This window comes from Cellulophaga sp. F20128 (assembly GCF_023015805.1).
GTDB lineage: Bacteria > Bacteroidota > Bacteroidia > Flavobacteriales > Flavobacteriaceae > Cellulophaga.
Genome location: NZ_JALKBA010000012.1, coordinates 57,672 through 99,245 on the forward strand (window position 1 = coordinate 57,672; position 41,574 = coordinate 99,245).

The 41,574-nt window shown below is 35.2% G+C and carries 39 protein-coding genes and 2 pseudogenes (1 of these 41 cut by a window edge); 18 read left to right on the top strand and 23 right to left on the bottom strand.

What is annotated here, in order from left to right; translation table 11 throughout:
- From MWU65_RS12285 to MWU65_RS12310, 6 genes are all read left to right on the top strand, one after another.
- Window positions 1-1,582, top strand: the 3' portion of a protein-coding gene (locus MWU65_RS12285; protein WP_247078327.1) for a heavy metal translocating P-type ATPase. 947 nt of this gene lie to the left of the window's left edge; the window shows 1,582 of its 2,529 coding nt (coding positions 948-2,529); the start codon falls outside the window, past its left edge; the stop codon is at window positions 1,580-1,582.
- Window positions 1,583-1,619: 37 nt separating this feature from the next.
- Window positions 1,620-2,054 (top strand): transcriptional repressor, encoded by a 435-nt coding sequence (locus MWU65_RS12290; protein ID WP_092132089.1) that lies wholly within the window; start codon window positions 1,620-1,622, stop codon window positions 2,052-2,054.
- Between the two features lie 84 nt (window positions 2,055-2,138).
- Window positions 2,139-3,455 (top strand): amino acid permease, encoded by a 1,317-nt coding sequence (locus MWU65_RS12295; protein ID WP_247078328.1) that lies wholly within the window; start codon window positions 2,139-2,141, stop codon window positions 3,453-3,455.
- Between the two features lie 9 nt (window positions 3,456-3,464).
- Entirely contained in the window at window positions 3,465-3,641 is a 177-nt protein-coding gene (locus MWU65_RS12300) for a hypothetical protein (RefSeq protein WP_166643315.1), read from the top strand.
- Window positions 3,642-4,049: 408 nt separating this feature from the next.
- The gene (locus MWU65_RS12305) at window positions 4,050-4,406 is read left to right on the top strand and encodes an STAS/SEC14 domain-containing protein (protein ID WP_026451360.1); all 357 of its coding nucleotides are present in this window, start codon (window positions 4,050-4,052) and stop codon (window positions 4,404-4,406) included.
- Window positions 4,407-4,415: 9 nt separating this feature from the next.
- Window positions 4,416-6,380, top strand: coding sequence for a heavy metal translocating P-type ATPase (locus MWU65_RS12310; RefSeq protein ID WP_026451359.1), 1,965 nt, complete (start codon window positions 4,416-4,418; stop codon window positions 6,378-6,380).
- A gap of 451 nt (window positions 6,381-6,831) precedes the next feature.
- On the opposite strand, the gene MWU65_RS12315 is transcribed toward MWU65_RS12310, so the two are convergent.
- A complete protein-coding gene (locus MWU65_RS12315) occupies window positions 6,832-7,884 on the bottom strand; it encodes a DUF4238 domain-containing protein (protein WP_247078329.1) in 1,053 nt (350 codons plus the stop codon).
- A 1,117-nt stretch (window positions 7,885-9,001) separates the two neighbouring features.
- Here MWU65_RS12315 and ssb point away from each other — a divergent pair.
- The 9 genes and pseudogenes from ssb to MWU65_RS12360 all read left to right on the top strand — a co-directional run bounded on the left by ssb (window position 9,002) and on the right by MWU65_RS12360 (window position 18,921).
- Window positions 9,002-9,346 carry a single-stranded DNA-binding protein gene (gene ssb / locus MWU65_RS12320; protein WP_247078331.1) on the top strand — a complete coding sequence of 115 codons (345 nt, stop codon included), beginning with the start codon at window positions 9,002-9,004 and terminating at the stop codon, window positions 9,344-9,346.
- 77 nt (window positions 9,347-9,423) lie between these two features.
- The gene (locus MWU65_RS12325) at window positions 9,424-9,804 is read left to right on the top strand and encodes a DUF6876 family protein (protein ID WP_247078333.1); all 381 of its coding nucleotides are present in this window, start codon (window positions 9,424-9,426) and stop codon (window positions 9,802-9,804) included.
- 11 nt (window positions 9,805-9,815) lie between these two features.
- The gene (locus MWU65_RS12330) at window positions 9,816-10,013 is read left to right on the top strand and encodes a hypothetical protein (protein ID WP_247078335.1); all 198 of its coding nucleotides are present in this window, start codon (window positions 9,816-9,818) and stop codon (window positions 10,011-10,013) included.
- Window positions 10,014-10,453: 440 nt separating this feature from the next.
- A pseudogene (locus tag MWU65_RS17705) lies at window positions 10,454-10,651 on the top strand (BfmA/BtgA family mobilization protein); the annotation flags it as partial.
- A 191-nt stretch (window positions 10,652-10,842) separates the two neighbouring features.
- Window positions 10,843-11,874 (top strand): MobB family relaxase, encoded by a 1,032-nt coding sequence (mobB, locus tag MWU65_RS12340; protein WP_281501043.1) that lies wholly within the window; start codon window positions 10,843-10,845, stop codon window positions 11,872-11,874.
- A 9-nt stretch (window positions 11,875-11,883) separates the two neighbouring features.
- Window positions 11,884-13,464 (top strand): type IV secretory system conjugative DNA transfer family protein, encoded by a 1,581-nt coding sequence (locus tag MWU65_RS12345; protein ID WP_247078339.1) that lies wholly within the window; start codon window positions 11,884-11,886, stop codon window positions 13,462-13,464.
- A 121-nt stretch (window positions 13,465-13,585) separates the two neighbouring features.
- Window positions 13,586-15,493: a site-specific DNA-methyltransferase gene (locus MWU65_RS12350; protein WP_247078341.1), complete on the top strand. Its 1,908-nt coding sequence runs from the start codon at window positions 13,586-13,588 to the stop codon at window positions 15,491-15,493.
- Complete coding sequence (locus MWU65_RS12355) at window positions 15,490-18,069, top strand: DEAD/DEAH box helicase family protein (protein WP_247078343.1); 2,580 nt, start codon at window positions 15,490-15,492, stop codon at window positions 18,067-18,069. The genes MWU65_RS12350 and MWU65_RS12355 overlap by 4 nt, the downstream gene beginning before the upstream one ends.
- A gap of 6 nt (window positions 18,070-18,075) precedes the next feature.
- Window positions 18,076-18,921, top strand: coding sequence for an RES domain-containing protein (locus MWU65_RS12360; protein ID WP_247078345.1), 846 nt, complete (start codon window positions 18,076-18,078; stop codon window positions 18,919-18,921).
- 54 nt (window positions 18,922-18,975) lie between these two features.
- Here the strand turns inward: MWU65_RS12360 and MWU65_RS12365 are convergent, their stop codons facing one another.
- The 9 genes from MWU65_RS12365 to MWU65_RS12405 all read right to left on the bottom strand — a co-directional run bounded on the left by MWU65_RS12365 (window position 18,976) and on the right by MWU65_RS12405 (window position 26,355).
- Window positions 18,976-19,341 carry a hypothetical protein gene (locus MWU65_RS12365; protein ID WP_247078347.1) on the bottom strand — a complete coding sequence of 122 codons (366 nt, stop codon included), beginning with the start codon at window positions 19,339-19,341 and terminating at the stop codon, window positions 18,976-18,978.
- A gap of 7 nt (window positions 19,342-19,348) precedes the next feature.
- Window positions 19,349-20,206, bottom strand: a complete 858-nt coding sequence (locus MWU65_RS12370; RefSeq protein ID WP_247078349.1) for a DUF4138 domain-containing protein — start codon at window positions 20,204-20,206, stop codon at window positions 19,349-19,351.
- Window positions 20,207-20,235: 29 nt separating this feature from the next.
- Window positions 20,236-21,165, bottom strand: coding sequence for a conjugative transposon protein TraM (gene traM, locus MWU65_RS12375; RefSeq protein WP_247078350.1), 930 nt, complete (start codon window positions 21,163-21,165; stop codon window positions 20,236-20,238).
- Window positions 21,166-21,303: 138 nt separating this feature from the next.
- Window positions 21,304-21,918 carry a conjugal transfer protein TraK gene (locus tag MWU65_RS12380; protein WP_247078351.1) on the bottom strand — a complete coding sequence of 205 codons (615 nt, stop codon included), beginning with the start codon at window positions 21,916-21,918 and terminating at the stop codon, window positions 21,304-21,306.
- 12 nt (window positions 21,919-21,930) lie between these two features.
- Entirely contained in the window at window positions 21,931-22,773 is an 843-nt protein-coding gene (locus MWU65_RS12385; RefSeq protein ID WP_111877874.1) for a hypothetical protein, read from the bottom strand.
- 2 nt (window positions 22,774-22,775) lie between these two features.
- Entirely contained in the window at window positions 22,776-23,390 is a 615-nt protein-coding gene (locus MWU65_RS12390) for a conjugal transfer protein (RefSeq protein WP_206735934.1), read from the bottom strand.
- A 4-nt stretch (window positions 23,391-23,394) separates the two neighbouring features.
- Window positions 23,395-25,797, bottom strand: coding sequence for a TraG family conjugative transposon ATPase (locus tag MWU65_RS12395; RefSeq protein ID WP_247078352.1), 2,403 nt, complete (start codon window positions 25,795-25,797; stop codon window positions 23,395-23,397).
- The gene (locus tag MWU65_RS12400; protein ID WP_247078353.1) at window positions 25,784-26,068 is read right to left on the bottom strand and encodes a hypothetical protein; all 285 of its coding nucleotides are present in this window, start codon (window positions 26,066-26,068) and stop codon (window positions 25,784-25,786) included. Before MWU65_RS12400 ends, MWU65_RS12395 begins: the two co-directional genes overlap by 14 nt.
- Complete coding sequence (locus MWU65_RS12405) at window positions 26,068-26,355, bottom strand: hypothetical protein (protein WP_070237397.1); 288 nt, start codon at window positions 26,353-26,355, stop codon at window positions 26,068-26,070. The genes MWU65_RS12400 and MWU65_RS12405 overlap by 1 nt, the downstream gene beginning before the upstream one ends.
- 189 nt (window positions 26,356-26,544) lie before the next feature.
- On the opposite strand from MWU65_RS12405, the gene MWU65_RS12410 reads away from it, so the two are divergent.
- Complete coding sequence (locus MWU65_RS12410; RefSeq protein ID WP_247078354.1) at window positions 26,545-27,204, top strand: N-acetylmuramoyl-L-alanine amidase; 660 nt, start codon at window positions 26,545-26,547, stop codon at window positions 27,202-27,204.
- 217 nt (window positions 27,205-27,421) lie between these two features.
- Here the strand turns inward: MWU65_RS12410 and MWU65_RS12415 are convergent, their stop codons facing one another.
- The 13 genes from MWU65_RS12415 to MWU65_RS12475 form a co-directional block, all read right to left on the bottom strand.
- Entirely contained in the window at window positions 27,422-27,913 is a 492-nt protein-coding gene (locus MWU65_RS12415) for a TIR domain-containing protein (RefSeq protein ID WP_247078355.1), read from the bottom strand.
- A 1-nt stretch (window position 27,914) separates the two neighbouring features.
- A complete protein-coding gene (locus tag MWU65_RS12420) occupies window positions 27,915-29,357 on the bottom strand; it encodes an SIR2 family protein (RefSeq protein WP_247078357.1) in 1,443 nt (480 codons plus the stop codon).
- A 9-nt stretch (window positions 29,358-29,366) separates the two neighbouring features.
- Complete coding sequence (locus tag MWU65_RS12425) at window positions 29,367-29,939, bottom strand: toll/interleukin-1 receptor domain-containing protein (protein ID WP_247078359.1); 573 nt, start codon at window positions 29,937-29,939, stop codon at window positions 29,367-29,369.
- 1 nt (window position 29,940) lies between these two features.
- Window positions 29,941-30,504, bottom strand: a complete 564-nt coding sequence (locus MWU65_RS12430; RefSeq protein WP_247078361.1) for a toll/interleukin-1 receptor domain-containing protein — start codon at window positions 30,502-30,504, stop codon at window positions 29,941-29,943.
- Between the two features lie 16 nt (window positions 30,505-30,520).
- Window positions 30,521-32,875: a S8 family peptidase gene (locus MWU65_RS12435; protein ID WP_247078363.1), complete on the bottom strand. Its 2,355-nt coding sequence runs from the start codon at window positions 32,873-32,875 to the stop codon at window positions 30,521-30,523.
- Window position 32,876: 1 nt separating this feature from the next.
- Complete coding sequence (locus MWU65_RS12440; RefSeq protein ID WP_247078365.1) at window positions 32,877-33,965, bottom strand: AAA family ATPase; 1,089 nt, start codon at window positions 33,963-33,965, stop codon at window positions 32,877-32,879.
- A gap of 144 nt (window positions 33,966-34,109) precedes the next feature.
- Entirely contained in the window at window positions 34,110-34,772 is a 663-nt protein-coding gene (locus tag MWU65_RS12445) for an ATPase (protein ID WP_247078367.1), read from the bottom strand.
- Window positions 34,756-35,475, bottom strand: a complete 720-nt coding sequence (locus MWU65_RS12450; RefSeq protein ID WP_247078382.1) for a hypothetical protein — start codon at window positions 35,473-35,475, stop codon at window positions 34,756-34,758. Before MWU65_RS12450 ends, MWU65_RS12445 begins: the two co-directional genes overlap by 17 nt.
- A gap of 3 nt (window positions 35,476-35,478) precedes the next feature.
- A complete protein-coding gene (locus MWU65_RS12455; protein WP_247078369.1) occupies window positions 35,479-35,763 on the bottom strand; it encodes a helix-turn-helix domain-containing protein in 285 nt (94 codons plus the stop codon).
- Between the two features lie 321 nt (window positions 35,764-36,084).
- Window positions 36,085-36,921 (bottom strand): RteC domain-containing protein, encoded by an 837-nt coding sequence (locus tag MWU65_RS12460; RefSeq protein ID WP_247078371.1) that lies wholly within the window; start codon window positions 36,919-36,921, stop codon window positions 36,085-36,087.
- A 272-nt stretch (window positions 36,922-37,193) separates the two neighbouring features.
- A complete protein-coding gene (locus MWU65_RS12465; protein ID WP_247078373.1) occupies window positions 37,194-38,111 on the bottom strand; it encodes a helix-turn-helix transcriptional regulator in 918 nt (305 codons plus the stop codon).
- Between the two features lie 8 nt (window positions 38,112-38,119).
- Window positions 38,120-38,605, bottom strand: a complete 486-nt coding sequence (locus MWU65_RS12470) for an asparaginase domain-containing protein (RefSeq protein ID WP_247078375.1) — start codon at window positions 38,603-38,605, stop codon at window positions 38,120-38,122.
- A gap of 163 nt (window positions 38,606-38,768) precedes the next feature.
- Entirely contained in the window at window positions 38,769-40,100 is a 1,332-nt protein-coding gene (locus tag MWU65_RS12475; RefSeq protein ID WP_247078377.1) for a tyrosine-type recombinase/integrase, read from the bottom strand.
- A 765-nt stretch (window positions 40,101-40,865) separates the two neighbouring features.
- Between MWU65_RS12475 and MWU65_RS12480 the strand changes: the two genes are divergently transcribed.
- Entirely contained in the window at window positions 40,866-41,150 is a 285-nt protein-coding gene (locus MWU65_RS12480) for a helix-turn-helix domain-containing protein (RefSeq protein WP_247078379.1), read from the top strand.
- Between the two features lie 65 nt (window positions 41,151-41,215).
- Window positions 41,216-41,574 (top strand): annotated as a pseudogene (locus tag MWU65_RS12485) (hypothetical protein); the annotation flags it as partial.

Sequence of the window (41,574 nt, forward strand, 5' to 3'; positions counted from 1 at the left end):
ACCAAAAACAGCCTTGCTTAAAAAAGATGGTAAGACTGTAGAAGTTGGGATTGAGAAATTGAGTATTGGCGATATTATAGTGGTCAAGCCCAATAGTAAAATATCCGCAGATGGCGTCGTGGTCAACGGAAAAAGTAGTGTAAACCAAGCACCAATTACTGGGGAAAGTGTACCTGTGGACAAAATCCCTGTGGAAGATAAGGACAGAAACTATTCGGCAGACGATGATATCAAGGATGAAAACCGTGTGTTTGCTGGAACTATCAACGGTAATAGTATGTTGGAAATTAAGGTAATCAAAGAAGCCAAAGACTCTACCCTGTCCCGATTGGTTAAACTGGTCAACGAGGCGCAGACCCAAAAGTCCCCCACACAGCTGTTGACCGATAAGTTTGAAAAATACTTTGTGCCATCCGTACTGATATTGGTTGGTGTCTTGCTCTTTGCCTTTCTGGTCATTGATGAACCGTTTAGTGCCAGCTTTTACCGTGCAATGGCGGTATTGGTAGCTGCAAGTCCCTGTGCTCTGGCCATTTCAACACCAAGTGCCGTATTGAGCGGTGTGGCGCGAGCAGCGCGTGGTGGTGTACTCATTAAAGGTGGGAGACCGCTGGAAGATTTGGGCGAATTGACCGCTTTGGCTTTTGATAAAACAGGCACGCTTACCGAAGGCAAGCCCAAACTTACCGAAGTAGTACCATTGGGGGATATTGAAGAAAATGAACTGTTAAAGATAGCCGTTGCCGTTGAAAACTTGAGCGACCACCCTTTGGCCAAAGCCGTCGTAAGGGATGGGAAAGAGCGTCTGAAAGGTACTGATATTATCGATGCGTCAGATTTGGAAGCAGTTCTCGGAAAAGGTATCAAAGCTTCTTTGGGCAAGGATAAAATCTATATTGGAAACCTTGACTTGTACGAAGACCTCGATGAAGCAAAACCATCCGAAGATATATCGAATAAAGTAAAAGAACTTGAAGGTGGTGGAAATACTACGATGCTCATAAGAAGGAACAAAGAATATATAGGTATCATCGCCCTGATGGACACCCCACGGGAAGCGGCCAAGGAAACACTGAAAAAATTAAAGGAAATCGGTATCAAGCGGATGATAATGCTAACCGGGGATAATCAAAAGGTTGCCGATGCCGTTGCTAAAGAAATTGGGTTGACCGATGCCTGGGGAAGCCTGTTGCCAGAGGAAAAAGTAGATGCCATTAAAAAATTAAAAGAACAGGAATCCAAAGTCGCAATGGTAGGCGACGGTGTGAACGATGCCCCTGCAATGGCAAACAGCACCGTAGGTATCGCAATGGGTGCAGCGGGCAGTGATGTGGCCTTGGAAACTGCGGACATTGCCCTAATGGCTGATAAACTGGAAACACTGCCCTTTGCCATAGGTTTGAGCAGGAAGGCAAAGGCCATTATCAAGCAAAACCTTTGGGTCAGCCTCGGTATTGTGGCATTGCTTATCCCATCGACCATTATGGGTTGGGCCAATATCGGTATTGCAGTGGTCATCCACGAAGGCTCAACATTACTTGTGGTTTTTAATGCGTTAAGGCTTTTGGCTTATAAGAAATAAATTTAATAAAAAGGGTTGCTTTTGAATCAAGGTTAAAATGACCAAAACGGAAAAAATATTATCATATCACGGTATTCGCCCTACTAAAATGAGGTCGAAGATATACAAGTTCCTGAAAAGGAAACAAAGTGCCGTGTCCTTTTCCGATTTGAAAAAGGCTTTTGTTCAAAAGAGCGAAACCAATAAAACAGCAAACAGAACTACCTTTTATCGCAACCTCAAAATTTTTGAGGATAAAAGGCTAATTCATCAGATTAATGATGGGGTCGGAGTGGCAAAATATGCGATTTCTGATGAAAACGCCAAAGTTAAATATGGTATAGATTTACATATGCACTTTCATTGCACCGATTGTAGGAGAACAATCTGTTTACCGAATAAGATATCGGAAGAAAGCTTGCCAGACGATTATGAAGTGAGCGATGTGAATCTGGTATTAAAGGGAATATGTGAAAAATGCAGGCAAAAATAACAGGTGGGAGTTCCAGAACTCTGAACCCTTGCGCCCAATGGTCAGGTTCAGGTTTCTTCCACCTTCTCTAACTTAAAAAATATTATGGTAGAACTAAAAAAATCCTTGGGTACGCTTCGACTTACGTTTTATGGTGTTGGCACAATTGTGGGCGCAGGAATCTATACCGTGATTGGCGCGGCAGCTGGACAGGCAGGAACCGATATTTGGTTGAGCTTTATTTTTGCGGCAGTTGCAGCCAGTATTTCTGCAATGTCTTATGCAGAATTATCATCTACCTACCCCAATGCAGGCGCAGAATTTATATTTGTAAGGAAAGCATTTCCAAAAATCGACATTCCTTCCTTTCTTACGGGTTGGACCGTTGCCTTCCATAGTTCGGCAACAATTGCAGCCGTACTATTGGCATTTTCGGGATATTTCAATACCTTTTTTGAAGTACCGGGATTATTGATAAGCTATGGTGTACTGCTGCTGCTTGCCCTGATAAGTGTTACAGGAATCAAGAAATCATCTACTGCTAATATTATAATGGTCAGTATTCAATTGTTAGGTTTGCTCATTCTTATCTTTATAGGCCTTAAAGAAACAGGCCTGCCAAAAGCTGAAATTTTTCAAATCAACTCATTCTCTGGAACACTTGCGGCTACGGCAACTTTGTTTTTTGTCTATACTGGCTTTGAACATATGGCATCTTTGGGTTCAGAAGTTAAAAATCCAGGAAAAACAATTCCTCGTGCCTTTTTGCTGACAATGGTAATTACCACTATCTTTTATTTACTCATTTCTTTTACGGTACTTAACATAGCTGACCCTTTAGCTATTTCAAAGGTAGATTCGCCATTGTCCTTGGCAGCATCGAATCTTAACTCTTGGCTACCAGTAGTTTTAGCAGTTGCAGCATTATTTGCTACAGCCAATGCTGCGTTTAGCGGTATCATTTCCATAAGTAGGTTATTATTCGGAATGGCAAGCGTGGGCGAACTTCCAAAATTTATGACTAAAGTAAATGCACAAAAAGTACCTTGGGTAACCACATTTGTGGTTATGGCTGCGGTCGCTTGTTTTTTACTGTTGGGCGATATTAAAATTGTAGCGGGTATGTCCTCTTTAGGCGCACTGCTTGTGTTTGTCGCCGTAAATATTGCACTCATTGTTTTACGTTTTAAAGAACCAACGCAGAACAGACCTTTCAGAGTGCCATTGTCCATTGGCAAAGTTCCAGTACTGCCCATTTTGGCCATATTAGTTAGCCTAACTCTAATTATTCAGTATGATGGATTGGTTTACGCTGCCTTTGTAGGAGCGATAATAGTGGGAATAATACTCGATTATTTTTTGGATAAAAGAGAAAAAAAAGATATAGACCCCAAAGAAGAAAATGAATTGTTTAAACACTAATACATTTTTATGGACTGGACATTTGAAGAATTTAGAACAGAGCTTGACACCCTTAATCCAGCGGTACGAAAAAAGGCAATCGAAATTGCGAATGACTTAATAGAAAAGGAAGGTCTTTCACAAGATTTAGCCATCAAAAAAGCAATTGTTATGGCTGAAGAATGGTTTTATGATTTGGAAGGTTAATCTTTAAAATTTTGGACTCCTTTAATTTTAAAATAGATGATAAAAATTAAGAAATTATCAATTCCCATACTAGTAGGGTTCGCCATAGGTGTATTTATTATTCAACCCTTGGGAATCACTATTTTTAACTATGGAAATCAAGCTAATGAAATTAATTGGCTGCAATATTTGAAAAGTAATTTAGTCGAAATTTTGAATATAAACGGGAATCAAATTGTCGAGAATATTCTGTTTGGACTGTTAGGTGCAAGTGTTGCATTGATTTTTTATTTAGGTAAAATGGAAAAGAATATCGATAATAAGTGACAATTATATTTTAAAATTAAATAATCTGCGATATATGAAGTGGCCAATAAATGCACTTCCATAGCACTATATATTTCATTAAATTGATAAAAAAATAAAATTATGATACAGTTTGTAAATTCTAAAAACGAAAATTTAATTGCCGCAAAATTGGAAGGCAAAATATCTACAAGCGATGTAGAACTGATACATTCCCGAATTGATGAAATCCTGAACAGCAACCAGAAGGTTGATTTCTATTTTGAAATGCACGATTTCCACGGTTACGACCTGCAAGGTCTTTGGGCAGATATTAAAGTAGACAACTCCCATCTTTCCGATTATGGCAAAATGGCATTTGTGGGCGAAAGGAAATGGCAAGAATGGGCTGCCAAGGCAACCGATTTCTTTACCGGTTCAGAGGTAAGATATTTTGATTTAAAAGATAAGGAACAAGCCAAGCAATGGATAAATTTATAATAAAATAAAATGAGCAAGAAAAAACAAAATCTTCGTGATATCAATACCGAAGAACATAAAGGAGAACACGCACACGACGATGGCCACAACCATAGCGACCCGGAAAGTGTAGGAAAATTTAAAACCTATCTACCAGCAATTTTCAGTTTTGTGATGCTGATTATCGGTATCGCTATGGACTATTTTGATGTTGCATTTTTTAAGGATTGGGTACGTATCGTTTGGTATGTAATAGCATACCTTCCAGTAGGTTTTCCCGTGATAAAAGAAGGCTGGAACAGCATCATAAAAGGCGATTTCTTTACGGAATTTCTTTTGATGTCCATTGCTACCATTGGAGCATTCGCCATTGGCGAATATCCCGAAGGTGTGGCAGTAATGCTTTTTTACGCAGTGGGCGAATTGTTCCAAAACGCAGCGGTCAATCGAGCCAAAAGCAATATTAAAGCCTTGCTCGATGTAAGACCTAATGAAGCTTTGGTTTATCGAAACAACGATTACATTTCTGTAAATCCTGAAACCGTTGAAATTGGCGAAAAAGTACAGGTTCGTGTGGGCGAAAAAATTCCTTTGGATGGGGTGTTGCTATCAAAAAAAGGCTCGTTCAATACAGCAGCCTTGACAGGGGAAAGTAAACCTGATACTATTGCAAAAGGCGAAAAGGTGTTTGCCGGAAGTATCAATCTGGATGGTGTGATTGAAATTGAGACCACCAAAGAATTTAAGGACAGTTCCATTGCCCGAATTCTCGATATGGTGCAGAATGCAACAGCTCGTAAATCGAAAACCGAATTGTTCATTAGAAAGTTCGCAAGAATCTATACACCTATTGTTGTCTTTCTTGCGATTGGATTGACGTTTATACCCTACTTTTTTGTGGACGATTATATCTTTAGCGATTGGTTATACAGAGCCTTAATTTTTCTTGTGATTTCTTGTCCTTGTGCTTTGGTTATTTCTATTCCTTTAGGTTATTTCGGAGGATTGGGAGCAGCTTCAAAAAATGGCATTCTGTTTAAAGGAGCATCGTATTTGGATGAAATGACAAAGGTTAATACCGTTGTTATGGACAAAACCGGAACCGTGACCAAAGGTGTGTTCAAAATCAAGGAAATAAAAGCCATTGATTGGAATGAGCCTGAATTTATGAAATACCTAATGGCGATGGAAGAACAATCTACCCATCCCATTGCCAAGGCAATTATGGAATATAAAGCCGATGGCGAAGATTTTCAAGCTTCCGAAGTAACTGAAATAGCAGGAAAAGGTCTAAAGGGAACAGTAAACGGTAAAACCGTATTGGTAGGTAACAAACCATTGATGACGTCAAACAACATCGAAGTTCCATCTGAAACCGACAACATAGTAGAATCTATCGTGATGGTTTCCATTGAGGGCAAATTTGCTGGTTATGTAATTATTGCAGACGAGTTGAAGGATGATGCTCACGAAGCCATCAAACAAATCCGTGAATCAGGAATTACCAAAATAATAATGCTTTCGGGCGATAAGGATTCTATTACGCAACAAGTCGCAAAAGAAATGGGTGTAGATTGGGCAAAAGGGGGTTTGCTTCCAGAAGATAAATTGAAAGAAGTCGAAAAGCTGATGTCCGAAAACAACAACAAAGTAGCTTTTATTGGAGATGGCATCAATGATGCACCCGTATTGGCGGTTAGCGATGTAGGTATTGCAATGGGTGGATTGGGTAGTGATGTGGCAATAGAAACTGCAGACGTTATCATCCAAACAGACCAACCGAGCAAAATTGCAAAGGCTATAAAAATTGGTAAATCCACACGTCGCATCGTTTGGCAGAACATTATTTTAGCATTCGGAGTAAAAGCAGTTGTTTTAGTATTGGGTGCAGGAGGTCTGGCAACGATGTGGGAGGCGGTTTTCGCAGATGTGGGCGTGGCTTTATTGGCAATATTGAATGCCGTAAGGTTACAGAAGATGGAATGGAAGAAATAGATATATAAATAAAACAATAGTATATGTCAGAAAATCGAAGGAAAAGACGTCTGAAAGAGAAAAGTAAAGTACAAACTGAAAAAACTGTCATTTCTAAAAGGGATAAAATAATATGGATTGGTGTTATAATCATATTTGTATTGTTTATTCTATTCCTGCTTTTCTTGAAATACTTTATAACTATTTAGATACAAAGCTATTATAGAGGGTTATTTAGAAATAACTAAAAAGGATGTATCAAAAACAAAGAAAAAAAAGAAATAAGAAAGTTGGTAAATCCAATAATCAAATCACAAGGAAAGATAAGTTCAATGGTATTCTTGCAATATTATTTGTGATAATATCCGCGTTGTTATTGTACTATTTTGTGGTAAAAGGGAATATTCATAAACATTAACTGTTGTATAGACTATAATGTTCATAATGTTCGTTCGTAATGAAACAAGATAATCTATTGCTCTCTATTTCGAATACGCTCATCCCTAAATTCAGCATAATAGCCCGACATTTTATACGATTTGGCGTGCTGTGTTTGCTTAACAAAGGATAGGGTCAGTTTAATCATATAAGGCGTTTGATGATGTTGTACAATCACCGATTCAGCATCATCCTCACTTTGTATGGGGTCAAAATGTTTTACTTCCAGTTTCTTTTGTTCTTTATAAATATTCGATTCTTTGACCCATTGTTCAAGCTGAAAATCAGTTACATTATCCGTAGAATAAATAGATTTATTAGCATACAAACAAGTTAAAATATTTAAATACTCAATATCTTTTTCATTCATAGGAATGTTACTGAATTGTTTTTTATTTCCAATTTTATAGACTTTTGGGTCATACATTATAAGTAGCAAATCTGGTGCTAATGGGTAAAAAATCTGTAATCCCTTACTTGCCATTCCATTGTGTCCGAAGGGAAATTTTCTTGATTCCAAAAACAGATTATATTTCGAAATAGGATTGTCGCTTGTTATCAATTCATTTGAAGTAGTATTTCGAATCAGCTTGATTTGCATATCCATCATCATAGGTAGACTATTAAGAAGTAAGTCAAGTTTTTTTTCTATTGCATCTTCGTATGCAAAAAAATGAGTATCATAATCAAAATTTTTAAATTGAGGTTCGAGCTTCATTGCCGTTTTCATAATTGTATCTATCATATGATTAAAATCTTCAACATTCGACTTGGTGCGATACGCTTGAAGAAGGATAAATAGCCAAATAAGATAATAATTATCAGATTTATCCTTTGGCAACTCTTTTGTTTGAACCACCCTATTTAGAATTAATGAGCTCTGATTTTCAATAGTCCCAAACCATTCTTCCCTTTCCAAATCCTTGCCATAGAAATAATCTTCTTGGGCTTGTCCTTCCAAATTTGCTTTATGGATGATTCTACCTGTATCCTTTAGACAGAGCTTAATTATTTTCGTGGAATCATTTAAACTAAAGTATCGTAAATAAAATTTCGGGACATAGTGTTGTTTTTTCTTATTGGCCATTATGAAAAAATTATTTAGATTGTAAAAATAAGAATGACAAATTTTAAGAAAGACAAAAAGCTAATTCATTTTATAGATTTTGTTTACATAAGCCATTGCAACCCATTCCCCTGCATTCCGTAAAAAACTCCATTACGGTAAATGCGCTTCATTAAAAAAATCTTGGACAAAACTCCAAAGATTCCGATCTACATTACGTTAATCCCGAAAAAAATCGGGAAACACTTCATTCCAAATCTCCATCTTTGAAGTTCAGTCCGCTTTAAACCCTACTGCATTAGGACAATCCATTTTCATAATCCGTTCAGCACATTCCCCTACATTCCGCGAAAAGCTTCATTTCAGGAAAAGAGCTTCCCTGTAAAGGTCTTGGACAAAACTCCAAAGATTCCGATTTCCATTACGTTAATCCTGCAAAAAAGCGAGAAACACTTCATTCCTAATCTCCATCTTTGAAGTTCAGTCCGCTTTAAACCCTACAGCATTAGGGCAATCCATTTTCATAATCCGTTCAGCCCATTTCCCTGCATTCCGCGAAAAGCTACATTGCGGGAAAAGAGCTTCACTGCAAATATCTTGGACACAATACCCAATTTCTACTTTCCATTCCGCTAACCCGGTCCGTCCCGATAGCTATCGGGACTGGAACGGGACACTTCATTCCCAATCCGAAATTGTGAACGGAGTCCGCCAAATCGGAATTCCATTTAATCATTTGGTGCCACTTCCTATGTTTTCGTACTTCACAAAAGTCTTTAAACCTCCATCCGCACCCTCGCCGTTATACCCTTTTATTGCCAGCAAAATACCAACATTTGGAAGTTGAACGGACTGCATAAACCGCTACGCTGCGCTTCACTTTTTATAAGTCCTTATCAATTCCAAATATTGAAAATGTATCAGCAACAAAAAAAGGTAACAGCGAGGGCGCTATGGGAAGTAAATCTAAAATGAATCTTATGAAATCTTACAAAAACATCAAAAAGGAAGCGGCACCAAAAAAAACAAAAAAGGAAAACGCTCAAGATATAATAAGTAAATCACTTCAAAAAAATATAACAATAAACTGTCTGAATAGTTCAGATAGCAATTTTAATTAATTTTTAAATATTTTATTATGAGCACTTTAAAAAATCACGTACAGTTAATCGGAAACGTTGGACAAGAGCCAACCATTACAAACCTTGAAAGCGGTAAAAAAGTAGCCCGTTTTTCACTCGCCACCAATGAGTTTTATAAGAATGACAAAGGCGAAAAAACACAAGCCACCGACTGGCACACGGTCGTAGCTTGGGGAAAGACTGCCGAAATTATCGAAAAATATGTAGGTAAGGGAAAAGAGATAGGAGTTACAGGAAAACTCAGAACCCGAACCTATACCACCGATGATGGTAACCAACGCTATGTAACCGAAGTGGAAGCAAAGGAAATTCTTTTGCTTGGAAATAAAACCGATAAATAATCACTAAAATTTAAGAGGGCGTTCCCGTGGAAAGTAGCGCCCTCTTATTCATTATTCACTACATAAAATAGAAAATTATGAAATCACAAGTTAACGAAATCAAAGAAGGATTGCAACATTTTCACGGAACGGAAATGTTCTATCAAATCCCATTATTAAGAACACGTTTTACAGACGGACTAAAATATCTTGTTAATGTAGCAGATTGTTTTTGGCTCATTACGGACACTTCCGTAATTGCAAAGAGTCTGATGAACCGAAGCGAATTTATAACCATCGACTTTAAAAGATTGTCCGAGGAAAAACAGGATTTTACAGGGTACGAAGCAGAGATAATTTACAGCGATGGCAACGATAACGTATTGGAAAAACACGGCTATCGTGTAACAGATTTTCCGCTCGATGAACTGCGTTTATTTTTTGTAAATGATACGCTGATGTTACCAAGCGAATACTAAATTTTAAAGCTATGGTTTATCTCAATTTTACAGACTTGAGCGAGGAGGCTCAAAACCGTCTTTTGGAAGATTCCAAAAAAGACGTGGAACGGAAATTTGGGGATAGTATTCGCAAATACGTAAGAGAAAATTACACTTGTTTTGAAACGATGATTGAGGAAGAAGCATTACGAAATTTATATTCCTACACATTCATTTTTAATATTTAATTTTCTGAACTTGATTAAGAAGCACCTCTAAATTTTGGAGGTGTTTTTTTTGTATTATAATTCCAAATCGAATAAAAAAACGTATCTTTATTTCGCTGAAATTCAGCATTCAAATTTACGTAGGGTTATCCATTTTTCACTTTCGCCGATAACCTTACCCATCGAAAAATAACATATCGGAAATTCATTTCCTTAAAATGGCAATTGGCTTTTTAGCCAGATTGTACGAAATTTTTGTTCGCCTGTGGCGAACGAAAAGGAGTAGCAAGAGGGTAACGGGCAGAGCCACGTTACATATTCCTTTTAGCGTATAAACCATTGAATTTCAAGTACTTGAAAATTAACGGATTATATAAATTTCTTCGATTTGCGTCAAATGCCCCCAAAGAGCCTGTAAACAGGGATGGATTTACGTCAAACACAAAAAAAAGCGAAAGAAAATGGATTCATTCATCACAATTAGATTTAAGCGGGCAACTGCCAAACGTTTTCAAGAATTTTCAAAAAAGCACTTCAAGACACATACGGAAACGATGGAAGCCATTCTTGATTTTTTCTTCTATAATGAGATATCGCCAAAAGAAAAATTAGGTCCGACAGGACGAACCATCGAAGCCAAGTTACTTAAAAGAATCAATGCCGTAATCGCTATAATGAGGGATGTTGAAAAGACCCAAACCAAGCCTACAGTTGCAATGATTCAATCCCTTTTTGAGACAGAACAGCCAAGCAAAAAATCTTTGATAGTGGAAAAGAAATATGCTCAAGAAAAAAGGAAGTACGCTTTCGAGAAAAGCAGAACCTTAAAAAGAACACTAAATTATAAGCGATGTATATCACAATCACAGCTCAAAAAATGGGTGGCAATTATTCTAAAAGTTCGGCTGATTTTGTGGGTTATCTGGAGAAGGAAAACCAAGGACTGGAACAGCAGGATATGGAGCATTTCTTTAACCAAGATGGCGGCGAGATTTCAGCAGAAGAAGTGGTCAGGGAAATAGACGGCAATACTGCAAAACTTGAAAAACACGAACCACGGTTTTATTCTATTACCGTAAGTCCTTCAAAATACGAACTGAAACGGTTGCAGAACCATAGTGAGGATTTGCAAAAATACACCCGTGAAATTATGAAGGATTATGTGGCTTCATTTAATCGCGAAATCAATGGACGACCCATTACAATCGATGATATAAAATACTATGCAAAAATTGAACACCAAAGAACCTTCAAAGGAACGGACTTTCAGATAAAAGAAAACCAACCGTATGCCACAAAAATACTTCAGCTTAAAACTGAAATCCGAAATGTGCAAGATGGGCGAGCGGAAGGGAATGTGAAAAAATTGGAAAAAGAAATTGTGAAACTCGAAAGAGAAGCACCACACCAACAGAACGGAAAACGAATTGTACAAGGAATGCCAAAAGCAGGAAACCAAAGTCATATCCATATTATTGTGAGCCGTAAGGATGCTTCCAATAAATTCAGTTTGTCCCCAGGAAGTAAATACAAAGCTTCCGATGTTAAATTAAATGGTAAAACAGTAAAACGAGGATTTGATAGAGATGGATTTTTTACAAAAGCAGAAAAGACTTTTGACAAGACTTTTGGCTATCAAAGGAACTTCGCTGAAACTTATAAGGCAAGAAAGGATTTCATCAAGAATCCGAAAATCTATTTTGCTTCACTAATGAAACTGCCCACCAATGAAAAAGCATTAGCGTTCAAAATAATGGGGAAAAGTGGTATCCCGATGATGCCGAGTATTCCCGTCACGCAGGCACAAGTGGCGATGAAAATTTTTAATAGGCTACGACGTGGTGCTGAAGTGGCCATTAAATCGAGTTCCATAGGAATCTAATTTAAAATTATGCAAATGGACAATCTCGTAACGGTACTTTTTATTATTGTTTTGGGCAGTAGTGTTTTCTATGGAATATTTCGGATAAGCAGATATGCATTTGTCGTCAATCTTCTATTGATTGGCGCTCTTGTGTATTATTTAAATGAACAATTACCATTGGTTCAAATAGCACTTTATTTGGTTTGTCCTCTGATATTAATTAATATAGGAATGTATGTTTTCTTGCATAAAACGGACGAGCCTAAAAGTGGAAATGCCAAATATCAGGTCAACTTTGCCACTACAAAAGGAAACTTTAAACTGGATAACCATAAACGAGGTGCATCCATAATCGGTTCTGCCGGAAGTGGAAAGACCGAGAGTGTTGTGTATGGATTCCTAAAACACTTTCAAAAAGAAGGATTTTGCGGAATTATTCACGATTACAAAGATTTTGAACTGACCGAAATGGCTTATCCACTCTTTAAGGATGGCGATATCCCTTTTAAGGTCATTTCCTTCGATAAAATTATCCACAGGGTAAATCCTATTGCGCCACGCTATTTAGAGAACGAGGAAAGCGTAAACGAAGTTTCAAGGGTATTGATTGAAAACCTTTTGGAACAAAGGGAATCAGGAACAACCGGAACAACAAAATTCTTCAACGATGCTGCGGAAGGTTTGATTGGTGGATTGATTTGGAAACTGAAAACCACATATCCACAGTTTTGCACACTTCCACATTTAATCGCCATTTATCAATATCTGGACACAGATAGCCTTATCCAGTTTTTGGAAACCAATACAACATCGAGGGCAATGGCAGATGCTTTTATAAGTGGCAAGGATTCTGAAAGACAGACCGCAGGTGTAAAAAGCACTTTGGCCAATGCGCTGAAACGAATTAGCACACAACGCATTTTTATGGCATTGTCTGCGGATGAAGTGCCGCTCAATATAAATAGCCCGGAAAACCCAACCGTAATTTCAGTTGTGAACAATCCCAAATTTGAAACTTCGTACTCGCCTGTAATTGCCACCATCATTCACACCATTACAAAGCAAATGAGTGTTCGTAATAGCAAACCGTCTTTTCTATTGATGGAAGAAGCGCCAACCATACGACTATTGAATATGCACCGTATTCCTGCGACACTTCGAAGCTATAATATTTCTACGATTTACGTAATGCAGGACAAAATCCAAAACGATATGATGTATGGCGATAAAGCAAGCAAAGCTATTTTAAGCAATCTATCCTACCAATTTTTCGGAAAGGTAAACGACCCGGACACCGCTAAATATTATGAACGTTTTTTTGAAATAATCAAAGATCCGACCAAGAGCATAAGTCGTGGGCATAATCTAGATTTTGATACACGAATTACAACTGGAGAAAAGGAAATACCTAAAATTCGGGCTGATGTGTTTTTCAGATTGAAACAAGGCGAATTCATAACCTATGCGGATGGAAAGGATAAAAAGATACAGTTCAAGTTAGCCAACATAAAAAGAGAGTTTCCGCAAGAATCGAAGCAATTTTCTCAAGCTGATTTGGAGGTTAATTTTGAACGGATTTATGAGGAAGCAAGGTCAATATTTGATTGACGAGAACTCCATAATAGCAATACGTTAAGCATTATTAAACCTAAACCTTAAAATTAACTTCATTCATCTTTTTGTATCGTGAAATTATACTAATATCTTTAATGCCTATTTTAAACAGCCAATGACAGAATTAAGCCAAAGAGAGAAAGACTTCTTAATAGAAAAATTACAGAATGGCGAGCAATTGCCCGATGATTTTAAGTACAAACTTTTCCCAACAACCCAAAAGGAATATGAGCTTGTTTATGCTGGTAAAATGCGTAAAGAAGATATTCTTGCAGATGAAGATGGCGTGACGGCTGCACCACTACAAATTGAAAGGACCTACAATGGCGACCGCGAATCCTATCCTGACGGTTGGAAAAATATGATTGTTTTTGGCGACAATCTTCAATTTCTGAAGACCATATATAAGAATGAAGACCCACTAATAAAAAATAAGGTAAAAGGGAAAGTCAAATTAATTTATATTGACCCACCTTTTGCAACGGAATCAGATTTTAGTGGTTCGCAGGGTCAAAAAGCATACACAGATAAAGCTAAAGATGCCGAATTTGTCGAATTTATAAGAAGACGACTAATTGTGGCACGGGAAATTTTAGCTTCTGACGGTTCTATATATGTCCATATGGATACCAAAAAAGGTCATTATATTAAAATGATTCTTGATGAAGTGTTTGGAGAGCACCATTTTAGAAATGAAATTGTATGGTGCTATTTTGGTTTCAAAAGAAAAACTTCCAAAAAATTTCCTCAAAAACACGATACAATCTACTCGTATACTAAATCTTCGACTTATCAATGGGAAACACAATTTAGGCAACATTCGCAAGCATATAAGGAAAGATTTAAAATTGATAAGGACGGTAGGCTTTATCGTGATGATGTAAACCCAACCGCTGGTGGTTCAAGGGTTATATATTTAGATGAAATCGAAGGGGATATTATCGAATCATATTGGACCGATATAAGTCCTGTTAATCCAGTTGCTAAAGAAAGAACGGGTTATCCAACTCAAAAACCTGAAGCTTTATTACAGAGAATTATAGAGTCATCTACTGAAGAAGGAGATTTGGTTTTGGATTTTTTTGGTGGTAGCGGAACAACAGCTGCTGTAGCTGAAAAATTAAATAGAAAATGGATTACTTGTGATATTGGTAAATTTTCATATTACACATTGCAAAAGAGAATTCTCACAATTGAAAATACACGTTCTCTTCAAAATAAGAATATAGATTATAAGAAAACTTCAAGGGCATTTGAGACTTTAAATTTAGGTTTTTATGATATTGAAAAACTTTTTAAATTAAAGCACGAGGAGTATCAAAACTTTGTGCTCAATCTTTTCGAGGTAAACCCGAAATCAAAAAAAATAGCAGGAATTGAGTTTCAAGGAGAACGCAAGGATGGATATGATGTATTGATTTGGAAATATTGGGAACATAAAGATGCAGCTGTAGATGAAGATTATTTGCAGATATTACATAAAAACATTGGTAAAAAAGTTGGGGACCGTATTTATATTGTTGCCCCAGCAAATTCTGTCCAATTCATTGACGATTACTATGAGATTGGCGACGTGCGCTATTATTTTCTAAAAGTGCCATATCAAATTATTCAAGAATTGCATAAAGAAAAATTCAAAAAATTCAGACAGCCTACAAGTTCAAGTAATGTAAACTCACTGGAAAATGCAGTAGGTTTTCATTTTATTAGACAACCCGAAGTTAAGTCCTCTTTTGATAATGGCGTCATAACAATAGAAGCGTTTAAAGCATACTATCCAGATGAAGACACATTAGAAGATATTCCTGGCCTCGATGCTTTAGCGATGGTTGTTGTAGACAAGGATTATAATGGTAATGAATTTTTAATGTCCGATGTGTTTTTTGCGGCAGATATTATCGGCGAAGATGGTCAAGCTCAAATCTCAATACAAGATTGTGGTCATAAAGTAAGCGCGGTATATGTTGATATTTACGGCAATGAATTTCGTGAAGTATTTACCAATAAAAATATTAACGTATGATTCAGGAAAAAAAGCGATACGACACAAAAGATTTAATTTTAAAAGTAAATCAGTTTTATAACCAAAGCGAATTACCCCTTGCATATTGGGATAGATTTTTAGACGCACTCTGTGGTACAAGAGAGTATCAAAAAGAGGCAATAAGAAATTCAGTCATTTACCTGGCATCAAAAGAATATTCAAATGTAGAGGACTTAATAACCAAAAACCATTACCAAAACCCTCAATTACGGGAGAGATACCCAGAACTTGCAGATTACCACCGCAAGGTTCAATTACCCACAAAGTTATCTGCAACTATAGACCTTGCGACAGGTACCGGAAAGAGTTATGTAATGTACGGAATCGCCCAAATTTTGTTGGGTATGGGTCTGGTCAAAAGAGTTCTCGTTTTGTGTCCATCCACAACTATTGAAAAGGAATTGCTTAAAAAATTTTTAGCCTTGGTTTCCGACCCAATTCTTAAAGAAACAATTCCACAATCAGCAATAATTAAAAATCCAAGTATCGTTGATGGAAGTGTTACAGTAGCCGAAGGTGCTATTTGTATTGAAAATGTACACGCTGTTTACGAAAGAACTGGTTCATCAATTGAAGATAGTTTCGGTTTCAAGCAAGGTTTTGACACTTTGGTATTAAATGATGAAACCCATCATATTTACAATAAGATTTCAGGAAACACAAATGAGGCAAAAGGTCTCAAAGTGTGGAAAAAGTTTTTATTGGATGATGGCTATAACTTTAAATATATGCTTGGTTTTACTGGTACAGCATATATAGGTAATGATTACTTCAATGATGTTATATACAGATATTCGTTACGAGAAGCTGTTGATGAAAAATTTGTAAAAAAAATCAATTATGTTTCAGAAGATGACAGTATAAATGAAGACCAAAGGTTTCAGAAAATATATCAAAATCATAGCAAGAATAAAGTCACTTATAAAAATGTAAAACCTATAACAATATTAATAACTAACAATATTACTAATGCTAAAAGACTTGAAACGAGATTAGTTGAGTTTTTAATGTTGGAAGAAGGTTTGGAAGAACAAGAGGTTCGTGATAAGCTCGTTATGACAGTAACATCAGATAAATCGCACCAACGCAATGCTATTAGGTTGGAAGACGTAGATATGCCTGATTCTACTGTAGAATGGATTGTTTCGGTTTCTATGCTTACAGAGGGATGGGATGTCAAAAATGTATTTCAAATAGTCCCTATGGAGGAAAGAGCATTCAATTCAAAATTATTAATTTCCCAAGTATTAGGTAGAGGCTTAAGAGTTCCGCCCGAATATATCGGTAATGCAGAGGTTACAATTTTTAACCATTCATCTTGGGGTTCAAAAATTAAAGGGCTGGTTGATGAAGTTCTGGAGTTGGAAATGCGATTGGAGAGTTCAAATTTAACCAATAGCGATAGAAGTAAATTTCACTTTGAACTCTACAATATAGATTATGATAAAATTGAAAATGCAGTTGAAAACAATAGTAAGGAGAAAGAATTCAACTATAAAGGTTTCATAACTTTAGAATCTTCAGTTGATGAAGTCAGCCAAGAAACAACTTATACGAACCTTGCCAATGAGTATAAAGGTGTTGAGTACAAGATTAAAAACCGAATGACCCCTATTAAAGAAATTGTCGATAAAATCTATCACGAATTTCAAACAAGAGAATGGGAAGGCGTTACCCTGAATCTTCAAGAAGGCCAATACACAAAAAATAATCTGCCACCAAAAGAAGAGATTACAAAATTAATACGCCGTTCAATGGATAAGGTTGGTCTTGAAGGTAATGAATTGAACGAAAAGAATAAAAGAAACATTTTCTCTTCATTCAATACGCTGTTAAGACGTAAAAACAAATCACTGGAATTAGTTAGAATAGCCCAAAAACCTTATAAAATCTCAACTAAAGAAAGAATAAAGGAAACTTTATCTGTTGGAAATTTGCGCCATAATTCCACGGTAATGTATTCAAATAAATACAGTGAAGAAGTTGAGGATGTTGATGTTTTAAATTTTTTGCAAGATGTTATTGATGATGAATCACTACCCCGTACTGCTATAAAACAAGCTAATAGTTATGATTTTAAGACACCTGTTGATTTAGCTTTTCTTAACGCAACGCCTGAACGGAAATTTGCTGAAAAACTGATAAGGAACGAAAATGCCAATGCAATAGCTGCTTGGCTAAAATCAACTAATCAAAGTTTTTATACAATTGAGTATTCACTATCAAGCAAATCTGGAAATCACACAAAACAAGGTAAATTTAACCCGGACTTTTTTATCAAAACCTCTGATAATGAGATGGAATATATTACTGTAGTTGAAATTAAGGATGACCAAGATTATTCAGACTTGAATAAGGCAAAATTTAAGTGGGCAACCATTCATTTTCAGGAATTAAACAAACAACTTGAAGAAAATAAAATCAACCAACGGTATAATTTTCATTTCTTAAGTCCTGAAAATTATGATGATTTCTTTGAGTATTTAAAAAATGGTAAATTAATACAAGGCTTGTTCACGAGTAATTTAGACAAAGAATTAAGTACATCCAGCTAAAATAATATGACTGTCGAGAAAGTAGAAAAAGCCATTGCCCTATTGGAGGCAATTAATCCCCTGAATGAATATGCCTACGAAAAAGCAGTTTTAGCATACTTGACAATAGGAAGGCTTCCCGTATTGCAATATGATATTCCTGCCGAATCAGTTTTTTTCAGAACACGCACCCACGATAATGATGATTTATTTCCATTAATATCTGATATTTCAATAACCCCAAATCAATTCGTTAAAGATTTCGCAAGATGTAATCGACCCTTTCAATCTAAATTCTACTGTTCAGAAAATAGACCTACATCATTTGCAGAGTTAGTTGAGTATTGGTCCGAAACAAAAGTATATGGCGACAAGGTGTATGTCACTATTGGAAGGTGGCAATTAAAAATACCTTTAACTGGAATTATTGTAACCACACCTGATAAAGAACATAGAATTTCAGAATTTGACAAAGAACACGGAGTGGTAATGGAAAGTTTCATTCAACAAAGTGACCCAGAAATAAGAGAAGCCACCATATTATTTTACAGATTTTTGTTTGATAAATTTAGAAAATCAGCAAAAAATGACCGTAAAACTTATATAATCACAACAGCCTATTGCAACGTGGCTCTTGCTCATTCTGAAGGTAAGGCAGATGGCATTTATTATCCGAGCGTCCCATTTGGAGGGCAAGGAATCAATTTTGCTATTAATTTTGATTATGTTTCAAAAAATAATCTTGAACTCACACATATCTTAAGAAATGAATTGACCGTTTCCAAAAACGATAATGGAAAACACGAATTTACAGAAACTGGAAAAGTTGAAGCTTTAGGATTTGATATTGAAAATAATCAAATAAACTGGTAAAATCCATTAAAATTGTGTGCTCATAATGATATTTATTTTTGAAAGTTTCTTTTTTTAAAAAGGTCCCTTATCCCTCGGCCCATTATGCGTTACCTTCCATTGGCCATCTTCTTGAACAAGTTTAAAAACACCTGGCTTTGGGTCGTAAGCTGTTGAATATTTTACCCAAGCCACCTTGCCATCCATCGCTTCATCCACCACTTTAAAATGAGCTTCTGAATCTTTATCTTCAGCAAACATTGCTTGAATGCTTGAAAGGTTTGCATAGCCTTCCGCAGTTGTATGCTTTTTTAAGGTAGCTTCATCGCCGTGATAAATACTTTCGGCAACAATTTTGGCAGTTTCAGAAGGGGAAAGATTCTTGTTTTCTGAACAGGAGAAGAACAACAATAAGAACGAGCAAATGACTAAATTTTTCATAACGTTACTAATTTGGGTTATTGATATAACTATGTGATATTTTCAGTTCAATATTACGTTCACCATCTTTTTCGTGCAATTCCAAAATTGCTCTGCGGTCATTGGATAATGAAAACTTTGGTATTACATATACAAACCGAACTGTTTCATTTTCTTTTATTTTGGAAGACTGATTGTGTTTAAATAATGGTTCTTGATACAAACGTTGTAACGATTTCTTTTTTCCCTTTTGTCTTGTTTCAACCGAGAGTTTTAAGAAATTCAAATCGTAATCCAAAGTAGAATTGTTCTTAATCTCGATGACGAAATAAAGCTCTTCCGTATCAAAAACAATGTTCTCAACGCTCAAAACTATACCTTCGGTTCGCTTTTTAATCCTACCTACACGCTGCTTTCTTTCAAGAAGATAGGAACTGAATTTCTGGTAATAATAATTTCTGTTATCAACATTACTTTCAGCAGTAGCAACCGAAATAGAATCATTCATTATTGGTCTTTCGTTCCCAATACTACTTGACTTCGGAATGAAATAATTAAACTTGGTTAAATTCTTTTTATACCTTACAATATACGAAAAAATTGAACCATCTCTATTGACTATCAGAAGATTGCTTTCTTTTCCGGGCTTTGCTTGAAGCAAACCGAAATACTGTTCTTTTTCTCGGTTATACGTAAATATAAAATTATCCGAACCGGTTACGCCTTGCCGAATGGGCTCTGGAAAAAACAGCGCAACATTTTTAGTGTCATTCGCATAGATGGTATCTATTACTATTGTGTCTTGTGCTGTAACCTGTGCCCAGCAGAGTCGAGGTGCAAAAATTGCAACAGCTATAAATAATGAAGTTATGATATATTTTTTCATAATAGTGAATTTTTGAGAACCCGTTAGGTTCATAGTTTTGGTTTTAGAATAAGCTTATAATTGTTTAACACAGTCACTTTAATGCTTCGGTTTTTCCGTTTTAGGATTTTAGTAATACCACCAACCTCGGGAACACTCGGAATATTAATATCGCCAATCACATCGTCCAGAACCTCCGTGGTAATTTCTGACCTAAAATTGTTTTGTACATAGATACCCTCACTACCATCCTGTAAATCGAAAGCTTTAAGTTTGGTGGGATGGTGCTTGATATTCTCGATTTCTATTAAAGCACGATTTGGCTGAAAACTAATAAATCCAAAAACGAGTGTGTTTTTTGGCATTTGCTTATTATTAATCATTGCAGCCTTTGTAAGTCGCATTCTTAATCGGGAGTTTGCTTTTACTACTTGGTCGCCATCGACGACCACATAGATTGTTTCATCCGTATTCCCGATGATTGAAATGTCGTTTGGTTTTGGAGAAGCGGCGAAGAACAGTTGATGCTCCAAGCCTAATTCTTTAGACTCAATTTTCTGTTCCCTTTTTATATCCGCGGAATCTACTTCTTGAACTTTTTTTGGAGCTGTTCTTCTGTTACCAAGATTCTGATAAGTCAAATCAGAATATTTGATTTTTCCTGCTGAATAGATGCTATCCACGATACGTTCTTTTTCACGTGTAGGCAAATCTGCACTATAAAAGCCAAGGGAATCAATCAGTTTTTCATCATAGATACTCGGAGCGTTGGTTTCGCGAACTTCCTTCAAATCATTGATAGCATCCAATTTTGAGTTGTATTGCTTTTGGTTTTCTTCCAAATCAGGTATCAATGTTTGCTCAAGGTTTTTACTTTCACTTTCATCACCACCCATTACCATTACAGAGTATGATATCAGGAAAATGAAGATAATTGCCAAAACCGCAGCAAAAACTATTTTATTCTTTTCTACTTTCATCTGTTGATATTTATTTGTTTTTAATTGTCAGATGTAATTCGCCAGCCAATATTTCGATTAGTATCAAAACAGTTATGGCTCATTTCATAATCGTGGTTTATAAATCCCGATTACCTGCACGACGGCAAGCGGGTCGGCTCAATTTTCATTGTTCAGCTTTTTTAAGGTGTTTTCAAAATAATCGGTTATCAATAATCCGTGTGGATTATTCGGGAAGTTCCGATTGACCATTATGAGGTTTCCAGTTGAAACCAGTTCGTAGGTGTCAATTATGGTACCTCTATTGATTTCAAAAATGGTAGTCGTAGTGAAACTATATGAATCATTATTTTCAAATATCCTTGAATCAATACTCAACACTTTTTGAACCAACGAATACTGTAGTAAGCGGTTGTAAACGCCATCCGCTTTTTTCTGGCGGTACAGATTGTCAACTGAACTATTGCCCAACCAAAGCGCTTTTTCCAAGTTCCGTTCATAGTTGCTTGCATCGATGTTATAGAAGTAATTGTGGAACAGTTCCAAATGCGCCAAAGCTTCAACCTTGAAATTTTCTTTTTGGGTAACGAGTTTTAATGGAATGATGCTACCATCGGTGTTGATGGCAAAGGCACTATTAAGTGCATTTTTGTTAGTTCTAAATGCTATCCAAACGGAAAATGTACTCGCCAAAAAGGCAAATACTACGACTGCCAAAACGATGAACCTATTTAGTTTTAGGATGTTATAAATATTCTTATAAGGTGTTTTCATTCTGATTTTGCTTTAGTTGGAAAATAATCTTAACGTGAAGGACGTGGCGCGTCTATATAATTTGAATTTCAGGAAAACAATGAAGCCTACTGAACCAAGTTGTACTACAGGAGCAAAAAAACCTTGACCTACATCCGTACCAAAAAGGTTATTCCAAAAGTTTGTGTTGATTTCTGTGTATAGCGCATTAACAAATACATTGACCAAAAAGAAGGCTGGCACGAGCATATATACCGCTGCATATAGTTTAAAAAAATTATAAGCCAATGACCGGAATTTTTCAAATACAGCTAAACTGATGACCAACGGAAAAAATGCCTGCATAATACCCAAAAGGAAGAATCGTTCTGCTAAAAAGAGCGGATAAATAAACAGGTCTAAAATCCATAGGATAATCCCAATGATAAAGGCAAATATTTTGAACCCGTAAAGTGGCGTTACCAAAGCTTCATAAAGCAATGTCATGGCATTTTTTGCAGCATCAATTAGATTTACATCTTCCTCTATCGGAATGTCCTGCATTTGCAAAGGCAACAAAGCTGGTGCAGTTCCTCGGTATTGTGCTTCTATAGAAACCAAGATGCCATCGAAAAAACCTAATACCTGTGTCGAGAAAATGACCAAAAGTACAATTGCAAAATTCTTCGCCAGCTCTCCAGGACTCAATCCCCAAGTATAACCATCCTTATCTGCAACACCTTCATTGTACTTTTTAAGGATATTGACCAGAAAAAACAGAACAGCAAGCGTTTTCATTCCTGCAATAGTATATTGCGAGAAACTGCTGTTCTGTATGGTCTGAAAAACCGTGTCTATATATTCCAGTCCAATCCCTAAAATGATGGTTGCGGTCATCCTTAATATTCAGTTTCGCGGTTATTGATTTTATCTTGCATTTTTCTGAAGGAAATAATATCCTTGTAGCGTTTCGTTTTGGCTTTGACGTTAGAAACCATTTCCTTTGATTCCAGTTCTTTTTGTTTGAGGATTTCAGCACGTTCAGCATCGCTCATTTTCAGATAATCGCTGGATAGGATTTCATCTATGAAATTCATTGTATCCAAAGAATTTTCTACAATGGCAGTGAATGATTCAGAAACCCTTGCAACTTCTTCGGGCTTGATGTAAGGGCTATCAAGAATGTCCCTTAAATCATCCTGCATCACATCAATGAGTCGCTGATTGTTACGGCCAATCTCACGAACGGCATTCAATTGCCTAACCACATCGTTGACCTTTTCAATGTTTTCTTTTGCTGTTTTTAAGAACTTGACAGTCTTGATAATGTTTGCGGTTTGCTTCCCAGATTCTAATAGTTGTTTTATTAAACTAATAAAATTGGTATTGTCATAAACTGGCATTCCCTGTGCTTTAATGTTCAAGCTGAACAGCAATGCCATTGCGAGTACTAAAATTTTTGTTTTACTCATTGCTAAATATTTGTTTTGGTATTCGTGAATCTGCGATTTCATAATATTATGTTTTAGATATGAATTGAATTATTGCTTTTTTCATATCGTGATGCTCTTCGTAGAGCTTCATTATTTCTTCGTTTTCCTTTCCATCGGTCAAATAAGCTGCATACACTTCCTTTGGAACTTCGAGACGGAAAATGTTGCTTTCCCTCCCGATTTTGATAAACATTTCGGTGTACTTTCGTGGTCCGGAAAGATTGTTTTTGATGGACTTTAATTGGTTCAGATCGTGGGTTGAGAGGTTGAGCCTTTTTACGAGTTCATCATACCCTTTTTCATTGTTCAGGCTATAAATGACCTGTGTATTCTCCAGAATGCTTGCAGAAGTTGAATTGTTCGGCAATTGATTGATGGATTGTAGTATAATCCCAATCGCACCATTCTGTTTACGGATGGCTTGATAGTAGAATTCCACACTTTCTAATACGTTTTCAAACTTCAATTGCTTCGCAAACTCGTCAAATAGGATGATGCCTTTTTCAGCACGGTTTTTCCAAATGGTTCTTTGGATGGCTGACTTAATCAGCTTCAACATTACGGACAGAATTTCTTTATTGTCCTTCACTTCGTCCAGTTCAAAAACAATCAAGCGTTTATCCTCAATTTTATAGGTCTGGTCTTCACTTACTTCAAATAAGAAGCTATATAGACCATCTCCGACATATTCAGACATTACGTGCAAGAAGCTTGTAACATTGAAGTAGTCGGGATGGATTTTAAGAGTATTCAGAAGGTCTTTCTGATTCTTTTCTATAAAACCGTAAAACCCTTCCAAAGAATGGTTTTCAGCAGTGCTATCGTAATAGTGACGTAATATTTTTTTGATGGAAACCGATTGCGCTTTGGTAACTTTTAAATCCGAAGCGAACAATTCAAAAAGGAACACCGACAAATCCTCAAGTCGTTCTGGTGTCAGGTCATTTTGGTTACTGATGTAAAATGGGTTGATGCCTAAATTTTTTCCACTCTCATAACGAAGTACGGTATATTGTTCAGGATAGAGCTTTGCAAATTTGGTGTAAGATCCACCCAAGTCGATAATGACCAGACGAACGCCACTTTCAAAATACTGGCGCAAAATGTTATTGGCCAAAAAAGATTTGCCCTCGCCCGTTGGCGCGAAAATGGCAAAGTTTCGAGCCTTGATCCGCTTCTTACATTCGTCCCAAACATCCTTCAAAACAGGAATATTATGTTCACGGTCATTAAAAATAATTCCGGTAGCATCAGATTTATAATTGGTATTGTTGATGAACAGGCAAAGTGCGTGTTTCAAATCGGTAACGTATAAATCGTTGTTTGAAAAGTTGGATGAGAAACAGCAGTAACTGTTCAGTATATAATTCTTGCGTTCTTCCCCTCGTGGATAATACGGGATGATATCCAGTTCCTTAAACTCAGTCTTTATCTTTGAGGTAATTTTATCAAGTTCTTTGGCTGCCTTCGCCCAATAGACAATATTGAGATGACCACGTATAATCCGTGCATTATCATCGGCATTTATATGGTCGAGAATATGCTGAATCTTTCCAAGTACTACTTTGTTCTGTGAACCGAAATTGGAACTTTTGTTCAATTCTTCGATTTTCTTGTCCAGTAACTTACGCCATTTTTGTTTGTCGTCCAGATAGATAATTTGATTAACAATATGGTTTTCATTAAGCGTAAGCCCTAAACCATCAATAAACCCTTGATGAAACACAAAATCATCTGAAGTGAATTTCTCATTGGTTTTGCTACTCTGTACACTTTCGCCAAAGCACAGTTCACTATTGATGGCAAGGGCATCAAAATAGTTTTCGCCTATATTGACGCTTTTTTTATCTAACAATATATCTGTGTCAAAACCTTCGTTGAAGCCATTGAAATAGCCATTTGTGAGCTTCTGAATCTCTTCCGATTTAAGTGGAAGGAATGCCATTTTTCGGCTATTATTAATGAAGGAAACAGAATCGCTTACCGAGTTGACGAAGCTTTTAATGTTGTCGTCCAGTTCCTGTACAATTCCCAATGAAACCTTTCGGAACGGATTGACATATTTTGGATTGTTGAGCGCTTTGGTTTTAGTCAAAATGAAAAACAAATAGCATTTGTGTTCAATATGTCCACGACCTTTAAAATGCTCGTGAGTCGCTTTCTCTAAAAAAGTTTTATTCGGAAGCTGTTCCGAGGAATAAGATTTTTTAAGATAGATATCCTGCTTATGAACCACAGTTCCCACAGGCAACGATTTCAAAGCCTGAAACCAAGCACCGTGCATATCTTCAAAATCCTTTTCTGATAAAGAGTAAATTTCTGGCAAGTTACCTTCATAACACAAGACAACGTTACCATTATTGGCGAAGACGATATTGTCCTGAATATCTGCAATGGGTTGATATGCCGAAAGGTTAATCTTGTTCATAATCGAAGCCTGAATTTCTTTTGTTACTGATAATTTTTGGGAAGGCTTTCGCCATCTGAAATAGTTGTGGATTGTTTGTGATTCGGGTCAATGCAATGTATAGCGCAGCATTAAAAATTAAGACTCCTATTATTATCCCGAAACTGAATGAAAAAATAATAATCATTAAGGATCCAAGTATGGACATCATCATTAAGGCAAACAGGGAAATGGGCAGCCCAAAAATGACTGCCTTTTTCCTAATATTTCTATAGACCTCGAACCGCTTCACTATACTACGATTCCAATTAGATAAGTAAATATTCCAACAACAGCACCCGCAATTAATACGAATACCAGAACCCTGGTAATACCTTTTTTTAAATCTGCATTCTCGCCAAAGAAGTGTCCTGCGTTAAAAAGGAAACCAACTAAAAAAATAACACCGAGTAAAATTGGAAAGATTGTTCTTATAGTATCACCCACATCATTTACAGAATCCTCAATGCCCCCAATTTGAGCAAAAAGAGATGTTGAGATAAGTGAAAGAAATACTGCGAAATAATTTGATTTTTTCATAACTGAAAAGTTTAAAAATTTGTGTTGTTTTCGTTATTGGAAATTTACATATATTTGTTTACAAATAACTGATAATCAAATATTTGTGAATAAAATATTATTTGATTTCGATTGATTTCCTTTGCTATTATTTGGTGTCAAATTCTATGATTTTTGGAAGTTGAATTGTTAATAACCCAAAATTTGAAAATGAAAAAAGTGCTCAAAAACGTCAGTTTTGTGATTTTGCTCTTAAAAATATCCATCATTTTTGGGCAGGAAAATGCAACTCAAAAAAGAATAATTATTGATGTTGGACACGGTGGAAAAGATTCTGGAGCAATAGGCATAAATGGAATCCAAGAAAAGGATGTGGTTTTGTCTATTGCAAATGAGATTTTGAAGTTAAACAACGATTTGAATAAGCCCTTGGATATTTATATGACCAGATATAAGGATACCTTAATTTCCTTATCGAACAGAACTAAACTGGCCAAAGCTTTAAATGCTGATTTGTTTGTGTCATTGCATTGTAATCATTCGGATAATCCGAATGCTAGAGGAATTGAAGTGTATGTGGCCAAGGCTACCTCACAGTATTCAAATGATGCCACTTGGTTGGCATTTCAATTGCAAGCTGCGCTTAATAAGGAATTGGGATTTGAAAGTAGGGGTGTGAAGTTTGCGAATTTTCAGGTTTTGAAGGAAACGGTAGATTATTGCCCTTCGGTGCTTTTGGAGTTGGGGTTTTTGAGTAATGTAGACGAAAGTCGATATTACCAAAAGTCTGAAAATTTTGTATTTATGGCAAAGGTATTATTGGAAGGTTTAAACAAAAATTTTAGTGGTTATGGAAGAGTTGGGAATTGAAATTATTAAGTTAATTAAGGCTATAATTGTTAAGCTATATAAAGTGTTGTTTTGTGGAATGGGCTTATAGAATCTCTACTATAATCTTATATAAATCAAAAGGAGTCTATTCGATAAGTTTTTCATTGTGAATCCCGATTTGCCTACGATAAATTCAAAGCTCTTATTATTGTTGTGAATAATAATTAATGAAAATCGGGTCTAAACTAATATAACTTTAAAAGCTTTTCCTAAATATTATAGCATCCTCAATCCAATTGCTCAAATTTCTGGAAATATAAGAATAAACTTCCTTGCTATCAGTGTATGGTGGTTCGTAGGATTTAACAATAGTGGATAAATCTTTAGAGTTCAATTTAAAATGACTTAATGGATTTTTACCCTTACTTGATTGGTAACCCAAAGAGTTTTTTAAATTATGAATGTAAATAGGAACAATCCCTTTTCCTTCGTTCCAAGCCTTTTCTATCTCATAATTAATCCATTTTCTACCAAATGTAGCACTGCCAATCAACATTATAAGACAAGAGCGGTTAACCATATTTTCGTCAATCCAATTTTTAATGGATTTATCGCCACCACGTTTTACTTCCTCCCATTTATTGGAACTTGCTATTGGGTTCTGCTCTATTGCTCCAATGCTTCTTAATGTCGCTACTCGCCAATTATCATTATCATAATGAAAACTGTAAAATACTTTTCTTCCCATTCTATTTAATTTTATTTATTAGTTTGAGTATCAATGATACTTTATCATTTAGAGTTGAATTATCATTTGCAAGCTCTTTTAATATTGGTATTATCTCGTCAGGATTAGTAAAAAAGTTTTTAGGGTCTAATAAAATTTTATCATAAATTGCTTTAGCTGCAAAGCCAGTTATAGGGACTGGAATACAGATATTACCTTTTTGGTGTGAAATTTCGAACTCTCTTATTACACCATTGGCTTCTACTATATTGTTGTGTTCGTCTTTTTTGTTACCAAATAAGAATATCGAGATACCAGCCTGTGAAATTATATTTTGCCGATAATCTTCCCAAAGTGTCTTCAAATCTTTACCTCCTGAAGCGATTTGAGGAAAAGGCTTTAATACAAGTTGGTCTTCGGAATATTTTGTAGGATTTGAATAAATGCAATCCAAAGCGCCATTAATTACAGAACTGCCAACATTCCAACCAAAACCATTCACAATACGAAAGTTGTTTTCAACGATTTTTTTAGACAAAATATGAATAAAATTAAGGGATTCATTTCTGGTAAACGGTTCGAATACTTCTGCACTACCTGAAATAAAAATTGTTCGTTTTTTATATCTGTTTTCTATTTCCTTTAATATTTCTGTAATATCATTATAGTCATCTATCCAAAGTGATGTGATGCCATAGCGCTTCAAATCATTTACGATTAAATTTTGTTTGGTAGTATTATAATCGAAAGTTGCTTTATCCGGGTTTTCTGAATCATCTAATCGATGTTTTTTGACAAAACAAAAATGCTGTCTTTTATTTTCTTTAAATCGATAATGAAGACGACTCAATACGTAATCGAGATTTGGGTCTGAAAAACTAAAACCTAAAAAGAGGAAGGTTTTAGTTATAAGTTCTCCGGAAAGCGCATCAATAAATGACTGATGGGATATATGATAACGTTCATATTGCTCTTTTGTTAGAATAGCCTCGGAAGGATGATTAACGTCGCCGTGCATTTTGAAAATTACTACATCCCTCTTGGGTTTAGTATGTAACAATTGTTGGTTGGTATATTTAACATCGGCAATTTTTTTTACGTTTTTAAATGCTGTTTCGATTAAAGTATCATAATTTGTAGTCCAAATTGATGAAATCGGTAAGCGGGAAATAATACGATGGTTTTCTGTTTCCTTTGTGTCTTCAACAAACTCTTGGACGATTTTTCTGTTGAGCTTATCCCTATTTTGATTTTCGTTTTGATGGTATTGAGCTATTGATACCAAATCAGATTCCATATTCACATCAAGACCCAAATCTTTTGCGATTTCTTCCATTAATTTTGACCAATTCACAAAGCCAGCTGGCTGTGATAAGCCTGCTCCAGCAAAAATTGATGCACTTCCTTCATTAAGATTTTGTACAAAATCATTAATAAATGTCTCTATTTGTTGACTAAATTTCATAATCTTATTTTAATGATTGAAAGGTGTATGGCCAGTCATCCAATAATGAAACATTACATATTTTAAAGGTTCCTCGTGAACCCATAAGTGTAAATCCCCACCTGTTGACTTTGCTTTTTTAATAAAAGGATATAAATCTAAATATTCAGCTCCCTTAAAACTGTCTTTTTCTGTCGTAGTTACTGGAAGTACTGCAACTTGGCTTTTAATGCCGTCAAAATATCCCAATTCCCACGGCATCCATTTTGAGTTAGAGCTATTAATAGAAAATGTATGTATTAAGGCTCTACATTTTTTCATACGCTCTCTTATGATTGCAGCTGTTTCCTTATTAACGCTACCTCGATTGAGATTAGCGTCTTGAATCCAATCAACATAAACCGAGTAACCATATTCTTCCAATGTAAGTTTAATCCCTAAAACGATATCCTTATCCAAATAACTATGTGATAGAAAAACATCAAAAGTCTGATTTGGGTCGTAAGATTCGTTTAAATTGACAGGCCCACGTAATCCTTTGCTAAATAATCTTTTCTCCGAAGTTGTTTTATTACGCAACTCACTTTCTGTAAATAAACCCATACTAATTTTTTAACCAAGCTTTTAAATCTATTTTGGTACCATCTGGAAAAACAACTGAATAATTATCATACTCCCACATCTTTGAGTTTTTCTCGATATATGGATAGATTTGTAGATATTCATTACCTGACCATACATTTGTATTATCTGCTATGGGCATTATAGCAATATTATCAATATATTTTGCAGCATCCCCAAGACCTAATTCCCAATTACACCATTTTGATTCTATGGCATTATTCGTGGCAACCAGAATGAATTTTTTATTTAGTTTGATTGCTTGTTTTAATCTTGTTGCTGTCCTTCCCGTAGGTGGATATGGCATATCTTCATCAAGCCAGTCAATATAAACGTTCACGTCAAGTTGTTCAAGTATAGCTGCAAAATTTTCAAAAGCTTCCTTATCCTTATGACTATGAGATAAAAAGATACTTGAGCTCTTTGACGAACGCTGTTGCATATTTCTTGTTATTTCTACTTTGGCAAGAGCCAATTCTTTAGAAAAAGGTCTTGAACCGCTTCGAGCAATCTGTGATAACTCACTTTTAGTTAATATTGTTGACATATAATTTTGTTTAATTTTATTCAGTATCAATGTCGTTATCCAAACGAATACGTACTTCCTCCCTTAATTTGATGTTTGAATGTAAAAAATTCCGATTTTCTAATAGCTGTGTTACTTCATCGTAGATATTGTGTTGACGCTTATTGTCTTTGATGGTTACCACCAATGTAAAATCCTGATTAAGAATTTCTCCATCTTTTTGTGCGAGTGTTTCAGCAAAGTCTCTATAAGTGCCTGTTATTTTTGCATACCATTTACGAGTGTTTTGCAAATTATGTTCTTTGTTGGAATTCGTCATTTCATTAAGATTAACAGAATATTTCTTCACAGGCTGATATTTTTTACCATAATTCAGTAGAACTCTTTCCCTCGCATAATCGCTTTCAGTGTCTTTCTTAAACGCACTTTTGTAATTGGAATCCAATAATACATTTTTGGCATCATCTGGACCAAATTCGTTCAGAATATTGGTTTTCTCAATACCTCTATCTTTTATATTATCATACGTACCGAATTTTACATCCAGATTTGATTGGCAATATTCAGCACCTTGCTTTTCACGAAGTACGGGTTGTGCAACCAAAGTTACCTTTACCTCGCCATAAAAGAATCCGTTATCATCTATTAAACTTTCGGGAAACGGAAATTCCAAAATCTCAATAAATTCTCCTTTAACAATATTCTCCTGTAGAATAAGCGTGATTTCGTGTGGGTCATTGTAAATAATATCGTCCGCAGAATCGGGAACACCAAAGCCCATTTGATTTACCCTCTCACTGGCTGGCAGTGTGAGCATACTTGGATATTTTGCCGAATGTATTGCCAAAGCTTTTAAAAGCGTTGGGTTGAAATTTTCACTGATTTTAAAATTCAGTTCCGACAAAAGTGCCGTTATGCGAGGTGTTGAAAAACTTGTTCCAATAATTTGGACTATCCTACCATCGGTCGCGATGGCATTTATGCCATTTTGAGTACTTCTACCACCGTTCATTCCAGCGTTACCGCCTATTGAAACCAAATCTGGTTTAATACTGTTTGCAGGACCAGGGCCAATTCGTGTAAAAGGTGATGGGTGATTTACTTCAGAAATGTCATATCCATTTTTATTGTGTGCGATTGAACCTACCACAAGTGCCCGAATTGAGTCTGCTGATTTTGCTATCTTACCTTTTGGCCTTCCACTTATGAAATTTTTACAGTTTCCTGCGGATTTACAAATAATTACATCATACGTTTCTTGAATACTGTCCAGAGCAATACCAAAATCTGAAAAATCATTGACATCGCATTCTTGGTCTGTACCTAAAGACAAGTTCCATATTTTGATGTTTCTTTGACTTTTAATGGCCTCCCTAATATTTTCAATAAGTTCATCTTCATAAATTGATTCTTTGCTACTGTCAGGAAATACTGTCGCATCAAAGAGCATACAACCCGTATTACCAGATAGCATTTCATTTTGCAATTTGTCGCCGTAAATTATCACACTCGATACACCCGTTCCGTGAGAAGAATCTATCAAATCTTCTGGATATGTAGAAAATTTATCTTGGGTAAGCCAAGGTTTCAAATATTTATTATCTGAAATACCTGTATCTAAAACGCCAATTATGGGATAATCAACACCTTCTTTTGGCTCTAAAACATCCAAAACATCTTCAGTGTCCATTGCGTCCAAAACAATTTTATATCTTGGCATAAAATCAATTGTCTCCAACGCTTCAAAATCTGAAAGTTGGTCTAAATTTGCTGGTGTTGCACCTTCAATTTTAAAAATGATTAGTCCGATTGAATATCGAATTTCCTTAATTTTTAAATTTAGCTCTTGGCAAAATTTAGTGAATGCTACTTTGACGGCATTGTTTAATTCGAAATTATGATAATCAATCAACGATACTTTGAGAACATCTTCGGCGAATTCAACAACCTGTGGGGAAAATACTTCTATTCCTTCTATTGCAGATATCGATTTGGCATTTTTTCTGAAATTTGCGATGTTTCGTCTAATAGATTGACCTTCTTCCAAGTTGTCTACTTTTATTAATAAACTGTTAGAATCAATAAAACCAATGACATTGTTTTTAGTCCGGTTACCATTGAAGAGACTTTGGATGTCTTTCCGATGTGATTTGGCAATAGCATTGTCATCTATATAAACTTTTAGCGTTGCAGGGATGAAATCCCTTGCATTCGGGCGTGTCCGGAATTCATCAAAAAGTTGGTCGAATGGTTCAAGCAAAAGCGCCGCTCTTTCTGCTAATTCTGCATCGTTCAATTGCCATTTTGGTGGCTTATTTGAACCGCTTCCTTCCGTTTTTCTTTCATCCAATCTTCGTTTTTGGAATATCTTTATGGGTAAATTCTTTGCCATTTTATTCTAAATTTAATGCGTTTCTAACTTGTCTTATTGATAAATCTAAATATGTTGAAATCTGTTTTTGAGTAATATTACTTTCGTGTAGAAAGCGTATTGCCTCGTCTTGAGCAAACCGATTATTGGTTTTATATTTTAAATACTCCATAAAAATATCTTCATAACCGTATTCATCTTTTTTGATTATTGAATTGTAGTATGCGCTGTTTAAAATTTTTACAATCTCCGAATGAGAATAACCACTCAAATAATTGAAAAGAATTTCTAATTTTTTATCTTCGACATCCAATTCCGAATCAATCTTATCAAAATATAGCCTCACCAAATTTTGAACTTCTGAATTGTTGGGAATAGAGACATTGATGATTTTTTCAAAGCGTCTCCAAATGGCACTATCAAGCAATTGTTCGTGATTTGTAGCCGCTATGAGAATACCATTTTCACTAAATTCATCAATATTTTGTAATAAGCTATTTATTACCCTTTTTAACTCTCCAGTCTCTTGGTTGTCGTCCCTTGCTTTAGCAATGGCATCAAATTCGTCTAAAAAAAGAATACAAGGTTTGCTTTTAGCATAATCAAACAATTTTCTAATGTTTTTTGCCGTATTACCTAATAAAGAGGAAATTAAAGAGTCAAAGCGGGCAATGATGATTGGTATATCTAATTCTTTGGCAATGTGTTTGGCCAAGGTAGTCTTACCACATCCTGGAGGACCGTATAATAAAAGTGACAAGTTAATGTCCAACCCTTTACTTTTAATGATGTTTTTAGAATTAACAAGTGAAATAAACTGATTGATAGGTTCAATTACACTGTCAGACAGGATAATATCCAATTTAATATTTTGCGGCATAATAATGTCAGCGATATTTAATCTTGTATCGTTGTCAACCGGCGCATCAAATAACTGGTCTTTATAAACCGGAACACCATTGGCCTTTTCAATAGTCTTCATAATTTTATCTGCCAATTTATCTTCTCCATCTTCGCGAAGTTTTTTTACCAAATGCTTTGAATAATTAATTACCTTATTTGCATCTTGATTGAGGCCACCTTCAATTATTTTAATGAGTTCTGTATACATTTCTCGAAATATCCTGTTAGTTAACAGTGGCAAATATACTTAAAAACGTAATATAAAAACCAATAGTCGTAATATATTTACTTTAAAGTGTAATATTATTTGTTAATTGTGTAATTATTAATCAGATAGCGTAATTTTAATGAGTCAATTTCTCTTATCCCCAGCCCCCTTATCAAAAGCAACCAAATTAAAAAGTTCCCGCATTCGACTTCTAACTCGGTTCCCATAACGTTCTTCCAGTTCCTCTGCGTTTAGATTAGTGGTGGCGTGGGTTTTGATTTTCTTTTTGGTTTGTAGATATAATTCGTAACGAGACAAGAGCACTTCGCCCATTACGTTCAAATCTTTGCCGTAAAATCTTCCGACAGGCTCTATGCCTAAGTCGTCGAAACAGAAAAATTTAGTATTTCCATATTCTTCAATAGTTTTATATCCGAGGTGATTAAAGCTGAAGGTAATATTTCTACACGGAACCATTTCGTATGGTCGCTGCATTGGAACGATATGTCGCAACAGTTTCATCAAAGTGGTCTTTCCACATCCAACTGGTCCGGATAGAAGAATACCCTTGTCAAGGTCTATATCGTCCTTTAGACAATTTTCTTTGTCCTTGATGAAATAGTGACATAGTTTGCGAATGATAACTGTGTCTTCATCATAGATTCTAAATTGTTTGCCAAAGAGCAACTTTCCCTTTGCATCCAAGTAAATCAGGATTTTATCAAAATCGTAGAGAATGCTTTTGCCATCAAACTTTCCGAGCGAGTATTCCACGCCACCTTCGGTAATTTTAGAGGGGTTGTCCATAATCTTTGTTTTTAGTGGTTCGCAAGTTGTCCTTGATTTGGGACGGTTGCTTTTTGTTTGGCCTGTTTTCCTCGGCATATAATTCTGTTCTGTCCATCCAGTTCGTGGCCAAAGCACGCCAATCCCTAATTTTATTTCCATCACTCGTTTGCCAGTTCCGAGTTTCATAATGCTCGAAGAATTTTTTTCCTTCATCAGCTTTAAAACCTTTTTCAATAAAAAAATCAATAACGGCCTGCCAGTCCTTTGGTTGTTTTATATTGTTTACTTGTTTGGTATTGTTTATAGTAGATACCAATGCTTGTCCACTGGTGGGACGGTGCAAGTCCACAGCTTGTCCATTTATGGGATGGTACTGTTCCGCAAGCTGTTCTAATATGGGATTGTAGGGTCCCATTACAGGCTCATCACTTGTCCCGATAATGGACATCTTGATTTTACTGCCTTTGTAAGGATTATTGGATGGAAAATAGGATAGATAAAGCCACGAGTCTAAATCTGTAACGCATCGATGATACGTGGATTTTGAGCCTATTTTGGAACAGCGCATTAAATCTCTACGGTTTACATAAAATTCGTCGGCAAAGCGGCTACTGTTCCATTCTTGGAACAGTGCCATATACAAGCTGATATGGGTAGGGTTTAGGCGGTCATCGAAATAGAACTTTTCAAAAGCCGCATTAAGTAGCTTTATGTAGTTCATCATTTAAGAGTTTAGATTGTGATTCACGCGATTTGCAGTCATTAAATTTTGAATTTCCTCGGCATCGTAATAAATGATACCGCCCACTTTTGTGTAGGGTAAAGTGCCATTTATTCGAAGATTTTGAAGAGTTCCTGGACTTATTTGTAGCAAGTCCATAACCTCGGAAGATTTGAGATATCTCTTGAGTTTTCCTTTCGATTGTTTTGATAAAAGATTTTTAATGTCATCGAGTAATTCCATTTTGAATTCTCGAAGGTCGTCTGTGGTAATAATACTTGTTGGCATAATAGAACGGTTTTAATGGAAAGAGGCTATCGTATCGCTGTCAACTAATTTGATAACCCCTGACCTGATTTGACTTTCGTTCTACAAAATTGAGTAGGTTTACTGGATTTTATTCCCCAGTACTACCGTACTACGGTCAAAATTTAACATTTTAAAATTTGGGAAGTTTTGGTGCGTTTTGAGCTGGTTTTTGCAAATTTAAACCCTCAAACCATATTAAATATTATTGAAAAGCAATACGGAATCCAATTACCGTAGGTCAACCGTAGTACGGTCTTTTTTAATAGTTTTAAAATGGGAATTTAAGATGAAAATGACGATTTACTCTTCGCTTTTGTCCATTTCTATAAGTAAGGATGTGGCAAGTTGGTCAAGAAAAAGGGTTCTACTATTTTTCCTGTTCTTGATATCCTGAAATGTTTTGTAGATGTCTTTTGGCTCAATTTCAAAAAGTTGTTGTAACTTTTTAGAAAGCTGTATTATACTTTGATTGTCCTGTTTGCCCAATCCTTTTGCACAGAGCGCATAAAGTAGTTCCACGTAATCTGTATTAGAAAATGGCCAATGTATTTTTTCTATTGGTTTAATGCTACTCGGTTTTCCATTAAGTCCTTTGCGAATTAGGAATTTTTTCTCATCTAAATAAACTACTAAAGAATCATAAGCCTTGTACTTGCCAAGAAGCATATCTCTAGGTGTGCAAAATTCAGGATCTTGGAAATAGAATTTTGAGGTTGTAATGTGAAATGTATCAAGGTAATCTCGTGTGTAGTATTCTTTGTCAAAATGGGTGGCCCCAGAATTGATGTATCGTCCAAAATCTATATTAATAAGGAAAAATCTATTTATCTTATTGACTTTCTTCTTAATGAATTTTAATTGGTCATCCTTATTTCCTTTTGGAAATTGGACTTCAAAGGAATGGATTTCTGAAAAATAAATTAAGTTTATAAGCGGAATTTGTTTGGTTTCTTTAAAGAATTTTATTTCTTCCTTGATAGTTTGGAATTCTTTATAGTGGATTTCTTTTTTATAAGTAGTCAATAAATTACGACAAGCCCTTATCGAACGGTTAGCCCTTTCTAAAATATTATCATATTGATTTTTTATATCATCAAGGTCCTGAAGCAATATTTTCGATAGTATTTGAGAATTCATAAGTAGGTATCTTTAATTTGAAAACCATAGTAATTTGATTTAATTGATAAGGTTGAGTTGCTTTTTTCATTGTTCTGAAAACTTTAGTAATAACCAATGTAATTCATGAAATTTGTGGCTTATTAGGGAGTTTTGTGGAGCTTGTAGTAAGATAATATTAAACAAGAATTATAAAAGGGAAACTTTCCGTATTTAATCACGGAATGCACCGTATTTTTCTACGGACTTTTTATGAGATATAGTAAACACTAAGTTTTCAGATTGAATATGAATTATTTCTTTTTCTTACGAAATCGTTTTAAGAACTCAAGTCTATTTTTTACGCTTGTCTTTTTGAAGATATTAGAAGCGTGTTTTGAAACGGTGCTTTCAGCAATGAATAAATCTTTAGCAATATTTCTATAGCTTAAATCGCTTAAAATGGAAAGAGCAACCTCAATTTCTCTTCTTGTCAAATCTTCATAAAAAATCTTACGTTCAATCGCTTCGACCTTTTGCTTTTTTTTGAGTGCGAACACTTCGTACATTCGGTTATTATTTTCTATAAAGTATAAATACCTATCAACTTCAATGGTTGTTATGGCATAGAAGGCCAAGTTCATCACGGTAAAGGTCAACCATTGGTAATCTCCAATAACTGTACAAATAGGTAACAATGCTATACTTCCCACACTTATGATAGATAATCTATTACGCCTTAAAATAAAGGCATTCGGATTACTTGGATTCGAAATTCGTCTGTAAAATATGAATAGAAAAACAATGGCAGCTACTGAAATTGGTATGGTAAAGAGAATTCTGGCAGAGTCCAAAGACCCTGTGAGAAGATAGGGGACTAAGAATAGAGTGGTATAACTAGCGGTTGCAAATATGGCAAGATTCCGAATTGAAGAATTAAATTTCAGAACGACAATATCATATTCCCTGTAGAGATAATATACAATGTAAACGCACAATGTGATTGCCGCGCCATATGTTATGATGTATTGAAGTATAAATGGTCCAGGGAAATTATCAGTAGGAAGAAATCCGCCAGTAGCGTTATAGACAACAAATAATAAACCAAGAATTAGAAACCGCTTAAAGTTACTGCTCGGTTTCTTTCCAGAAAAGTAGACTGTAAACAATACAATAACCGTATCTACTAATAGATAGAAGAAAGTCGTCCAATGTATTGAAGTTCCAAACATTTATATTCCTATTCATTGCGCTCAAATTTGTTGGTTTCTAAATTTTTGACAACATTTTTCCAATGAAAAATTTGTCCGTTCATAGCAATATAAACATCCGGTTTTAGAAGCTGTAATGAGCTTATTGCATATCCTAAATTGAAAGGTGCATCCGTATCACCAGATGAACCTAAAATGAAAGACCCAACCAACACGATAGTTTTTTTTAAATTGAGCTTACCAATATATTTTGCAGTATTTTCCATTGTGAAAGTGCCGTGAGTTATTAATATCTTTAAAGCATCAGATTCAACAATCTTGCGGACTAATTGTTCTCTATCGCTCTCATTTATTGCTCTACTATCTTTTTTAAATACACTTTCTATGGTATATTCAAAATCAACATTGGCAGCTGTCAGAAAATTTTTAATTGAGATATTTGAACTCTTTTTTTCATTACCGCCAATATAATCGAGACCTTCAATTGTACCTCCTGTAGTTAATATAGCTATCATAATATTTTGCTATTTTTTACTACATAAAGGTAGGTGTTTTAATTTAGAATAAATAAGCAGATTATACGCTAAAGTAAAATTAGATAAAGGAAGTTATGTGTTGTAATCAATTAGAAGTTAGAGATATACTTTCAATAATTACCTGTAGAATAAATTGACGATTTCAAAAATTAATTACACTGTCCAAAGCATCGTCAGCATCTTTGTGAATGAAGTTTGCCTGATAATTCAAGGTAGTTTTCAAATCGCTATGCCTATATAATTTCTGAAGCATTAATGGATGGATGCGATCCCCTGCAATATTCCCGAAACTGTGACGTGCAATGTGGTTTGAAAGATTTTTATCTATATCACATTGAATTGCAATCCTTTTTAAATACTTATTAAACAGTTTAGTAGCATTTCTTGTTTTTTTAAATACTTCCTCGTTGTCAGAAATGTTCGTGGTGCTAAGAAATGGAAATACATATCCGTGGTTTTCAGCTTTACATTTTTTATATTGGCTCAGAATAATGACTGCTTTTTCCGGTATTTTTAAACTAACAGGTTTTTCATTTTTATGCATTATGTAAAGGAGTCTATCGTCTTTAAAATCTGACCATCTTAATTGCACAGCATCGGAAATTCTGATTCCTGCAAAGTAAAAAGCAATTAACCAAACATTTTTGGTATGCCAAATAGAAGTATTTGGTTCTAATTCCAAGATTTCAATCTTTTCTATTTCATTAGAGGTAAGACCAATCTTATGGCTGGACCCTATGCGAATTTTTTCTTTTTCTCCACCGAAAGGGTAATATTTCACATCAACAACTCCAATTTTGATAGCTTTGTTGAATAATGTACGAATAAAAATAAGCTGATTAGTAATTGTACGTGTTTTTTGCCCAAGATAGACCAGGCAAAAGTCCTTGTATTTGTCTAAAAAAGACTCATTGATGTCTTGAAACTTTAATGTTTTATTCTTTTTAAAATACGCTACGGAATCCATAAAAGAATGTTCGCCCTTCCGTCCTTTACTTATTCGCGCTTTTCGTCGTTCCTTGATTTCGTGAATAATGACGACTTTTTCCTTAGCTGTGCTTAGGTTTAAGAATTCTTCTAAGTTGTAAAGGATAGACAGTTCGGATTTTGCAACGGAAAATGTGCCACGCTCATATTTGTTTTTCACTCTATCTGAGGCAACATCAAAAAATGATTTCGAACCTCCTGCACCCTTTAATTTTTGCTTGACTTGCTTAGTTGTGAGTTCTTTCTTGGAATCGAAATAAATATCATTAGCCTCAGTAAGCTTTTTCATTAGGTAGTTATTTAGCTTCTTTGAGTAAGGATGCGTTCTTTTCGCCTTTCCCGCATTTTTATCCCAATCTTTTTCAAGTACATACTGACCAAGCCACTTATAGTTGGTTTTATAGTTTTCACTGATACGAATGGCAAGGGGTATTGTATTGTCTTTTCGTATCATATTTTTTCTCAAAACAATTTTTATACTCGCCATAATCTATTAGTTTTGTGCAATACAAAAGTAATCAATTTGAAAATCACTTAGTACAGAATAAGTACAGAATAAGTACAGAATAATTTGATTTTAATTGATTTCATAAGATATTTGAAAAAACGTAAAACGCTGAAAAACATTTAGTTTGTTGGTGTTTGGTAGGTTTTGTTTGAGGACGACTTCAAGCTCATAACCCGAAGGTCACTGGTTCGAGTCCAGTTCCCGCTACTAGTAAAATCAAGCCTTCGCAGTAATGTGAAGGCTTTTTTTATTGGCTAGGTACAACATAGGTACAACATTTTAAATTATTGAGAAACCTGATAGTAATTCATATAAATTAACATTATTCCGGAACAAAAATTTTTATTTTTTTTAGAATAGTTATCTATAGATTTAGTTTTATCCTAGCCATACATCCATTGTTTTAATCCACCTCAGTTTTTTAGATTTACTTTTATAATAAACTTTTTTACCTAAATATCTCATTTGCATTGTTAACAACCTTCCATATCGCTCAAAAAACCTATTTCACCATAATTTTAAAAGAGGGTGTTTGTTATTATTTAATTGCAAATAAAATTAAAATGTAATTACTTCATTAAATTTAACACAATATGACATAATGTGTTGTTTGTCAATTATTTGTGAATAACTATTTTGTATTATTTCTTCTTTCAATGGCTTCATTTAATACTTTTATTTCTATAATCCCATAAGGGAAAACAAAAGCGCTTTTGTTCATTTTATTAATCTAAAACAATGAAAATGGACAATTTATTAATTCTTGAGCGATTAGATCGTTTGGAAAAACTTTTAATAGGACACAAAGAGGTATTAACCTTTGATGAAGCCTGTGATTATACGGGTATATCCAGAAGCTACCTATATAAACTTACAGCTTCGTGCATAATTCCACATTCCAAACCCAACGGTAAAATGCTCTTTTTTGAAAAAAAGAAACTTGTGGAATGGTTACTTCAAAATAAGCGCAAGTCCAAACAAGATATAGAATCCGAAGCTTTGGCCTATACCTTAAGTAATAGACGATAGTCCTAGCATACATTCCTTTTTATTTAATCACATCTTAAGATAATTAGGGTGTTAAAACGACTCAAATGAAACAAACACCTTATATACGTGTAGGAACCTCCTATTATAAAGAAGTGAAAGCCCCTACTATTGCCGGGCACTTTAACAAAATCTTGGTGCATTGGAATATGGAAACTATAAAGCAGGATCACGGTAAAGATCATTTAAGTAAAGTTCCCAAATATGATGGGTTTACATGCATTCCAAGTCATCTTAATTTTAAGCAGGAATATCTTGGTTTTTACAATATCTATTCACCGCTGGGGAAACAACCTAAAGAAGGCAATATGGCCTTATCCTTAAAATTCGTTACACACATATTTGGAGAACATTATGAACTTGGATTGGACTATTTACAGTTATTGTATTTAAAACCTATCCAAGT

Bases quoted from the DNA above. Each gene is read 5' to 3' on its own strand.
- MWU65_RS12290 (WP_092132089.1), top strand. From the start codon at position 1,620: ATGACCAAAACGGAAAAAATATTATCATATCACGGTATTCGCCCTACT.
- MWU65_RS12295 (WP_247078328.1), top strand. From the start codon at position 2,139: ATGGTAGAACTAAAAAAATCCTTGGGTACGCTTCGACTTACGTTTTAT.
- MWU65_RS12300 (WP_166643315.1), top strand. From the start codon at position 3,465: ATGGACTGGACATTTGAAGAATTTAGAACAGAGCTTGACACCCTTAAT.
- MWU65_RS12305 (WP_026451360.1), top strand. From the start codon at position 4,050: ATGATACAGTTTGTAAATTCTAAAAACGAAAATTTAATTGCCGCAAAA.
- MWU65_RS12310 (WP_026451359.1), top strand. From the start codon at position 4,416: ATGAGCAAGAAAAAACAAAATCTTCGTGATATCAATACCGAAGAACAT.
- MWU65_RS12315 (WP_247078329.1), bottom strand. From the start codon at position 7,884: ATGGCCAATAAGAAAAAACAACACTATGTCCCGAAATTTTATTTACGA.
- ssb (WP_247078331.1), top strand. From the start codon at position 9,002: ATGAGCACTTTAAAAAATCACGTACAGTTAATCGGAAACGTTGGACAA.
- MWU65_RS12325 (WP_247078333.1), top strand. From the start codon at position 9,424: ATGAAATCACAAGTTAACGAAATCAAAGAAGGATTGCAACATTTTCAC.
- MWU65_RS12330 (WP_247078335.1), top strand. From the start codon at position 9,816: ATGGTTTATCTCAATTTTACAGACTTGAGCGAGGAGGCTCAAAACCGT.
- mobB (WP_281501043.1), top strand. From the start codon at position 10,843: ATGTATATCACAATCACAGCTCAAAAAATGGGTGGCAATTATTCTAAA.
- MWU65_RS12345 (WP_247078339.1), top strand. From the start codon at position 11,884: ATGCAAATGGACAATCTCGTAACGGTACTTTTTATTATTGTTTTGGGC.
- MWU65_RS12350 (WP_247078341.1), top strand. From the start codon at position 13,586: ATGACAGAATTAAGCCAAAGAGAGAAAGACTTCTTAATAGAAAAATTA.
- MWU65_RS12355 (WP_247078343.1), top strand. From the start codon at position 15,490: ATGATTCAGGAAAAAAAGCGATACGACACAAAAGATTTAATTTTAAAA.
- MWU65_RS12360 (WP_247078345.1), top strand. From the start codon at position 18,076: ATGACTGTCGAGAAAGTAGAAAAAGCCATTGCCCTATTGGAGGCAATT.
- MWU65_RS12365 (WP_247078347.1), bottom strand. From the start codon at position 19,341: ATGAAAAATTTAGTCATTTGCTCGTTCTTATTGTTGTTCTTCTCCTGT.
- MWU65_RS12370 (WP_247078349.1), bottom strand. From the start codon at position 20,206: ATGAAAAAATATATCATAACTTCATTATTTATAGCTGTTGCAATTTTT.
- traM (WP_247078350.1), bottom strand. From the start codon at position 21,165: ATGAAAGTAGAAAAGAATAAAATAGTTTTTGCTGCGGTTTTGGCAATT.
- MWU65_RS12380 (WP_247078351.1), bottom strand. From the start codon at position 21,918: ATGAAAACACCTTATAAGAATATTTATAACATCCTAAAACTAAATAGG.
- MWU65_RS12385 (WP_111877874.1), bottom strand. From the start codon at position 22,773: ATGACCGCAACCATCATTTTAGGGATTGGACTGGAATATATAGACACG.
- MWU65_RS12390 (WP_206735934.1), bottom strand. From the start codon at position 23,390: ATGAAATCGCAGATTCACGAATACCAAAACAAATATTTAGCAATGAGT.
- MWU65_RS12395 (WP_247078352.1), bottom strand. From the start codon at position 25,797: ATGAACAAGATTAACCTTTCGGCATATCAACCCATTGCAGATATTCAG.
- MWU65_RS12405 (WP_070237397.1), bottom strand. From the start codon at position 26,355: ATGAAAAAATCAAATTATTTCGCAGTATTTCTTTCACTTATCTCAACA.
- MWU65_RS12410 (WP_247078354.1), top strand. From the start codon at position 26,545: ATGAAAAAAGTGCTCAAAAACGTCAGTTTTGTGATTTTGCTCTTAAAA.
- MWU65_RS12415 (WP_247078355.1), bottom strand. From the start codon at position 27,913: ATGGGAAGAAAAGTATTTTACAGTTTTCATTATGATAATGATAATTGG.
- MWU65_RS12420 (WP_247078357.1), bottom strand. From the start codon at position 29,357: ATGAAATTTAGTCAACAAATAGAGACATTTATTAATGATTTTGTACAA.
- MWU65_RS12425 (WP_247078359.1), bottom strand. From the start codon at position 29,939: ATGGGTTTATTTACAGAAAGTGAGTTGCGTAATAAAACAACTTCGGAG.
- MWU65_RS12430 (WP_247078361.1), bottom strand. From the start codon at position 30,504: ATGTCAACAATATTAACTAAAAGTGAGTTATCACAGATTGCTCGAAGC.
- MWU65_RS12435 (WP_247078363.1), bottom strand. From the start codon at position 32,875: ATGGCAAAGAATTTACCCATAAAGATATTCCAAAAACGAAGATTGGAT.
- MWU65_RS12440 (WP_247078365.1), bottom strand. From the start codon at position 33,965: ATGTATACAGAACTCATTAAAATAATTGAAGGTGGCCTCAATCAAGAT.
- MWU65_RS12445 (WP_247078367.1), bottom strand. From the start codon at position 34,772: ATGGACAACCCCTCTAAAATTACCGAAGGTGGCGTGGAATACTCGCTC.
- MWU65_RS12450 (WP_247078382.1), bottom strand. From the start codon at position 35,475: ATGAACTACATAAAGCTACTTAATGCGGCTTTTGAAAAGTTCTATTTC.
- MWU65_RS12455 (WP_247078369.1), bottom strand. From the start codon at position 35,763: ATGCCAACAAGTATTATTACCACAGACGACCTTCGAGAATTCAAAATG.
- MWU65_RS12460 (WP_247078371.1), bottom strand. From the start codon at position 36,921: ATGAATTCTCAAATACTATCGAAAATATTGCTTCAGGACCTTGATGAT.
- MWU65_RS12465 (WP_247078373.1), bottom strand. From the start codon at position 38,111: ATGTTTGGAACTTCAATACATTGGACGACTTTCTTCTATCTATTAGTA.
- MWU65_RS12470 (WP_247078375.1), bottom strand. From the start codon at position 38,605: ATGATAGCTATATTAACTACAGGAGGTACAATTGAAGGTCTCGATTAT.
- MWU65_RS12475 (WP_247078377.1), bottom strand. From the start codon at position 40,100: ATGGCGAGTATAAAAATTGTTTTGAGAAAAAATATGATACGAAAAGAC.
- MWU65_RS12480 (WP_247078379.1), top strand. From the start codon at position 40,866: ATGGACAATTTATTAATTCTTGAGCGATTAGATCGTTTGGAAAAACTT.